Raw genomic sequence first — 44,359 nt, 5'->3', positions numbered from 1 at the left:
CCACGCCCGATCGAAGACGCGCCGCGCCGGCATGGCCGAGGCTGGAAGCGGCGTTTTCTTCTTTTTGTCGACCACCAACTCGATCGCGGCAAGCATGCCGCGACCGCGCACGTCGCCGACCAATGGATGGTCGCTCAACCCTGATAGCCCCGCCATCAGACGGGCGCCGGCCCTGGCGCCGTTCTCCAGAAGGCCTTCCTCATAGAGCTTCAACACCTCGAGCGCGACGGCGGCGCTGACCGGATGGGCGGAATAGGTGTAGCCGTGGCCGACCGCAGAAGCACCCGCGCCATCGGCGATGACGTTGTAGACATGATCAGCCATGAACACGGCGCCCATTGGGACATAGCCCGAGGTCAGGCCCTTCGCGGTCGTCATGAAGTCGGGGACGATATCCTCCTCCGTGCACGCAAACAGGGGGCCGGTGCGGCCGAAACCAGTGATCACCTCGTCGGCGATGAACAGGATGCCGTGCTCACGACAGAGCTCGCGCATGGCCTTGATCCAACCCTTCGGCGGGACGATGACGCCGCCCGAGCCCTGGATCGGCTCGGCATAGAAGGCGGCGACCCGCTCCGGCCCGATCTCCTCGATCCTGCCCTTCAGCGCCGCAAGCGATGCGGCGATGATCGCGCTACCATCCTCGCCTACCGGATTGCGATAGGGATAGGGCGAGGGGATCTTGTGCTGCCATTCGAACGGAATGCCGAAACCGGCATGAAAGGCGGGCAGGGCGGTCAGGCCTGCGCCGACCACCGACGATCCGTGATAACCCTGCTCAATGGAAATGAACTGGTCGCGTTGAGGCTCGCCTCTGGCATTCCAGTAATAGCGGACGAACCGGATTGTGCTGTCGACCGCGTCCGATCCCCCGAGCGTGAAATAGACGTGGTTGAGGTCGCCGGGCGCGCGTTCGGCCAATTCCGAGGCGAGCCGGATGGCGGGCTCCGAGCCGAGATCGAAATAGGCAGTGGCGTAGGGCAGCTCGCGCATCTGCCGGGCCGCCGCCTCGACGATGCTGTCGTGACCATAGCCGGCATTCACGCACCACAGGCCGGCGAAACCGTCGAGAAGCTGCCGGCCGGACGCGTCGGTCACTGTAGCGCCCTTCGCCGATTTCAGCACCCGCACGCCGAGCGCCTCGTGCCCGCGATAGGAGGTGACCGGATGGATGAGATGGGCGCGGTCGAGTTCTAGCAGGGAATTGGCGAGCATTTTTGTCCTCCGGACTATCCGAGCGCCTGGTTGGCGAGGGCGTAAACTCTTGGCCTGGCCTGTTCCGGCCCATTCCTGGCGGGGCGGTCCATGGCAACGCCTCCGCCGACATGAGCGAGGCCGATTTCGGCCAGCCATCCCGCGAGGCCGGTGCGGCTGTCGGTATCCACGCGCAGGAAGGCGCCGGGGCGCGACGCGGCGAAGAAGCTAATCAGCACTTTGGCGTCCGCGGCGTTGTCCGCAATGACGGGGCCGATCACCTCGCCGCGTCCGAATGGGCGGATTGCGGCATAGGCCGCGATGATGCCTTTGCGGCGGATGACTGCGAATTCACCCCGCTCGGCCAGCGCATCGATCAAAGCTTCACGGTCGGCGCCGTAGGCGTCACGGTCCAGGGCCTTGATTTCCAGCAGATCGTGGGTGCTCGCGGCTTCCACACCCTCGGGAGCCTCAAGCGCTGCCACCTGGCCTTGGTGCTGAAGAATCGTGCCCGAGGGCATAAAGCCCAGCTTCTCATAAAGGGGCATGCCGTTGGTTGTCGCGACAAGTCGCAGTGGACGGTCGCCGGCAAGGGAAAAGGCCTGTTCCATGAGCCGGCGCCCGAGTCCTTTGCCCCGCGCCTTCCTGTCGACGATCACCATGTTGATCATGGCGCAATCGCCGCCATAAGGCGTTACCAGGATGGTCCCGGTGACCCGGCCCTGGTCGTCGAGCGCGACCGCACCGCTCGAGAGCTGCAGCGCCATCTGCCAGTCCTGCGGGCGATGCGGCCAGTTCTCCTGGCGAGAAAGCGCGACTGCACCCTCGATATGATCTGGCCCAAAGTCCTGGAGTTCGATCTCGCCTTGCTGCATGAGGCACCTTTCCATCTGGCCCCAAGTCTCGGCCATCGGTGCCCCGCAGATCGTCTGAAGGTTTCGACTTCGGCAGTATCATTCGCCTTTGCGCAGGGGGTGCGCCGCATCTTGTGCTGGCGCGGGCCGCGGGCGGAAACTCGGGAAGCCGCGGACGACCCTCTCGACCGACCGCAAGATGCTACAGCGTGCCAAACCGGCCGGCGGATACGCAACTTTCTGCTTTCGCGGGGCCGATTTCGGTCAAGTGACCGGCCGCCCGCCCGCATATGATGACGAAATCCCAAAGCGGGGTGCGTTTCCACCGGAGATCGACGGACATGGCTTCCTGCAGGCCCAAATACATCACCTTCGACTGCTACGGCACGTTGACTTTTTTCCAGATGGCGGAGGCGGCACGCGATCTTTATGGCAGCCGGCTTGACGAGCCGCGAATGCAGGAGTTCATCAAGAACTTCGCGGCGTACCGGCTGGATGAGATCCTGGGCGACTGGAAGCCCTATGCCGAGGTCATCCACAATGCGCTGGAACGCGCCTGCAAACGCAATGGCGTCGGCTTCAGCCCCGATGACGCCAAAATGGTGTATGAGCGCGTGCCGACCTGGGGGCCGCACGCCGACGTTCCGGCCGGCCTTGCCAAGGTCGCCAAGGAAATTCCGCTGGTCATCCTCTCCAACGCCATGAACGCGCAGATCATGTCCAACGTCGAAAAGCTCGGCGCACCGTTCCATGCCGTCTACACGGCCGAGCAGGCACAGGCTTACAAGCCTCGCTTCAAGGCCTTCGAATACATGCTCGACAGGCTTGGCTGCGGTCCGGAAGACATCCTTCACTGTTCGTCTTCCTTCCGCTACGACCTGATGTCGGCCCATGATCTCGGCATCAAGAACAAGGTTTGGGTCAACCGCGGCCACGAGCCGGCCAATCCCTATTACGGCTACGTGGAGATATCCGATATTTCCGGGCTGCCGGGTGTGGTCGGGCTCTGAAACAGGCGGGTTACCGATGAAGTTCGTCTCCTACTGGCACGATACTGCCCCCGTCTTTTCCGGGGGGGCGGAAGGCCCGGTCGAGGGGCATTATGATGCGGCGATCGTCGGGGGCGGCTTCACGGGTCTCGCCGCCGCGCGCCAATTGGCGAAGGCCGGCGCCAAGGTCGTGGTGCTGGAAGCGGAGCGGGTTGGGAGGGGCGCCTCCGGGCGCAATGGCGGGCATCTGAACAACGGCCTCGCGCACAGCTATCTTTCGGCCAAGGCGGAGCTTGGCAAGGAACGCGCGATCGCGCTCTACCGCGCGCTGGACGATTCCGTCGACACCATCGCGGTGCTGATCGCCGAGGAAGGCATCGATTGCAACTTCCGTCGCGCCGGTAAGCTGAAGCTCGCCTCCAAGCCGAAGCATTTCGAAGCGATCGCCCGCAACTTCGAAGCCGTCCATGCCGAAGTGGATCCGGATACGGCGCTGCTGTCGCCGGCCGAACTCAAATCCGAGATCGGCTCGCCCTTCCATGGCGCAATGCTGTCGAAGAAAAGCGCCATGATGCATATGGGCCGCTATGTGGCTGGGCTGGCGACAGCCGCGGTTCGCCATGGCGCCGTTATCCACGAGAATGCTGCGGTGACGGATCACAGGCAGTCCGGTACGCGGCATCAGCTGACCACCTCCCGCGGACGCATCAGCGCCGACAATGCGCTGCTGGCCACGGGCGCCTACACGACATCGAATTTCGGCTATTTCCGCCGCAGGCTTATCTCCGTCGGCAGCTTCATCATCGCCACGCGGCCGCTGAGCGACGCCGAGATCGCCGCGACCATGCCGGGCAACCGGACCTGCGTGACCTCGATGAACATCGGCAACTACTTCCGACTTTCGCCGGACAAGCGCCTGATCTTTGGCGGCCGTGCCCGCTTCTCGGCAACATCGGACCAGCGCTCCGATGCCAGCAGCGGCCAGATATTGCGGGCAAGTCTCGCTGCGATCTTCCCGCAGCTCGCGAAGGTCGAGATCGACTATTGCTGGGGCGGGCTGGTCGACATGACCAAGGACCGCTTCCCGCGGGCCGGCTACCATGACGGGGTTTGGTACGCGATGGGCTATTCCGGCCACGGCGCGCAGCTTTCCACGCAGCTCGGCATGATCATCGCGGACGCCATGCTCGGCCGCGAGGATCGCAATCCGCTGAAGGGCCTCCAATGGCCGTCCATCCCCGGCTATTCCGGCAAGCCCTGGTTCCTGCCGATGGTCGGCCTCTACTACCAGGCGCTCGACCGGATCCAGTGATCGGGGCTGGGGTTAGCCCAGCCCGCCCATATGGAAGCTCTTCATCTCAAGATATTCCTCGATGCCGGCCTGGGCGCCCTCGCGCCCGAGGCCGGACTGCTTGACGCCGCCGAAGGGAGCGACCTCCATCGAGACGGAGCCGGTGTTGAGCCCCACCATGCCGAATTCCAGCGCCTCGCCGACGCGCCAGGCGCGCTTCAGGTTCTCGGTGTAGAAGTAGGAGGCCAGTCCGTATGGCGTGCCGTTGGCGAGCGCGATCGCCTCCTCTTCGGTCTCGAAACGGAAGAGCGGCGCTACCGGACCAAAGGTTTCCTCGCCGGCGAGCTGCATCTGCGCCGTTGCGCCGGTCAGCACCAGCGGCGCAACATATTGCGGGCCCTGCGGTAACGCCGGCTTCTCGGTTGCGATCGCAGCACCCTTGGCGAGCGCGTCCTCGACATGCCGGTTGATCTTCTCGACCGCGGTCATGTTGATCATTGGCCCGATGACGACCCCGGGCTGCGTGCCCGGCCCAACTATCATGGCGTTCACGCGGGCGCTGAGCTTGGCGGCGAAGGCGTCATAGACCGAGGTCTGGACGAGGATGCGGTTGGCGCACACGCAGGTCTGGCCGCCGTTGCGAAACTTCGAGGCGAGCGCGCCTTCGACTGCCAAATCGAGATCTGCGTCGTCGAAGACGATGAAGGGCGCGTTGCCGCCGAGCTCGAGGCTGAGCCTTTTCACGCTGTCGGCCGCGCCGCGCATCAGCAGTGAGCCGACCCTGGTTGAACCGGTGAAGGAAATCTTGCGCACGGTCTCGTTCGCCATGATCTCGTTGCCGATCTCGGCCGGCATGCCGGTGACGATGTTGATGACGCCGGCCGGAATGCCCGCACGTTCGGCGAGCACGCCGAGCGCCAGTGCCGAATAGGGCGTGAACTCGGACGGCTTGATGACCACGGTGCAGCCGGCGGCCAACGCCGGCGCGACCTTGCGGGTGATCATCGCGTTGGGAAAATTCCACGGCGTGATGATGCCGCAGACGCCGACGGGTTCCTTCAGAACGATGATGCGGCGGTCGGATGAGGGCGCGGGAATGGTGTGGCCGTTGATGCGGCGCGCCTCCTCGGCGAACCATTTGACGAAGGAGGCGCCGTAGCGGATCTCGCCTTTGGCCTCGTCCAGCGGCTTGCCCTGTTCGGTCGTCAGGATCAGCGCGAGATCGTCCAGATGCGTGAGCATCAGGCCATGCCAGGCCTCCAGCAGGGCGGCACGTTCGGCATGGGTCTTCTTTTTCCAATCCTGATAGGCGGAAGCCGCGGCCTGTATGGCCGTGCGGGTCTCCGGACCAGCCATGTCGGGCACTGTGCCGACCGATAGCTGTGTTGCAGGATTAATCACATCGACCGTCCTGCCGGAACCTGCCGCGACCCATCTCCCGCCGATGAGGCCGGCCTCGCGGAAGAGACTTTTGTCATTCAGGTTTTTCATCAATACGACCCTGTATTCAGTTGAGCGCCGCGACGACAGCGGCCGTAATGGCGTCTGTCTTGTCTTTGCCGGCGGTGGTTCCGATGCCGCGCGCAGTCGTCGCTTCGACCGCTTTCATGATGCGGAAGGCCCCATCCTTCTCGCCAAGATGATCGAGCATCATCGCGCCGGACCAGATGGTGGCGATCGGATTGGCGATGCCGAGGTGGGCGATGTCGGGCGCGGAGCCGTGCACTGGCTCGAACATCGACGGCGCCGAGCGGTCGGGGTTGATGTTGGCGGAGGCCGCGTAGCCGAGCCCGCCCTGGATCGCCGCGCCGATATCGGTCAGGATGTCGCCGAAGAGATTGGAAGCGACGATCACGTCGAGACTTTCCGGCGCCATGATCATGCGCGCGGCGAGCGCGTCGACATGATAGCTGGTGACGGCGACATCTGGATACTCCGCGGCCAGCTTGCGGGTGATCTCGTCCCAGAACACCATCGAGTATTTCTGCGCATTGGACTTGGTGACGGAGGCGAGCTTGCCCTGCCGCGACCGCGCCTGCTCGAAGCCTAAACGCAGGATGCGCTCGACGCCGGCGCGGGTGAAGATCGAGGTCTCCACCGCGACTTCGTCCAGCGTGCCCTGGTGCACGCGTCCGCCGGCGCCGGAATATTCGCCTTCGGTGTTCTCGCGGATGCAAAGGATGTCAAAACTTTCCGCCCGCAGCGGTCCCGTGACGCCCGGCAACAGGCGGTGCGGCCGGATATTGGCATATTGCACGAAGGCCTTGCGGATCGGCAGCAGCAGGCCGTGCAGCGACACGGAATCCGGCACTTCGGCCGGCCAGCCGACAGCGCCGAGAAGGATGGCATCGAAGCCGCGCAGGGTCTCGATGCCGTCCTTGGGCATCATGCGGCCAGTTTCCTTGAAGAAGCGGCAGGACCAGGGGAACTCGGTGCCTGCAAGGCAAAAGCCTCCCTGCTTGGCTACCGTTTCCAGCACCGCCCAGGCAGCGGCGATGACGTCGGGGCCGATGCCGTCACCAGGGATCAGGGCAATAGAGTAGGTTTTCATCGGCGTCTCTTCACAGGGTGATCAGGACGCTCTTGGTCCTGCGGTTGGCGAGATAGGCCTCGCGGCCAAGGTCCTTGCCGATGCCGGAGCGCTTGTAGCCGCCGGTGGGCAGGATGTGGTCGCGCGAGCGGCTATAGCGATTGACCCAGACGGTTCCGGCTTCAAGCTTGCGCGCGCAACGGATTGTGCGAGATAGATCGGCAGTGAACAAGCCGGAAGCCAGTCCGTAGGTTGGATGGCTGGACAGCGACAGCGCCTCTTCCTCGGTGTCGAAGGTCTGGACGGTCAGGACCGGGCCGAAGATCTCCTCCACGATCGCCGGATTGTCCTGACTGACATTGGCAATCAGCGTCGGTTCGTAAAAATAGCCGGGAGCTTCCATTGTCCCGCCCCCGATCAGGCATTCGCCGCCGGCCTCAATCGCGGACCACACGATTCCGTCGACGCGCGCCCGCTGCCGTTCCGAGATGATCGGCGAATACTGCGTCGTCTGGTCCCAGGTTGCGCCGGGCCGCACTGCCTTCATCCGGTCCAGGATGGCGGCCGTCAGCCGGTCGGCCACGCTCTTCTCGACGATCAGGCGCGTGCCGGCCACGCAGGCTTGGCCGGCATTGAAAGTGACGCTCCCGGCGATTGCAGTCGCCGCTTTGTCGAGATCAGCATCGGCAAAGACGATCTGCGGGCTCTTGCCGCCGAGCTCCAGCGTCATCGGCTTGACACCAGTGCGGGCGACGTTCTCCATGATGGCCGAGCCTGCGCGGGTCGAACCGGTGAAGCTGACCTTGGCGATCTCGGGATGTCCGGTGAGCGCCGTGCCGGTCGTCGGGCCGTCGCCGAGCACCACGTTGATCAGCCCCGCCGGCAGGCCGGCCCTGACCGCAAGCTCTGCCATGTAGATAGCCGAGAAGGGCGTCATTTCCGACGGCTTCAGCACGACTGCATTGCCCGCGGCCAGCGCCGGGCCGAGTTTCCATCCGGCCATCGAGATCGGAAAATTCCACGGCGTGATCGCACCGACCACGCCATAGGGCTCGCTCATGATCATGCCGAGACTGGCATCGTCGGTCGGCACCAGCTCGCTACCTTGCTTGTCAGCGAACTCGGCAAAGAAGCGGATCTGCTCGGCGGTGACGGCGATGTCGCCGGCGACGAGCTGGCCCACGGGTCGGGTCGAGCACAGCGCCTCGATCCTGGCGAGCGTTTCGGCTTCCGCTTCCATCAGATCGGCCCAGGCGTGGAGCGCCCTGGTGCGCTCACGCGGCCGGACGCCGCCCCAGTTGCTGGCTTTCAGCGCCGCTTTGGCGCTTTCCACCGCCCGATCGACCAAATCCAGACCGGCCACGGGGCAGGCGGCGTAGGATTTGCCATCGGACGGACGGCGCATCTCCATCACGCCCTCGGCCGAAACCAGCTCCCCATCGATGAAGTGGCCGACGGGAAGGGCGATTGTATCGGGATTGAAGCTCAGGCTCATGGGCAAACCATTTGGCAGCATCGACCTGAGCTTAGCCCGTGCCGGCACGCAGCATGCGCTGTTCGGTGATCCGCCGCCGACGAATGTTGCGCGCTTGGAACAGGAGACGGCAAAATCTTCCGCGGAGGTCGCTGCCTGCGCGGACGCTCCCTAGCCCACCGTGACGTAGATCTTGCGCACGGTCTCGATGGTCCTCCAAATGCCGGTGAAGCCCGGCTTCATCACGAAGCTATCGCCGGCCCGATAGGTCACCGTATCGCCGGCGTCGGGCGTGATCTCGACCACGCCGGCGAGGATGTGGCAGAACTCGAAGGTGTCGCCCTTGATCGAGCGCGTCTCGCCCGGTGTCGCCTCCCACACGCCGGTGTGGACAAGGTCGTCCTTGGCGACATCCTGGGCCCAGGTCTTGAAGGCTGGGTCGCCGGCAATCAGGCGGTCGGGCGGCGCCTTGGATTCGCGCGGCGGGAAAACCGGGTTGGTATCGACGGTCTTGAGCAGAGACAAGGTATGATCCTTCCAGTTGACGTTTCAATAGCCGCGCGAGCGGTCGACGAGCCCGATCGGATCAAGACCGGCGCGATGGCGCCTTATGTTGTCGATCACGGCGCGCGCGGCGGTCGCGGGCTGGGTGACGCTGGCGACATGCGGGGTCAGGATGATCTTCGGATGCGACCAGAACGGATGGCCAGCGGGAAGCGGCTCGGGATCCGTTACGTCGATCATCGCCGACGACAGATGACCGCTGTCCAGCGTGGCGACAAGCCCTTCATGGTCGAGCTGCGGTCCGCGCCCGGTGTGGACGAGAGCCGCGCCCGCGGGCAACTTCGCGAAGAGATCGGCATTGAGGAAATTTCGCGTCTCGTCGGTCAGCGGCAGGAGGCAGACCAGTATATCGCTGGCCGCCAGCATCTGCTTAAGCCCGAGGTCGCCATGATAACAGGTCACGTCCTGGATCAGCCGCTGCGAGCGACTCCAGCCGGCAAGTGGAAAGCCAAAGGGCTTCAGCCGGTCGAGGACGGCTTGGCCGAGCTGTCCGAGACCGAGCACACCGATCCGACGCGAGCCTGCTTGAAGCTGAGGGACGTCGCGCCATTCTCCGGCTCGCTGCTGCGCCAGATAGATTGGCAGGTTGCGGTGAAGCGCAAGCACGGCGAGTGCCGCATACTCTTGCATCATGCGCACGATGCCTTCTTCGATCATGCGAACGATGTTGACCTTCGCCGGGACCGCATCGAAGCGGAACTGATCAACGCCGGCGCCGAGGGAAAACAGGATTTCGAGGTTGCGGTAACGGCCGAGGTCCTGAGGAACGGTCCAGGTGATCAGATAGCGAACCGCGCCGGGATCGACCGACGCCGGGTCCATCGCGAAGGGCAGTTCGGGTAATTCGCTCGCGAATGCCTCGGCAAATACCGCGCCGCGCCGCGCATCGGAGTTGAACAGGAAGGTCATTCCGGCTGCTCCTTCACGCCGCGCATCGTGCACCCAGCGCCTCGATCATCTGCTGGCAGGCAGCGAGCTCGCTCTCGAGGATATATTCATCCGGCTTGTGGGCGCGGCCGATATCACCCGGGCCGCAGATGATCGCGTCTAGCCCCGCGGCCTGGTAGAGCCCGGCCTCTGTGCCGTAGCTGACGGCGGCGAGCGGCGTCTGGCCGGTCAGCTCTTGCAACAGCGCCGCCAGCGGCGCGTCCTGCGGAAGCGACAGCGCCGGATAGGCGCTGAGCGGTGTCCACTCGACGCGAAAACCGTCCATCGCCCGAGTCTCAGCGCTGGCCCTGACCGGCGTGAGCAGGCTGGTCGGGTCGACGCCGGGAATAGCGCGCGCCTCCAGGTCCAGCGTGCAGGTGTCGGGGATGATGTTGACCGACTGTCCGCCGGCGATCACGCCGGCCTGCAACGAAGAATAGGGCGGCTCAAAGGCCGCATCGAACGGGCCGTGCATCAGCCCTCCGGCTTCGCTCACGGCTGTGCTCAGGACATCGGCCATCGCATGGATGGCATTGAGGCCTAGATCGGGGCGAGAGGAATGGCCTGAGCGCCCCCTTATGGTCACGCGGGCGGCCGCCTTGCCCTTGTGGCCGCGCACGGCGCGCATGCCGCTCGGTTCGCCGACGATGACGCCAAGCGGTTTCGCGCAAAGTTCGGGAAGGCGGGCGATCAGATGCGGCACGCCGCGACACCCGACCTCCTCGTCATAGGAGAAGGCGAGGTGGATCGGCCGGGCGAGGCGCAACCTCATCAGCACTGGCAAAGCCGCGAGCGCTGCCGCAAGAAACCCCTTCATATCGGTGGTGCCGCGTCCGTAGAGCCGCTCGCCCTCCCGGCGCAAGGCGAACGGGTCCGAACTCCATTGCGGCTCGCCGGCGGGGACGACATCCATGTGGCCGGACAGGACATAGCCCGGGACATCGGCGGGACCGATCGTCGCGAAAAGATTGGAACGGTCGCCTTCTGGTCCGGGAACCAGCCTGACATTTGCTCCGTATTCTCTAAGATAGGTCTCGATCCAACTGACGATGTCATTGTTTGGCCTGCCGGCGACGGAGGGAAAGGCGACGAGACGGTCGAGGATGTCGCAGACGTCCATTCCTGCCCTCAAATCGGTTCGGTTCGCCGGACCCGGCGCTGGTTATAACTGCAGAATTGCCGCAGACGATGGGCGCTTTCTTTCGCGATTGCGTGCCGAAAGCGGAAGTGTTTCAGTCGAATCTTGCGTTGGCGCGCGGCATTCGAGCAAATCGTATTGGTCTGGTTGTTTAAACGTGGACAGGGCAGGGGTGTATGTCACCCGTTACGCAATCTTTCAGAGGCAAGGAATTGAAGCCGTCCGAAAGCTTGAAAATCGATGCCTTCTCGGTGCGCATCGCCGACATCGAAGGTGTTGAACTGGACCGATTGCATGCGCTCTCGCTGTCTGTAGGCTGGCCGCATCGTGCGGAAGACTGGCACTTCCTGCGCGAAACGGGACAAGGCTTGGTGGCTCTCGATGAGATCGGCCGGGTTCTGGGCTCCGCGATGTGGTTCGGGCATGGCGACAGCTTCGCGACCGTCGGCATGGTCATCACCTCGCCACGGCTTCAGACGCTTGGGGCCGCGCAGTGGCTGATGAAGCGGGTTTTCGATAACCTTCCCGGGCACGACCTTCGCCTCAATGCAACCCGCGCCGCCCGGCGACTCTATCTCTCGCTCGACTTCCAGCCTGAGAAGACCGTCTATCAATGCCAGGGCATCGCCCGCGTCCCAACGGCAGGCAGCCCCACGGAGGCGGGCAGCGACGTCCGGACTTTGGACGCAGGCGATATTCCGGCAGCGGTCGCCCTCGACGCGGCGGGGTTTGGAGTGAGGCGGACAGCGCTCATCGAAAGGCTCTTCGCACACTCGAACGGCTATGGTCTTTTCAAGAATGACAAGCTGAACGCTTTCGCGCTCTGCCGGCCATTCGGGCGAGGCCATGTCATAGGACCGGTCGTGGCCGAAGGCGATGCTGATGCGGTTGCGATCGTCCGGCCGCATGTAGCCGATCATTCTGGGTCTTTCCTCAGGGTTGACACTCACATGCACAACGGCGAGTTCGCTGCCTTCCTGTCGCACGCCGGAATGCCGGTTTTCGACACGGTGCTGACCATGTCGCTGGGCAAACGCCTCGCCGATTTTTACGAAGGCCGCTCGGCTGGGCCGAAGACCTATGCTCTGGCAAGCCAAACCCTGGGGTAGTTGGTGCTCGATACATCCCATCTTTGAAACCGAGAGGCGTCGCGTCATTCCGGGTTTCGCCGAAGTTCGTGAACGATCTGATGAAGCTGCGCGCCGAGAGGGGTTCGCTTGACCCGCTCCGGCAATCACTGGCGGCGGCAAGCTGGCCGCTCACGCCGACTTCGTGCGCCAGTGGACGGCCGATAACGGCAATCTGATGCTCGACGAGCTGTGCGGTGCGATCTCGTAAGTCAGGCCTGTTGTCGGGTCGCCGGCCCGGCGAGGCTGCGACTAGGCGGGCGCGCTGCAGAGCAAGGCCGCCTGAACAGCCTCGAAGAAGCGACGGACCTCAGCGCGCGCATCGTTGGCGTTCTGGCCGCGTTCGGTTGCGACTGAAAGCAGATGGGTAGCAGTTTCCCGCCAGAGCGTAGCCGCCTCGTCACTCGGAAGGCGAGCAATTGCGTTCGCCACGATTCGAATGGCGGGAAGCTCTCGACCAATTGGGAAGGCATGCACCGACATGAACCGGATGACCCGCAAATGTTCCATGCCGAACCTATCTATCGAAAGGAAATAGAAGCTTAAGAAGCGGGGCTTAAGCCCTTCGCCAAGACCTTGTCGCAAGATGACGAAAGATCTCCCGTAGGGCCATTCTCGAGTTCGCGGGAAGTTGCGCGGCTCCTGGGATTTGGCCCGGAACAATCACGCGCCTGAAAGCAGGGCGCTTAGAGCTTCGAACAGAATCCGCACAGCATCACCATCGCCTCGATTGCCGCTATGCTCGCTAACGGGCTTGCCCGTCCGGCAGTTTATGGCCATGTGGCGTGCCCTTTTTCCAATTTGTGTGATGCCACGGCGAAGTGATTGATACCGGGAACAAATTAGCAGTTCGAAAGTTCGCGACAATGCGGGAGAAGGAATAACCGCTCCCGAGCCGGCTGGTCGAAGGCCTGCTTTCGTTACAGGGTCCCCGCGCATGAAGATTGCCCAGATCGCCCCCCTGACTGAGTCCGTGCCACCGAAGCTCTATGGCGGGACCGAGCGCATCGTTTCATATTTAACGGAAGAGCTGGTTCGAAGGGGCCATGACGTGACGCTGTTCGCCAGCGGCGATTCACGTACTTCGGCCGAACTGGTGGCATGTTGCGACGTTGCGCTACGCCTGAATCAGAAATCACAGAATCCCATTCCTTACCACGTGATGATGCTTGAAGAGGTCCGCAGGCGAGCGGACCAATTCGACGTGCTGCATTTCCACGTCGATGTTCTCCATTTTCCGATAATTAGAGAGTTCGCGCAGCGAACCGTTACCACGCTTCATGGCCGGCTCGACCTTCCGGACCTGGCGCAGCTATACGCAACGTTCAACGATATTCCACTGGTCTCAATTTCAGATGACCAGCGCCGGCCCATGCCGCCGGTCAATTGGCTTGGAACGGTCTATCACGGCCTGCCGAACGATATCCTGCCATTCCGGCCGAAAGCCTCTGGATACCTCGCGTTCCTCGGCCGCATCTCACCCGAAAAGGGACCGGAAGCCGCGATAGAAATCGCCAACCGCGCCGGAATGCCGCTGAAGATCGCGGCCAAAATCGACGCAGTTGACCAGTCATTTTGGAGCGACAGGGTCGAACCTCAGGTGCTTCGGCATTCGAATGTCAAGTTCATTGGCGAGATTGATGAGTGTGAGAAGGCGGAATTTTTGGGCAACGCGACAGCGCTGCTGTTTCCGATCGATTGGCCGGAGCCGTTCGGCCTCGTGATGATCGAGGCGATGGCCTGCGGCACCCCGGTGGTTGCCTTCAACCGTGGAGCCGTTCCAGAGGTCATCGATCAGGGCGTGTCCGGACTGATAGTGGAAAGCATTGACGAAGCCGTCGAAGCCGTGCGGCGGATAGGCAGTCTCGATCGCGCACGAGTGCGGAGAACTTTTGAAAAGCGGTTCACGGTCGGGCGCATGTGCAGCGACTATTTGGGGATCTACCGCTTGCCGGCATGCGACGGGCAATTTCAACTCGGCTCGCGAAACGATTTCGCCGATAACGCAGCTGAGATAGCCAGCATTGCTTGAAACGAGTCGGCGGTTACAATCGCTGGCTTCCGCCGCATGCGATCGGGATCGAGCAGCGGAAGCTTCGTCGAATATCCGCCAAGATTTCAATGACGCTCTTCGAGATCATGGGCATCGCAGCATTGATGCGAGATACTGTTGATAGGAGATGGTCGGGCGCAGGCATATGGGATGGCGCCAGCATCGGCCGTCTGAACCGGGAGGGTTGAGATGAGCATCGAAGTCGAAGAACGCAAGCTTAATCCAGCGGTCGCTCTCCCCGCACTCGATGAATCGGCCCCGCGCGAGCCGCATAGGCAATTTGCGCTGAAGCATGAAGACTGCTTCGTCGTCGCGGACAGCTATGGCGACATACGCGGCAGCGGCGACGGGCTTTTCCGCGACGATACGCGAGTGCTGTCGCGTTTCCGGCTGTTCATAGGTGGCCGCATGCCGTCGCTGCTCGGAGCCTCGCTGTCGCAGGACAACATCCTATTCACCGCCAATCTCACGAATTTGGCCACCATCGGGCCTGACGGTAGTGAAACGTTGCCTGGGGTCGTGCACATCGAGCGGACCAGATTCATCTGGCACGACCGCATGTACGAGCGAGTCACTTTCGCGAACTACTCCGCGCGTGAGGTGTTGCTGCCGGTCCGGTTCGACTTCGATGCCGATTTCCGTGACATGTTCGAGGTGCGCGGCACCACGCGCAGCCGGCGCGGTCGTGCACATGACGCCTTGGTCGGCGAGTCAGGCGTGACATTTCGCTACGAGGGCCTCGACAATGTGGCGCGCCAATCCGTCATCGCGTTTTCGATGAGGCCCGACCAGATCCATCCCCATCATGCAGAGTTTCTCATCCTAGTAGGCAGGCATGGCAGAAAGGCGCTGTACCTGGAAGTTGGTCAGAACGAAGACATCCCGTCCAGTGACCGGTTCCGCGCCGCCGCGGCGCGAGCGCGATTTGCAATGCGCTCAAAGCGTCGGCAAGGCGCCACTGTTTTCAGCTCCGGCCGCGTGTTCAATGACTGGCTCACGCGCACACGTGCCGACATTGCCCTGCTGACCACCGATCTGGAGACCGGGCCATATCCGTACGCCGGTATTCCCTGGTTTTCGACTGCCTTCGGCCGCGACGGCGTCATTTCCGCCTTGCAAATGCTGTGGCTCAATCCCGGGCTTGCGCGCGGCGTGCTGGCGTTCCTTGCCCGCTATCAATCGACGGAGACCTCTGTGTTCGACGATGCCGAGCCCGGCAAGATCATGCATGAAACGCGCAAAGGGGAAATGGCTGTGCTGCGCGAGCTGCCGTTCGGCCGCTATTATGGCGGCGTCGACACCACTCCACTCTATGTCTACCTGGCTTGGTCCTATGCCGATCGCACGGGCGATGACGAGTTCGTCGACCGCATGTGGGATTCACTGTGCGCAGCAATCGGGTGGATGGAGGAAGTCGGCGCCCGCAACAGCGACGATTTCGTGACCTATAACAGGGCAGCGGACACGGGTCTCTTCAACCAGGGCTGGAAGGACAGCGCCGACGCCATTTTCCATGCCGACGGCAAAATACCTCGAGGTCCGATCGCGCTGGTCGAGGTGCAAGGCTACGTCTTCGCAGCCTATCAAGGCATGGCCGCCTTGGCAGCCAAGCGCGGAGACGCCGCCAAGGCGGCGCACTGGAGCGCTATGGCGGAAAAGATACGCAGCGCAGTGGAGGCTCGGTTCTGGATGCCGGATCGCGATTTCTACGCTTTGGCGATCGATGGAGAAGGCAGGCAATGCGCGGTGCGCGCCTCCAACGCGGGTCACCTGCTCTATGTTGGGCTGCCCTCGGCAGAACGGGCGAAATCAATCGCCGAGCAGTTGCTGTCGGGGCATCTGCACAGCGGTTGGGGCGTTCGCACCTTGGCCGACGACGAGATTCCGTTCAATCCGATGTCTTATCATAACGGCTCGATCTGGCCGCATGACACGGCGATCTGTGCCGCCGGGCTAGCCCGTTACCAGGAGCGCACCAGCGTCGTGAAGCTTATGAGCAGCATGTTCGAGGCGGCGGTCCGGTTCAATATGCGGCTTCCGGAGCTGTTCTGCGGCTTTACGCGGGCGATCGGTGATGCGCCGATTGCCTATCCCGTCGCTTGTCTGCCGCAGGCATGGTCGGCCGGTTCCGCGTTCATGATGCTGCAGGCCTGCCTGGGGATCCGCATCGACGGTTGGAAGCGCGAGATCAATGTCGATCGCCCGCGGTTGCCAATAGGCATCGACACCATCGTTATCCGGCACTTAACCGTGGGCGAGGCGAAGGTCGACCTCAATTTCCAGCGCGTCGGCGACCGCGTCGTCTGCTATCTAGGCGAACGGCACGAGGGCCTGGTTCCCCTGGTCGTTCGCTCTTAGCAACCGGCACAGTAGGGCCTGCCATCGATGCTCACCGGCATTCAGGTGCTGCTGGTGAGGTCTCTCGGACACTCCCCTTGAACCGAAAAGAGCTCCTTCCAATCTTTTCTCTTGGTCTCCAGCGGGGCGTGCAGGTGTTCGAATATCACCGGTGCATCTGCGGAAACGACCAAAGGGGTCAGTTGTTGAAGGAGGTCACTATGGACGGTGATGCTTTCAAGCAGCCGGTTTTCGTAGGGGAGAATGGCTACATCCAACAGATCGACTGCGTGATGGATGCCATTGAGTTTTTGGAAGAATGGCCTGTGGAGAGACGTGGTCTGCTTCACGCGGCGGCCTGCGAAGCGTGCTACTCGGCTTATGACGGTCGCAAACCAGTCGAGGCCGCACACAAGGCCTTTACGACTTGGGCCCGCAAGGTTGGCGTGATCGAGGACGTGCCCACAGCGCCGTCATGGATGACTGGGCCAAAGATCAGCAACGCCAACCTCTTGTGAGGCGTGCGAAAGGACTCCTCGTCAGGCGCGGCTTGCGATGAATACGTGCCGGAGCGAAACGCCGCGTCAGGGGCGCGTATATGGGACCTCGGCCGCCCCTCTTCCTATCCCATAGAACCGGGGTTGACTGATGGGGGCCGCGCCGCTGCAAACGCTGTCTGTTCGGCCGGACGACTTCGCCGCTCTCATGGAAGTTCGATCTCGCCGTCCACCACGTGGGTGAGGCCAGTGCCTTCCGCCGTCAGAGTCATGCGGACCTTCAACTTCTTGCCGCCGATTTGCCCTTCGCGCACCGTCTCCTCGATCTTGCGCTGGGAGGTGACGCCGACTTCCTTCAGGAACTTACGGATCGACATGTTGAAGGCATCTTCGCTCACGGCGGAACTCCTCTCTTGTCCGATAGGGATTTTAAGGGAAGGCAAAGCATCAAGGAAGCAGGACGGTGCCGTGTCCCCATAGGACTGGATGCCGAGCCCGAAGGAGCCTCGGGCTCGGTGATTGGAAGGTATGGAACCGTGATTGGCCTCTGCTGTCGCTAGTTGCGAAGGCAGAACGGTTTTCTAGAACCAACAATGGGGCTCGGCGACGTTGGGGTCTGTCCAATGGGCGAGAGCCCATGACCAGGTTCTGTTTTCCACATCGATAACCATGCCTTCACTCCTGATCCCGATCGGGTGGATCTCCCGGATTTGGGTGCGGCCACTGGAAGCGATGCGTCCTGCTGGCGAGACGATAAACGACAAAAAGCAGTCGTTCTGGCAGGATCCAAGCCAAATACGCCAACCTCAACCACTCACCCCTTGCAGCGAAGTCGGAAGTGTCAGCCCCCGCTAGCATGCCATGGACACCTGGCGCCCTGCCGGCGCCCTCAGCATCCAGAAATTGGGTTATTGACGCACGAGTCCGCGGCACTTCTCGCGTGATTGCATTTGGTATCAATCACATCGAGCCCAGTGTTGCAGAACCGGACTGGTCGTCTCATATGGCGCCCTTCGCCGGGGGCTGTCGGTCCCGCATCCCGCCTTACGGCGGCGCTATGCTGATGCTCCTTCGGCCGCCCTGTTGAACCGGTCTCAGGGCCACGAACCTGCTCCGGCACCGAACTGACCTGTTTGCGCTTACGGACATTTCGGTGCCTCCACTTTGTACGCCCTTTTCACATTGGTCGGGCGAGCAGTGGGCTCTCCCGATGGAGAGGCCGAGAAGGGCGGAGTTTTGAGCGACGGATTGATGAGGGAAAGAGAGGAGCACAGGCCCGGTGCGTGCAGACGTCGCCGAAGCAGAGTGTCGCCGAGAGCGACGGCGGCGCACCGTGCCGCTTGCGCGCCAGAGCGGGCAAGGGAAGCTACACCGCGGCGCAACCCGCCACCATCACGGCCTTGCATGCCGCGCCCTTGCCCGCCTTGCTCTTCGCGGCCTCCTGTTCCTGCCCAATTGCTTGGGCGAGAACCGAATAGAAGGGAGGCGCTGCACAGGTGCGCGGGCGAAAATGGAAAAAGCAGAAATTGAAGGGCTGAAGGACAAGGTACCCTGCGCTGCAGTGCTGGAGCGTGCGGGATTCGCCCTCGACGTCAAGCAGAGCACGCGCAAGGCGATGAAATATCGCCGTGAGGCGTCGATCATCATCGTCATCCATGACGGCAAGGGCTGGTTCGACCCGCTTGGCGACGACAAAGGCGATGTCTTTCGCCTGGTCGAACATCTTGAGAAGGTGCCGTTCGTCGAAGCCATGAACGACGTCGCCAGCCTCGTCGGGTTCGTGCCGTCCGAGCCTGTCTGGCAGCGGGTGTCCCGCCAGCGGGAGCCTGTCCTGTCGATACCGGAGCGCTGGCACGCACGGCGCAGGCCATGGCGCGGATCGGCGACCTGGCGCTATCTCACCGAGGGCCGGCATCTTCCCGATCGCATCGTCCGTGCCGCAATCAGCGCCGGCGTTCTGCGGGAAGGCCCGCACGGCTCGATGTGGGCTGCCCATGTCGACACCAACGGCACCGTTGCCGGCTGGGAAGAACGCGGACCGGACTGGCGCGGCTTTGCCACCGGCGGCGCCAAGGTGCTGTTCCGCCTCGGAAGTCCCGATGCGTTGCGCCTTTGCGTGACCGAAGCCGCGATCGACGCCATGAGCCTTGCCGCGCTTGAGGGTTTCAGCGCCGACACGCTCTATCTCAGCACCGGTGGCGGCTGGTCGCCGGCAACCGATGCGGCGCTCCGCGCGCTTGCCGCCAAGCCGGGTATTGAGCTCGTCGCGGCTACCGACAACAACAAGCAGGGCGACATCTATGCCGACCGCCTGCTCGGGCTGGGGGAGGAAGCTGGGTGCGGCAGTGATCGCCTTCGACCTATAGCGGATGATTGGAACGCCGATCTGAGAATGAAAGCGGAAGCAGGAGAGGAGGAAGGAGGAAGCTGCCGCATGCCCGCCGGTCGCCTCAAGGGTGAAGCTTCGCCCGGCTCGCGCCGGCCCTTGACCCGCCCGGGCGGAGAGGCGGCCGCGGGGGGAGGGTCCGGAAGAGCCGAAGAAGATGGTGATCAGGGGATGAACCGCGCTCCGGCTCCGCACAAGGCCAGGAGCCTCCCATGACCCAATCCTTCATCCGCAAGATCTACTTCGGCGTCACCGATCGCCGGCAGATGTTCCGCCTCTTCGACCGCCACGCCCAGCGGCCCGATCGCTGGGAGAATGACGACAGCGGCCTGTTTGCCGGCAAGTGGTTCGAAATCGCGCGAGCCGAGCACGATTACATGCTCGACCTGCTGCCGCCGCTCTGGATGCGCGGCGAGATGTTCGCCCTGCGCGAGTTCCTCACCGAGAGCCTGACCAGCGTCTTCTACACACTGCGCATCAACGGCAAGACGCGCTACTTCCATGCCTATTGCGACCTCGCGCGGCCCCGCTCGCCGGTCGAGATGCGCGACGCCATCGTCGAACGCGAATCCTGGCCAGTGAAGGCGATGACGCGTGCGGAGCGCCTTGAGCATGTCTGGAGCGCGACCCATGACGAGTACCGCAGCTACGCCGGGGAGCGCCTCGGAGCCGAGCATCGCGGCAAACGCACCATCCTCGTCTATGGCCTGGGGAGGCCCGAGCAGAAATTGCTCGATGACCTGACCGACGACGAGATCGCGGCCAAGCTGCCGGTGCATCTCAGGCACCTTCCCGTCCGCGCAGCGGCGTGAGGGAGGCGGCGATGTTTACCTTCCCGATCGCAGCGGTGCGCAAGGCCATAGAGCGCGGCATCGAGGATGCCGCGGCCAATGACGGCTTCCGCGATCCTTACTACGGCACCCGCCCCGGCGAGGGCGAGAGGGCGGGCGTGTGGCTGGTCGGCGACGAGGGCGTCTATATCATGTCCAACGGCAGGCTCGCCGAAGGGGCACGCGCGCTCGTCATCTATTCGGAGCAATGCCACCCCAGGGGCGACGTTGACTGGTGGGACTACAAGCGCCGCCACTTCGGCGCCGATGACGGCCTCGAGTTCATCGAGGCCGAGCGTCTGCTTCCGCTGTTCGACCGCAACCTGCGGGCTACTCACCTCAATGTCGAACTCACCGAGACTGAAATCGCGCTCTCGCTGATCACCCGCTGACTTCCCAAGCCGCGACATCGATCGCCTGGCCGACCCGCTCGGCCGGGGGTTTGCGCGCGCCTTCAAGACGAGGATTTCTCCAGATGTCCAACGACGATCCATTCACGCTCGATCTGTTCAACACCACCACGCTCTCGTCCAGTCTCGGCTTCGGCATCACCGCCTTCGGCAACGACTTCGGCGCCGACAAGGCCGAAGCCGAAGAGACTACGACGCCCGCCGTGCCGGAGTCGCAGCCGGCCTTCCAAACCGTCCACTCGCTGTGCCGCGCGGCCGAGGCCGGCCTGGATGGCAACAACTTCTTCCTCGAGACCGATCGCGGTCTTGCCCGGAGCTGGAAGCAGCGAGCCCGCGATAATCTCGATGCGATACGGCTCGCCGCCGAAATCGAGAGCGCCGATCGGCCGGCGACGCGCGAGGAACAGGCGCGGCTGATCCGCTTCACCGGCTTTGGTGCGTCCGAGCTCGCCAATGCGCTGTTTCGCCGTCCCGGAGACGATGATTTCCGCGCCGGCTGGCACGCAATGGGCGCCGAGCTCGAGGAGATGGTGTCGAGCACCGACTACGCTTCGCTCGCGCGCTGCACGCAGTATGCGCACTTCACGCCAGAGTTCATCGTCCGCGCAATGTGGGCAGGCCTGGTGCGTCTGGGCTGGCGTGGGGGCAGGGTGCTCGAGCCCGGTATCGGCACGGGATTGTTTGTGGCCCTGACGCCGGCAGAGCTGCGCGACGAAGTGCACGTCACCGGCGTCGAGCTCGATCCGGTGACCGCGCGAATTGCCAGGCTACTCCAGCCTCGAGCACGCATTGTAAATGCCGACTTCGCCCGCACCGACTTGCCGGCTGACTTCGATCTCGCCATCGGCAACCCACCCTTCTCGGACCGTATCGTCCGCTCGGATCGCTTCTATCGGTCGATGGGGCTGCGCCTGCATGATTACTTCATCGCCCGCTCGATCGACCTGTTGAAGCCCGGCGGTCTCGCGGCGTTCGTCACCAGCTCGGGCACCATGGACAAGACGGATCGTTCGGTGCGCGAGCACATCGGCAAGACCGCCGATCTGGTCGCCGCCATCCGCCTTCCCGAGGGCAGCTTCCGGGCCGACGCCGGCACCGATGTGGTGGTGGACCTTCTCTTCTTCCGCAAGCGGCCGCACGCCGAGGCCCAAGGCGATCCCTCGTGGCACGATACCGACGAGGTCAGCCCCGCAGATGGCGACAATGCTGCGATCCGCATCAACCGCTGGCTCGCCCGGCGACCGGATTTTGTGCTTGGCACGCATGCTACGACGTCGGGACGGTTCGGCGAGACGTATACCTGCCTCCCGTGTCCGGGCATCGATCTTGCACAGGCCCTGTCGGATGCGATCACCCTTCTCCCGGAAGCCATCTATGACGGCGAGCCCGAGAGGATCGATCTCAACGGGGGGCACACCGGGCACTTCGGTGAAGACCTCCCCGCAGGTCCCTCTATCCGCGAGGGCAGCTTCTTCGTCGCCTCAAACACGGCGCTGATGCAGATGGTCGACGGCGCGCCAGTGACCCTCACCGTTCGCAAGGGCCGGTCGAGCGATGGGGTGCTCGACAAGCACGCCCGCATCATCCGCAAGCTGATCCCGATCCGCGACGCGGTGCGCGAGGTCCTCAAGGCGCAGGAGCTGGATCGGCCGTGGAAGGCGGCGCAGGTCAAGCTGCGCATCGCCTGGTCAAACTTCGTCCGTGCCTTCGGTCCGATCAACACCACCGTCGTGTCGACCAGCGAGGACCCGGAGACCGGCGAGGTGCGCGAGACGCATCGCCGCCCGAACCTCGCCCCGTTCCTCGATGATCCTGATTGCTGGCTCGTGGCTTCGATCGAGGACTACGACCTCGAGACGGACACCGCCCGGCCTGGTCCGATCTTCACCGAGCGGGTGATCGCACCGCCCGCGGCCCCGATCATCAATTCGCCAGCAGACGCTCTCGCGGTCGTGCTGAACGAGCGCGGCCTAGTCGATATCGATCACATCGCCGAGCTGTCGCATGTCGATCCCGAAATGGTTATCGCCGATTTGGGCGACGCCATCTACCGCGATCCGGAGAGCGGCGCCTGGCGGACCGCCGACGACTATCTCTCCGGCCAGATCCGCGGCAAGCTCAAGGCCGCTGAAGCCGCCGCGGCTCTCGATCCCGCCTTCGAGCGCAACGTTAGCGCCCTCGTAGCTGTCCAGCCCTTCGATCTCGGCCCATCCGACATCACCGCGCGTCTCGGCGCGCCCTGGATTCCGGCCGCCGATGTCGTCGCCTTCGTCAAGGAAACGATGGGCGCCGAGATCCGCATTCACCACATGCCCGAGCTCGGTTCTTGGACGGTTGATGCCCGCCAGCTCGGTTACATGGCGTCCGGCACGTCCGAATGGGGCACCGAGCGCCGGCATGCCGGTGAGCTCGTCACCGATGCGCTCAACAGCCGCATGCCGCAGATCTTTGACACCACCAAGGATGGCGGCAGCGAACGGCGCGTGCTCAATGTCGTCGACACCGAGGCGGCCAAGGAGAAACTCACCAAGATCAAAACGGCCTTCCAAAACTGGATCTGGTCCGATCCCGACCGCACCGACCGGCTGGCGCGGGTCTATAATGACCGGTTCAACAACATCGCCCCGCGAAGGTTCAACGGGGACCATCTGCAACTTGCGGGCGCCTCAGGCGGGGTTTCTCTTTATGGACACCAGAAGCGCGGCATTTGGCGCATCATCTCGGCCGGTTCGACATATCTCGCGCACGCCGTAGGCGCCGGCAAGACCATGACCATGGCGGCCGCCGTCATGGAGCAGAAACGGCTCGGTCTCATCGCCAAGGCCATGATGATCGTCCCAGGACATTGCTTGGCGCAGGCCGCGCGCGAGTTCCTGGCGCTCTATCCGATGGCCCGCATCCTCGTCGCCGACGAGACCAATTTCAGCAAGGACAAGCGGCGTCGCTTCCTCAGCCGCGCGGCCATGGCGAATTGGGACGCCATCATCATCACTCATTCGGCCTTCCGCTTCATCGGCGTTGCGTCCTCGTTCGAACAGCAGATGATTCAGGACGAGCTCGCGCTCTATGAGGTCCTGCTCACCAAGGTCGAAAGCGGCGATCGCGTGTCGCGCAAGCGCCTCGAGCGGCTGAAGGAAGGCCTCAAGGAACGTCTGGAGGCCCTCGCAACCCGCAAGGACGACCTGCTCACCATCTCCGAGATCGGCGTCGACCAGATCATCGTGGACGAGGCGCAGGAGTTCAGGAAGCTCAGCTTCGCGACCAACATGTCGAGCTTGAAGGGGATCGATCCGAACGGCTCGCAGCGCGCCTGGGACCTCTATGTGAAATCCCGCTTCGTCGAGACCAGGAACCCGGGCAGGGCGCTCGTCCTCGCCTCCGGTACACCGATCACCAATACGTTGGGCGAGATGTTCTCGGTGCAGCGCTACCTCGGCCACGCGGCTTTGTCCGAGCGTGGCCTCCACGAGTTCGATGCCTGGGCTTCGACCTTCGGCGACGTCACTACCGAACTCGAGCTGCAGCCCAACGGCAAATACAAACCGGTCACCCGCTTCGCCACCTTCGTCAATGTCCCTGAGCTGATCGCCATGTTCCGCACCTTTGCGGATGTGATCACGCCCGAGGATCTGCGCGACTACGTCAAGGTGCCGGCGCTCTCGACCGGCACGCGGCAGATCAGGACCTGCAAACCATCTGTCGCGTTCAAGCGCTACCAGGCTCTCCTCGACGCCCGGATCAAGGCGATCGAAGGGCGCGAAGCGCCACCGGAGCCCGGCGACGATATCCTGCTCTCGGTCATCACCGATGGCCGCCATGCCGCGATCGACCTCCGCCTCGTCGATCCGGACAATGACAATGAGCCGGGCAATAAGCTCAACGACCTCATCGCCAATGCTTACCGCATCTGGCGCGACACCGCAGACGCAGCCTACGTCCGGCCGGACGGCACGCCGTTCGAACTGACTGGCGCCGCGCAGATGATCTTTTCCGATCTCGGCACGCTCAATATTGAGCGGACGCGGGGCTTCTCGGCCTATCGTTGGATCCGCGACGAGCTGGTGCGCATGGGCGTGCCGGCGGCCGAAATCGCCTTCATGCAGGACTTCAAGAAGTCGGAGGCCAAGCAGCGGCTGTTCGGCGACGTCTGCGCGGGCAAAGTCCGCTTTCTCATCGGCTCGTCCGACACCATGGGCACCGGCGTCAATGCCCAGCTCCGGCTCAAGGCGCTGCATCATCTCGACGTGCCATGGCTCCCCTCGCAAATCGAGCAGCGCGAGGGACGCATCTTGCGGCAGGGCAACCAGCACCACATCGTCGACATCTTCGCCTATGCCACCGAAGGCTCGATGGACGCCCAGATGTGGCAGAACAACGAGCGCAAGGCTCGCTTCATCGCCGCTGCACTCTCGGGCGACACCTCGGTGCGCCGCCTCGACGACCTCGGCGAAGGGCAGGTCAACCAGTTCGCCATGGCCAAGGCGATTGCCTCGGGCGACCCGCGCCTGATGCAGAAGGCCGGGCTCGAGGCCGACATCGCCCGGCTCGAACGCCTGAGGGCGGCGCATCAGGATGATCAGTTCGCCATCCGCCGGCAGATCCGCGACGCCGAGCGCGACATCGAACACTCGACACGTCGCATTGGCGAGATCGGCCAGGACCTCGCGCGGCTGGTTCCGACGACGGGCGAGGCGTTCCGCATGAGCGTGGGCAACGCGACATATGTGGAGCGCAAGCTCGCCGGCCGCGCGCTGATGACCGAGATCCTGACCTTGATCCAGCTCCAGCATGCCGGTACCCGCACCATCGCCGCGATCGGTGGGTTCGAACTCCAATATTGCGGCGAGCGCTTTGGCCAGGACAGCTATGGCTACATCACCACGTTGCTGCGCGCCGGCGCGACGACGGAAGTCGAGTTACCTGTGACCACCACGCCGCTTCGCGCGATTGTAAAGCTCGAACATGTGCTTGGCAATCTCGAGGAAGAGCAGGAGCGCGCACGCCACCGCTCGCGGAGGCCGAGCGGCGGCTCGCGTGCTATCGCTCACGCGCGGGCAGTACCTTCGCCTTCTCGGACGAACTGGCCGACAAGCGCCGCCAGCTCTCCGAAATCGAAAGATCGCTCTCGCAGGAGATCGATGGTGTACGCCCCGCTGAGGTGCAGGCGGCGTAACCCGCCCCCACGTTCTGAGCGGCCCTCGCCGGCTCGGTGGAGGGGCCTTCCCGAACGAAGTAGGGAAGCGAAAAAGCAACGAGGACTGCTCGCAGATCGGGCGGTCCGCCGACGCTGACGCTCAATCGCGCCGTCGCCATCCCGGCCCGTCATCCTGCGCAGGGCTGAAGAAGCCCCGCTTGCCCAGCCGGGCAGGGATGCTCCAACGCAATTGCCCCGTCCCGCCCGCTCCGCGGGCCGGGGGATGTCTTCGGAAAGAAGACGAAAAAGGACCGGCGACGGGCCTGTCCATAACCCACCAAGGAGCATTCCAATGGAACTGAAGTTTGTCGATCCGCGCTCGCTCAAGGACAATCCTGACAAGGCGCGGCGCTCCAAGTCCAGCCCTCAGGCCGACGCCTTGCTGCTGGCAACGATCAAGGCCATCGGTGTTGTCGAGCCGCTGATCGTCTTCGCTGAGGCCGATGGCGGCAATGGCTTCGTCATCGATCAGGGTCATCGCCGGGCGAAGCAGGCGATCGCTGCAGGTCTCGAAGGGATCGCCGTTCTGGTCGTGCCTCGAGCCGAGGACGGCGGCGCGATGCGCTCGCTGGCCACCTCGATCACGCACGAGCAGCTTAACCCGGTCGATCTGTGGCGTGCGATCGAGCGTCTCGTTGCGCTGAACTGGACCGAAGAGGCCATTGCGATCGCCCTCGCGCAGTCGGTGCGCCAGATCAAGAAGCTGCGCCTGCTCGCCAATGTGCTGCCGGCGATGCTCGACGCCATGGCCAAGGGCGATATGCCGAACGAGCAGCAGCTCCGCACTATCGCGGCCGCTTCGCTTGAGGAGCAGAAGGAGGTCTGGAAGGCCAAAAAGCCCAACAAGGGCGATCCGCAGGTGTCGTGGTGGAGCATCGCCAACGGTCTCACCAAGCGCCGGATGTACGCGCGCGACGCAAGCTTTGGCGACGAGCTGCGCGAGGCCTATGGCATCGCCTGGGTGGAGGATCTGTTCGCACCGGCCGACCAGGACAGCCGGTACACCACCGACGTCGAGGCCTTCCTCGGCGCCCAGCAGGAATGGATGACTCAGAACCTGCCCAAGAAAGGCATCATCACCGAACCGAACACCTATGGCGAGGTGAAGCTGCCGCCAAAGGCGGAACGCGTCTATGGCACGCCGAAGAAGTCGGATCACGCCGCGATGTATCTCGACCGCGAGGGAAAGGTGAAGACCGTTCACTTCCGCCTGCCCGAGGCCAAGAAGAAAGCCAACGCGACGGAAGCCGCCGAGGCGGTCGTCATGCCGAAGTCGCGTCCCGATGTGACCCGTAAGGGCATCGAGATGATCGGCGACCTGCGCACCGATGCTCTCCATGAGGCGCTGTCACAGGCGCCGATCGAGGACGACACGCTGTTGGCGTTGCTCGTTCTCGCCTTCGCTGGCCAGAACGTGCGCGTTGATTCCGGTGCCGGCGGCGATCATGGGTTCCGTCGCCGCATGCCTCGGCACGCCGCCACCCTCTTCGATGCCGAGGGCAAGTTCGCTTTCGACGCCGAGACTTTGCGCATCGCGGCCCGGGGCGTCCTCGTCGATGCGCTCTCCTGCCGCGAGGGCATGAGCAAGTCGGGCGTGGTGGCGCTCGTCGCGGGCGGCGCGATCGGGGCAGACAGCTTTCTCGCCAATATGGGCACCGAGGACTTCCTGTCCTGTCTGTCGCGTCCGGCACTCGAGGGCTTGTGCGACGACACGCCGGTTCTGCCGCGGGCGCGCGTAAAGGACACGCGGGCCGCGCTCGTCGAGCACTTCAAGGAGGGGCACTTCGTCCACCCGGCTGCGCTGTTCGCTGCCGATGCGGCGAGCCTGACCGAGTGGCTGTCCAAGAGTACCATCACCGAGGCCGAGGACGGCGTTGGGCCCGAAGTCGACGGCCTGAGTGGAGAGGACCAACGTTCCGAGAAGGGCGAGCTCGAGGAAGGCTATCGCGAGGCCGCCGAATAGACCTCTCCTCCTTTTGATCGCTCTGCCGCCGCCAGGTTCGCTTGGCGGCTGCAGGTGTACGGCCGCGGCAGCGAGCGCTGGCGATACAATGGAACTCCGGCGTAGGCCCAGGGCCATGATGGTGTGACCGTGTGGTGCGTGCCGAGACACCTTCGGTCGATGAATAGGCAGGTGGCCATGATCACCCGTCCTTCGGTTCCAATGTCGAAGTCGAGGCCCGTGCCGGTCCTCACTCGGGCTTTGTGCGGTCCTGAACCTGCGGCCGTCCGCTTCAAGGCCGCGTTCCGCGCCGCGAGGCGGCCGGATCGGTCCGGTCTCGGCATGGCAGGCCCGCGCCCCGCGCGAGGGCTGAAGAAAAGCCCTGCTTGGCCGCAACCCTTCCATGCTCGTCTCGGTCCGCCCGGACCCTGAAGCGCCCGTCATTCCGCCGGTTCTTTTTGGTCCGCGCCCGAGGGAGGGCCGGCACGGAGCCGGTCCTGGCCTCGAGAACCAGAAGAAAGGATATGCCAATGACCAGGAAAGCCGCCAATCCCCGCGCAACCGCCCGCGTCGCTCCGTTGCGCAAGGGCACTACCTTCCAAATGGTCCGACTCGTGTGTCCCGACGCCGCACAGTGCGCGCTCGTCTCGGAGAGCTTTGGCCTCCCGGTGCTCGACAGCGACGGCATTCGCGACTTGCACGAAAAGCTCGTCGTGGACACGGCCACGGCGCTCGACGAGGGGCTTGGGGAACGCGCCATGCAGATACACCTGCAACGCGTCGTAGGTGCCTTTGTCGCGTCCGCCTACGGGGCCGGCCAGTTCTACAGCCGGTCGGTATCCGAAGCTCGGGACGCGACGGCCAAGTCGGCCTGCGACGATCGGAACGAAGACGTCGCAGGTCCGGTCGGCTTCGACAGCGCTGCCCAGCGCAAGCGTGAGTTCGCCGCCGATATGGCACTACAGGCCCATGCGCTGCGCATGGCCGCCGAGGGGGCTATCGCGGCCTACGAGCAGGTTGTAGGCGAGGTCTGGAAGCCCTTCGAGCGTCCAGTCGAAAACCCCGGCCAATCCGTCGACCGGAAGGCGGTCGAATTGCAGATGGCGGCTCTCGGATGAACGTCGAGGGCGGGGCTCCGGTCCCGCCCTCCTTCCATGTCGAGCACGTCCGGTTCGTTCGTCCGTCGCATCGACTGCGCGGGGCCCAGCCGATTTTCAAAGGCCGAACATGCGGCTTTCGATCGTGGCCAAGTGAACCTTTCGTTGCGAGCGCCGTCTCCTGGGAACGAAGAGAGACAACCTGCTGCCGTGCGGTGCGCCCGAGCAATATGGCCGCATCGTCTCCCAATTTCCCGCCCGTGGCGACCACTTCGACACGGCATGTTCTTGTGCCAGCGATTTCATGTGCGCGACTTTGCATCGGGGTTCTAGCGTTGCTTCCGGCGCACGACGCTCCGGGGCGGCCGCCGATGCCAGTTCCTTTCGTCAGCCTCGGCCCGATCGGCATATTGGGCTCCCTTCACGGCCCAATCCCGCTCTCTGGTGATGGCTTTCCTAGTGCGGCTGCGGATCTTCCACGATCAACCCGCAAGAGGTCCGCTAGCATGCTGCGGCCGCTCGGCTGGCGCCTTCGGGTGATCGCGCCTCGCCTCCGCACGCTGACGGAGCCATCGAGCGGGAATTGGCCCGCTCCAAGATGGAGCCCTCAGATGTCCCACGATCTCATACTCGCCCAAAAAGCCGCATGGTCTCTCGCCCGCATCCTCATGGTCCCGGTTATCCTCTTCCAGGTCGACGACGAATTTGGCGTCGTGCCCGCCGCTGAGCTCGACGACGCCGATGTCGAAATCCTTTTCGAGTACGATCCCTATAGCGGTGGCCGGTCGGTTCATTGAACCGACCTTCTCTCGACTGCATTCAGGCGGCGCCCAGCGCCGCCTTCCTATTTTCTGACGGCCGCTCGCGCCCCGTCCTTCCCGAGGTCCTGGCGGAACCAGGCAGTCAGCGCAACGGCTTCGCCGTCCTCCGCTGTCGCTGCGGCCCACCCCATCGTGCAAGCACGATGGGACCCGATAGGGTGCGCCGCCCGCCTTCCTGCTCCGCCCAAGCGGACCCCCGTGACGGGGCCGCGATCGGCGCGGCCAGCAACTGGAGGTTCATGAAAATGACCAGGAAAGAAAATGCAGAGCGCATGGACGTCTATGCGCGGATCACCGACCGCATCGTAGCCGAGCTGGAGAAGGGTATCCGTCCTTGGATGCAGCCATGGCAATCGAGCAATGCCTCCGGCCGCGTCACCCGGCCCCTCAGACACAATGGTCTGCCCTATAACGGCATTAACGTGCTGCTGCTTTGGTCGGAGGCTGTCGCACGCGGGTTTTCCAGCCCGATGTGGATGACATTCAAGCAGGCGCTCGACCTTGGCGGCGGGGTTCGCAAGGGCGAGACCGGCTCTATGGTGGTCTTCGCCAGCCGCTTCACCAGGACGGAGACGGACATCAGGGGCGAGGAAATCGACCGCGAGATCCCGTTCCTCAAGGCGTATTCCGTTTTCAACATTGCGCAAATCGATGGCCTGCCGGTCCAGTTTTGTCGATCGCAGGCAGAGCCGGTGCGCGATCCGATCGCCCGAATCGGGCATGCCGACCAGTTCTTTGCCAATACTGGTGCGCCAATCCGGCACGGGGGGGATCGCGCCTACTATGCCCCGGTGACGGACCATATCCAGATGCCGCCGTTCCAGACGTTCCGGGACGCCGCGTCATACGTTGCCACGCTCAGTCACGAGGTCACCCATTGGACTTCGGCGCCGCATCGCGTGAATCGCGACCTTAGCCGCTACGCCAAGGATAGCAGCGAGCGAGCGCGCGAGGAACTGACCGCCGAGCTCGGAAGCTGCTTCCTCTGCGCCGATCTTGGTATCGCGCCCGAACTCGAGCCCCGGCCGGACCATGCGAGCTACCTCGGCTCGTGGTTGAAAGTCCTCGCCGACGACAAGCGCGCGATCTTCTCGGCCGCAGCCCATGCGCAGCGCGCCGTCGCTTTCCTGCATGGCCTTCAGCCGGAGACCGCAGAAGAACGCGATGCTGCCTAATGTTTCACGCATCAACTTTGGAGGGGGGAGTCCTTGGAGGGGGAGGTCATGTGAAACGTGAATTTCATTTTGATCCGGGTGAGGACGGACGGATTGTACCGTTTCTCTTACAAACTCCGCAGTTTCAACAACAGTGCCTAAACGACATCGCTGCCCAGATTGAAAATCTAACACCAGAAGTCATTGCGGCAAAATGCATAGTCATTGGCTACATGCCCGGCGTCGACTGGCTTTCCACACCGGCAAACCTGAAAGCGGCGGATCTGGATCCTTTCGGGAATCTCGATGCTTTTGCCTACGGTTGGGACCGCCAAAGACGATTTGGTCAATCCCTTCGTTTGTTCGAGACCCTGAGTCTCTTCAAGGGATCGCTGCTGGAATGACCAGATGGTCGGCACAAATCAATGGATGCTAAACAGACTAAACGAAGCGATTGCTTCTTTCACCCGAGCACTGGACAAATGTCCCGAAGATACTGTGTCCCGGTCCAATCGGGCCGACATTTATCTTCGGCTTGGCATGTTTCCGGAAGCGCAGCGTGAGATCAACTTCGTTGTCAAGGCTGACCCACAGGCGACGACCGGTCCTGGAAAGTCCGTGCGCGCCCTTGCTGATCAACTAAAGAATTCCTCTCCAAATCTCAGGTAAAGCAAACTGCCGAAAGTAAGACCAGAGGTATAGATCGGCAGGTAAGCGTCGCCAAGCGACGCGATCCGTGAGCGGACCGTCCGCTTGCGGCCCAAATGAGACATCCGCTATTACGGCCACTCAATAGCAAAAGCCGGTATTTGGAGCGCGTGTCCGGACCAGCTTCGATAGCATCCAGCAACGGCATTACCAGTCATCACGCGAAGCCGAGGCCGATCCCATCCGCGATCGCCAGGATGATCCAGGCTCTGATGCAGCACATGTCAGGCCGCGGCAACATCAGCACCGGCGAGACGGTCCACACCATCTTTGATCGCAAATGATCCCATCGTCGCCGTCTTCCATTTCACAGAGCGCACCAACGACCTCTCGAACGGGCTGATCTGGCCGAAGGACGGCTGAAGTCTCGGCCGCCTATGCCGCAATGGCGCGACGCGCGCGTTTCTTCCCCTGGGCGAAGCCCATTCCTCGCGCAACCAAGAAACGCGCGCCTCGCCATCCTGCGCTTTGCTGCGGTCGCAAGCGATGCGGCAGCGGTCGCCTTCGGCCTCACGATCGCCATCGAGGCCGCATGGTACGGGCTTGGAAACGAGAACGGAGACTGAAAATGGCTACCATCGGCAGCTTCAAGAAGACCAATGCGAACGAGTTCACCGGCGAGATCATCACCATCAGCGTCCAGGCCAAAGGCGTGCGCATCGTCCCCGATACCCGGGCCAGCGGCGAGAACGCTCCAAGCCACCGCGTGGTGGTCGGCAAGGCCGAGATCGGCGCCGCCTGGTCCAAGCGCTCCAACGAGGGCCGCGATTATCTCGGGCTCAAGCTTGACGACCCGAGCTTCACCGCTCCGATCTACGCCAACCTCTTCGCCGACGAGGAAAGCGAGGGCCACAGCCTCATCTGGTCCCGACCCAACCGCCGCAGCGGCGAGTGAACCAAGACCCACTCGCCCGGCAAGCGCGCCGGGCGAGATTCCTTTAGGTCTGATCAGACCTTCGCGCAAATCGCAGGCCGGCACCGCCGCCGTTTTCCGGAAGGAATTCTATACCCGCTGCCTCGAACGCACGGCGGATCGCAGAAAGATTGTTTCGGTGGGGAATACGAATACTTCTCTCGAAGTCCACTATCGTGGTCCTCGAAACAGCAGCTGCCTCGGCGAGGTCGCCCTGACTCCATTCGAGCATTGCTCTTGCAGCACGACACTGCTGTACAGAAATTGCTTCGCTCTCAAAATCGTTCTTTTTGGTTGACATAGGTCAAAAAAGCCGCTTTTAGTATGCAAACCTACGGAAGCCATTGGTGAGGTCTGGCGGAATAGCTTCGCTTGGCCCCACTGCATGACGTCGTTGATAGCTCAGAATCGTCCCTGATTCTGACAATAGCTACGACTTGTCCTTTCGTCACGAGCGAGAAAGGGGGCGGAGCGAGTGAGTGGAAATCGGCCAGCTTCGCAAACCTCATCAATCGTGGACAGCCAGCCGGCAGTGGACCCTGTCGTAGTACTATCTCTCGATTGGATTCATGCGCACGTTGCGATGTTGGCCTCGGGCGTGCGGCAGCAGCACGTGAAGGAAGATCTTTTTGAGAGCGGTGCGGCCTTGTCTACGGGCGATGTCATCGTGCACGGGGAGGGCGATATCGCCAATCCGGGCGATGTCGATGCCCGGACGGCGGAGAACGATAATGCTGAGAAGGCCGACGCTCTGTTGGCTGAGATCGCGGCTACGCCCGCACAATCGTTGGCGGGTGTGATCGCCAAGCTTGCGGTCGTGGTTCGGGAAGCGAAGGACAACACCGATCTTTTCGAATTTCCGCTTCCGCAGATACGCTCTGCATTGGCCGACCTGCGGCGTCTCGCTCATGACGCGATATGCGACCAGCCGGCCGGCGGGCCCGCCGGCGACCAGTCGATCGGCTCGCTGTTAGAGCAGCCCGCTTCGTCTTTTGCGGCTTGGCGCGCCTTCAGCGCGTGGAGCCAGGGTGACGACGAAGGCTATCGCACCTGGACGCGCACATTCAAAATACTGCAAGGCGCAAGCCAATAAGTCGCTAGGTCCCTGCCTGATCGCTCGTCGCCGGGTTCTCTCCTCGTCCATTCGTCAATGACGGAATCCAAGGATTTCGCTTAACGCCGCGTCCCCCTATCAAATCCACGAGAAGGGAAGGTGCGGATGAAGCCGGATACATCGCAGTGGCGTGACCCACAGGCATATGCATTCGTCAAAGGCGCAACCGCCGATGAGATTGCCTGGGAATTCCTGCGACGCAATCCGCAATATCAGCAGGACTTCGCGACCTCACGCTCGGCTAAGGCGATGCGCGCATTACGCAAGCGCTGGGGTTTGCAGTTTCGCCGCCCGGCCTGACCAGTCCGCGGTAGAGCAGCCCGTCTGTTGGGCGCCTCAGATCAACCCTGGGGTCGTCAACCTTGTCGCGCTTCCGCGGGGCCTGCGCACGGGTCAGGGCAGCGCCTCCGACCTCCAGCTGGCCGCGGGCCGGCATGACGAGGTCGGCCTTCACGTGCGTTCGTCGCCGGGCGGTATGCAACTGGCGCTTCTTGGCGACACGAAGCCAGACGAACCGCTCGCCGCCATCATACCGCTGGACGAAATGGCGCACGACCGGCTGCAAGCCGTCGAGCGGTTCATCCGCTCGATCCACAGGCAGCACCTTCCCGACGCCCGTTTGACCGCGGGCCAGCGCCGGCGCCTTGGGCACATGCTGCGATGCTTGGATGGCCGGGAAGAGCAGGCATCCCATTTTGAAGTCGCGACCGCCTTGTTCGGTCGGCGACTGGTCAGCGCCGCCGACTGGCACGACTCGGCTTTTCGATATCAGACGCATCGCTTAGTGCGCGATGGCTTGAAGATGGCCGAGCGCGGCTATCGCCAACTGCTTCGCACGCGACGGCGTCATTCCTGAAAAGGTTTTGACGCCGCCTGGTTCACTTAATGTGTTGCATGCAAGCCCATGGTTACCATGCTGAACTGAATGGCGTTTTGCGCCGCCTTGCGGCCGTTGAGGTCAGCTCTGCTGCTCAGCCAACCGGACGGCGCCTGGGCAGGGCTCGTTCGTTGAAAGTCTGACCCGAAGCAGCGTGAGCCAACGATCGAACTCAGGCATCACCGTCTTCGGGCAATAATCTCGACCGGTGCAATCTGGCCCGCTGAAATACTTTCGACCATATTTCGGACCATCTGTGGCCGCCGCGCTCCCATGAGTGTCTGGATCCCCAGTGCTGCCTGCTCTGTGGCCGTCTGGGCGCGCTGCCTCGCGAAATGGTCAAGCGCAACATCGCGCCGCTCGCGTTCCGACAATATCTCGAACCCTGCCGCGGAAAGCGCGTCGCGGTACTGTTCCGGCGCGGCGAGCGCGTTGGTGTCTGCCGTACTCGCCCATGGCAGCGGATAAGGCAGCTCGCCGGTTCCAGTACGCATGACGTCGAAGACACCGAAACGCGCCCCCGCCCGCAGGACGCGCGCAACCTCCGAAAACAGTGCGCCCTTGTCGGCAATGTTCATCCCGACGTGCAACATGTAAGCGGCGGCGAACGGTCCATCTGCGAAGGGCAGCGCTAAAGCATCGCCCTGCTGCAATGAGACGCGCTCATCGAGATGCAGCCAACTGGAGAGCACATTGCCGGCTTCGACGTAGTCGCGAGTGAGATCCACGCCGTTCACCAGGCAGTCGTAGCGCGCAGCGATCTGTCGCGCCGGTCCGCCCAGGCCGCAGCCGATGTCGAGCACTCGATCCTTGGCAGTAAGCGCAAGTTGCCCTGCCAACTCTTCCGTGACGGCGCGGCCGCCAATGTGAAACTCGTCCACCGGCGAGACGTCCTCGGCCGTGACTGTGCTTTCGGTCTTCCCCATGGCGGCGAGACTGTCACGGATGTCTGCGAGCAGGGTGCCTCGCGCGTAGTGGTCAGCAACCTGTGAACCCGGCGCCGCTTCCATGATCATCGCCCTTTGGTGACAGCTCGCGGATAATCTCAACCAACCATCGACATTCTCGAATTCGGTCGGCCCGACGATCATACCATCCGACCCGATGAAGCCAAATGCGGTGACACGCCCAGTGCGGTTATGGCCCAGCGATCGTGAGGGGTGGCCCGGTAATCTCCATATCGAACTGGGCCGCGACGGCCTTGATTGCCACAAGGTCGCGCGGAATTTCCAGTCCCTGCGCGGCAACCGCCGGGAAAAAGCTCTCGAGACCACCCGGGGACAGGATGGCGATCCATCGCGCACGCTCAACGACGACGAATGTGTGCTCGACGCCAGCGGGAATGTAGAACACTGCCCCGGTGGTACGCTCGGAAATTTCCCCGGCGCGCCAGAAGCGCAGCCGCCCTTGGAGAATGACGAAGACTTCGTCGGATTTGGGATGGCGATGGCGCGGCGGTCCGTCGCCCGGGCCAGCATTGGATGCAAATGCCCCGAGCTTGCCGCCGGTCTCGCGCCCAGTCAGCAGCGTTTCGTAATGCGTACCATTCCAGTCGGTTTGAGTACCAGGTGCTGCCCTCGTTTGCATCTTTCGCCATATGTGGTTGATATGAAGCTTGATGGTGTCACGATAGCTACACGCTGGCCTCAGGCGGTCGCCTCGTATGAACATACGAGATGCGCCGGGGAACGGTTGTCAGTGAAGCCGGCTTCCGGCAAACTGCAAGTTCCTTCAGGCGAGGGAGCGGTGAAATCCGGCACACATGCACGATTTCGACGGCATGGTGGGGCAGATCTACGATGCGGCGGTCGAACCCGGCCGCTGGCCGCAGGTTCTCGAGACGCTGTCCGATTTCCTCGAAGGCGCCGCCACCAAGCTCACGTTCCAGAATACCAGAACGTTGCGCAGCGAAGCGAATTCGGTGCGCATGCCGCCCGAGGCGGACATCACCTATGCCCGGTACTACTACAAGACAAATGTGTTCCTGCCGCGCATTGCGCGGCTGCACGCCGGTACGCTGATCCCAATCTGGGAGCTCCTGCCGCGCGAGGTCTACCGGCGCTCCGAGTTCTACAACGACTTCTGCCGGCCTGGCGACATGTGCCACTCGATCGGACTCGTGCTGGCCAACGAGCCGGACACGCGCGTCGTGTTCACCTGCGGACGCGCCGAGACGACAGGAGAGTTCGAGCCCGAGCACCTCGACCGGTTGCGTCGTATCGGGCCGCATCTGGTCCGCGCGGCGAGCCTGGGATTGCGCCTCTCGCGTTCGGAGATCGCCAGGAGTGCCAATGTCGAGGCGCTCGACCGCGTCGCCCAAGGCGTGTTGATCGTGGCGGCGAATGGCGAGATCCTGCTCGCCAACCGAACGGCCGAAGCGCTGCTCAATGAAGCCGACGGAATCAGGACAGAGAAATCGGCGCTGCGCGCAGCCAGGCGCGCGGATGCCGCGCAATTTCAAAGGTTGATCGTCGCGGCTGCGGAGCGGTCGGACACCGCGGGCGGCGTGATGGCGCTCGCGCGGCCGGCACCGCGGCGACCGCTGAGCGTGCTGGTGGCACCGCTGAAGATCGAGTCGACCTGGTTCGTGACCGGCCGCCCCGCCGCAATCGTGTTCGTGGCCGATCCGGAGAGCGCGCCGCGGACCACGCAGGCCCAGGTGCGCAATCTCTATCGGCTGACCCCGGCCGAGGCCGCCGTGGCCATTGCAGTCGCCCGCGGCGAAGGACTTCAGGCGGCCGCAGACGAGCTCGGCATCAGCCTGACCACGGCGCGCACCCACCTGCAGCACGTGTTCGAAAAGACGGAGACGCGGCGGCAGGCGGAGCTGGTGCGCCTCATTGCGGCGAGTGGCGTTTACGAGTGACAATCTGGAGCGCAGCAAGGCTCGCCCAAGCTGGTACAAGAGCTTTCGCGTGTCTGGACCAGCGTCGATAGCATCCAGCAACGGCATTACCAGTCATGACGCGAAGCCGAGGCCGGTCCCATCCGCGATTGCCAGATGGATCAGGTTCTGATGCAGCACATGTCAGGCCCTGGTGACATCAGCACCGGCGAGACGGTCCACATCATCTCTTTTCGTCGCAGACGACGCTATCGTCTCCGTGATGCATTTCTCAGTGCGCACCGACGACCTCTCGAACGGGGTGATCTGGCCGAAGGACGGCTGAAGCCTCGACCGCCTATGCCGCAATGGCGCGACGCGCGCGTTTCTTCCCCTGGGCTAAGCCCATTCCTCGCGCAACCAAGAAACGCGCGCCTCGCCATCCTGCGCTTTGCTGCGGTCGCAAGCGATGCGGCAGCGGTCGCCTTCGGCCTCACGATCGCCATCGAGGCCGCATGGTGCGGGCTCGGAAACGAGAACGGAGACTGAAAATGGCTACCATCGGCAGCTTCAAGAAGACCAATGCGAACGAGTTCACCGGCGAGATCATCACCATCAGCGTCCAGGCCAAAGGCGTGCGCATCGTCCCCGATACCCGGGCCAGCGGCGAGAACGCTCCAAGCCACCGTGTCGTGGTCGGCAAGGCCGAAATCGGCGCCGCCTGGTCCAAGCGCTCCAACGAGGGCCGCGATTATCTCGGACTCAAGCTGGACGACCCGAGCTTCACCGCTCCGATCTACGCCAACCTCTTCGCCGACGAGGAAAGCGAGGGCCACAGCCTCATCTGGTCCCGACCCAACCGCCGCAGCGGCGAGTGAATCGGCAGACGCCTCGCCGGTACCGGGCGAGGCGTCTTCTGCCGGCAATTGCGCAAGCTCGCCTAGGACCGCTTGATTGTAGCGAGGTAACGCGAGAGGGCAGCGCCGTCGACATACCGCTGGATCTAAGCCGGCGTCACGAGGTCGGCCTTCGGGCGGCATGCAACTGGCGCTTCTTGGTGAAGCCAAGCCAAGCGAACCGCTTACCGCCATCATTCCGTTCGACGACATGGCACACGACCGGCTGCAGGTCATCGAGCGGTTCATCGGCTCGATCCACAGGCAACACGTTCCCGACGCGCGGTTGACCGCGGCGCAGCGCCGGCGCCTTGGCCACATGCTGCGATGCCTCGATGGCCTGGAAGAGCAAGTCGCGACCGCCTTGTTCGATCGCCGACTGGTCAGCACCGCCGACTGGCACGACTCGGCTTTTCGATATCAGACGCATCGTCTCGTGCGCGACGGCCTGAAGATGGTCGAGCGCGGCTATCGCCAATTGCTTCGCGCGCGACGGCGCCGCTCCTGAGGCTCCCCCCGCCGCCTTGTCCACTTATTGCCCAGGATTCTGAAGTGAACGTGAGCTTGCCCCAACGTCTGCCACTAAACCGGCAGTTTGGCATTTCCGAACCTGCCGTTCGTGAGCCCCGCCTCCACGTCACATCGTCCTTTGCCCAGCCCGCCCGCGGGGCGACTGTTTCCCGGTCCGGGAGACAGCCTTCGCCGCGGAAACCCCGTCCGCGCACGAGGTGCTGGCCGACAGCCGCTGTCGGGCCGGGGGGTCGCGGCCGAAGGGAAACATCTATAGGTTGGAAAACGACGCCAACAAGGACGGCAAGAACATGGCAGGGGCACCCCCCAACGACGGCGATAGGCCTGCCGACGATACCGCTGAAGCGAAAGCGAACAACAACATGCCTCCCATTGTGGGCATCGGGTCATCGGCCGGAGGCGTGGCCGCTCTGCAGAGCCTTGTCAGCAACATACCGGCGGACAGCGGCATCGCCTGGGTGCTTATCCAGCACATGGCGCCGGATCGGCCGAGCGAACTCGCGAGCATTCTTGCGCGTAAGGCAGACTTATCAGTGGAGGAGGTTACGCACGACACGCGCATCGAGGCTGACAAAATCTATCTGATCGCGCCGGGGCAAGTGATGACGATCCGTGAGGGCGTGCTGCGCTCCGCGCAGGACGGCGACCCGCTCGCGCGGCGCACCAGCATCGACGCCTTCCTTGTCTCGCTCGCCGAGGATCAGGGGGAGCATTGCGGCTGCGCCCTTCTGTCAGGGGCGGGCACTGACGGGACTCTCGGCCTCAAGGCGGTAAAGGAGGCGGGCGGGCTGACGCTGACCCAGACGCTTCAGACGGCCGAATACGACAGCATGCTGCTGAGCGCCACGCGCACTGGCCTCGTCGATCGCGAGGCCGACGTCGCCGAAATGCCCGGGCTCTTCACCGACTTCCTCGTACGGCGGAAGCCCATCGCGCGCGATGTCGAGGTCGAAGATGGCGAGAAGCGCGTGATCTGTGACGTGCTTCGACGCGCCACCGGCCACGATTTCACCGACTACAAGTCGAGCACGGTCGACCGGCGCATCCGCCGGCGCATGCAGATCCATGGCATCGACACGCTGTCCGCCTATGTCGACCTGATGCGCGACGACCGCCGGGAACCCGAGCGCCTGTTCCGCGATCTGCTGATCGGGGTCACCCAGTTCTTCCGCGACACCGACTGGTTCGCGGCGCTGGCCGCGAAGGTACTCGGCCCGATCATGGAGGAAAAGACCGAGGACGATGAGGTGCGCGTCTGGGTTCCGGGTTGCGCCACGGGCGAGGAGGCCTACAGCTTGGCGATCCTGTTTCAGGAGGCCCGGGCGCAGATGGAGAGCCCGCCGGAGGTGAAAATCTTCGGCAGCGATATCGACGAGGCCGCCCTGCATTTTGCCCGTATCGGCCGCTATCCGCACAGCATCGCCGCCGATGTCAACGAGGAGCGGCTGGAGCGGTTCTTTGAAAAAGAGGATGGCCACTACACGATCCGTCCGCAACTCCGCGAGATGTGCCTGTTCGCCCAGCACAACCTGCTGCGCGACCCACCGTTCTCGCGCATTGACCTGCTCTCGTGCCGGAATGTGCTGATCTACATGAACCCGGGATTGCAGAAGCGGCTGATGCCGGTATTCCATTACGCGCTCCGGCCCGGTGGCTTCCTGTTCCTCGGCCCTGCCGAGAACGCGGGGCACGACAAGCTCTTCGGTGAGTTCGATCGGAAGCACCGCATCTTCCGCCGGCTGGGCGAGACCGCGCGGCTGCCCGAGTTTCCTATCGCCGGCGGCGACGGCAAGAATCGTCAGCAGATGCAACGGCAGGACGCCGCCACGAAGCCTGCCGTAACCGATCCGGCATTCCGTACTGCGCAAAAACTGCTCGAGCGCTACTCGCCGGCCTATGTCATCGTCGATGGCGAATTCGAGATCCTCGATGCTTCGACGGGCACCGGGACCTTCCTCGAACTGCCGCGCGGCCGGCCGAAGGCGAATCTGGCCGCCATGGCGCGCACCGAACTGGCCGTGGACATCAAGGCGGCCGTCGCGAAGGTGCTGACCTCGGGCGAGCGGCTCGTGCGCGACGATCTAATCGTGGGCCATGACGACGAGCGCCGTTATCTCACCCTGACCGTGGAGCCTCTGACCGGGACCGACGCGAGCGAGCGCCGTTGTCTCGTCGTCTTTCAGGCAGGAGCCGCCGCGATGGCGCAGACCACCGAGCGGGCAAGGCAGCGAGGCGGCGACGAGGAACTCGTACGCGCGCTGGAGCTGGAGCTTCAGACGACGAAGGAACGGCTGCAGAGCACGCTGGAGGAGTTGGAGACCACGAACGAGGAACTTCGCGCCTCTAACGAAGAACTCTCGTCGGTAAACGAAGAGCTGCAGTCCTCGAACGAGGAACTGGAAACCTCAAAGGAGGAACTGCAATCGATCAATGAGGAGCTTCGCACGGTCAACAATGAGCTTTCGACGCGGGTCGAGGAGCAGAGCCGTGCCAACAGCGACCTGAAAAACCTTTTCTCTAACACCCGTATAGCGATGCTCTTTCTCGATGCGGAGTTTCGCATCCGCAACTTCACCCCGCCCGCCAAGCCGCTCTTCCGGCTGCGCGACCACGACATGGGGCGGCCGCTGGACGAACTCGCCGGCCGCGTCGAGCTCGGATCCCTGAAGGAGCAGGTGGCGGAAGTCATCCGCAGTGGGGAGCAGATTGAGAAGGAGGTCGAGGCGCAAAACGGCGAGCCCCAGACGCTCATCATGCGCATGCTGCCCTATCGCGACGAGAACGACGTGATTCAGGGTGCTGTTCTCACATTCATCGACATCACCGCGCGCAAGCGGTCTGAAGAGCGGCTCTCGGACATGGTGTCCGAGCTGAACCATCGGGTGAAGAACAATCTGGCCAGTGTGCAGTCCATGATCCGTCAGGCGGCCCAACACACAGAGACGAAGGATGAGATATACAAGGTGCTCACAGGCCAGCTACACGCGATGGCCGCGTCGCACGACATCCTCTCGCGCGGCGACTGGAAGGGCGCCAGGCTGCATGACCTTGTCGGCGCCGTCCTGTCCCCCTTCGTGGGCGAGGGGCTCGACGGGCTGAGCCTCCAAGGACCCGAGGTCCACCTGAAGCCTCAGGTCGTGGTCGGGCTCGGGGTGATCCTGCATGAGCTCGCCACGAACGCGTCGAAGTACGGCGCGTGGTCCACCGGGGCGGGACGCGTTTCGCTGAACTGGACTCGGGTCACGACCGACGGCGACGAGCTGAGGATCGAATGGGCGGAAAGTGGCGGGCCGCCCGTTGCGCCGCCGAAGAGCAATGGTTTCGGCCTCAACTTCGTCTCGCGGTCTACCCAGCACGAACTTCGTGGCACCTGCCAGCATGAGTTTCCCTCCGCTGGCTACCGCTGCGTTATAGTCGCGCCTGCGAAGGCCATGTTGATGGATCGCGATAAAAATCGCTGAGGCCCTCTCATCGCCGCGCGAGACCGAGCGCGTCGAGCGCAGCAAAGAGAGCGGCCTCCGTCAGCGGTTTGTGCAGAACCTGGCACTCTTTGAAGCGCTCGGGCACTTCCACCCTGGAATAACCGGTCGCGAGGATGAAAGGAACGCCATGCTCGTGAAGCAGATCGGCGACCGGCCAGACGCGCTCATCGCCGAGGTTCACGTCGAGGACCGCGCCGTCAAGGTTGTTCTGCCGCACTGCCAACAGCCCTGCCTCGACGTTGGAGACCGGCCCGACAGGCACGCAGCCGCACTCGCCGACCATGTACTCGAGATCCATTGCGATAAAGAGGTCGTCCTCGATCACGAGGATTCGTGGTTTTCGATTTTCAAGTGAACGCACGTCCCATTGCCCCCAAAGAAAACTAACCACTTCGCCCCAAGAAAGTTCCGACATCGTTTGGCCGGCCGTCGCTTCCAGGAACTGCAGTCGAAGGCCAACTTGGGTCTGCACATGGCTTTCGAAGTAAATGATTGAGCATGTTCGGTGGCTTCACCTGGAGAACGTTGGAGCCGTCCGTCTCCTCCGCCGGAGAAGCCGCAAGCCATGAGCCAGGCAATAAGCCGGTCCGCTTTCTCAAGGCCACCAGCAAGGCGAGACCGTCTGGCGTCGGCCCCATATGACATGTCCGCTATACAGGGGCGCTCAATAGCAAAAGCCGGTATTTGGAGCGCGTGTCTGGACCAGCTTCGATAGCATCCAGCAACGGCATTACCGGTCATCACGCGAAGCCGAGGCCGATCCCATCCGCGAGCGCCAGATGGATCCAGGCTCTGATGCTGCACATGTCGGGCCCCGGTAACATCTGCACGGCGAAACGGTCCCACATCATCCTTTCGGCGCAGATGATCCAATCGTCCCCGTCTCTCCATTTCACGGCGGGCACCAACGACCTCTCGAACGGACTGATCTGGCCGAAGGACGGCTGAAGTCTCGACAGCCTATGCCGCAATGGCGCGTCGCGCGTTTCTTCCTCTGGGCGAAGCCATTCCTCGCGCAACCAAGAAACGCGCGCCTGCGCCGTCCTGCGCTTTGCTGCGGTCGCAAGCGATGCGGCAGCGGTCGCCTCCGGCCTCATGATCGCCATCGAGGCCGCATGGTGCGGGCTCGGAAACGAGAACGGAGACTGAAAATGGCTACCATCGGCAGCTTCAAGAAGACCAATGCGAACGAGTTCACCGGCGAGATCGTCACCCTCAGCGTCCAGGCCAAGAGCGTGCGCATCGTCCCCGACACCCGAGCCAGCGGCGAGAACGCTCCAAGCCACCGCGCCGTGGTCGGCAAGGCCGAGATCGGCGCCGCCTGGTCCAAGCGCTCCAACGAGGGCCGCGACTATCTCGGGCTCAAGCTCGACGACCCGAGCTTCACCGCTCCGATCTACGCCAACCTCTTTCGTCGACGAGGAAGGCGAGGGCCACAGCCTCATCTGGTCCCGGGCCAACCGCCGCAACGGCGAGTAACAGGTAGCAAGCCCGTTCGGCTTGGCCGGACGGGCTTCGGCGTCTAAAACAGGGCTTCAGCGGTGAAGCCGCGATCAACTGCTCTTTCGCAACAGAATTCCAGTATCGGGCAGTACTTCAATTCCAGCCTTCTCGAGCGCATTCACAGTTGCTCACAGGCAGCACCTTCCCGACGCCCGCTTGACCGCGGCCCAGCGCCGACGCCTTGGCCACATGCTGCGATGCCTCGATGGCCGGCAAGAGAATGCATCCCGTTTTGAAGTCGCGATCGCCTTGTTCGGTCGGCGACTGCTCAGCACCGCCGACTGGCACGACTCGGCTTTTCGGTATCAGACGCTTCGCTTAGTGCGCGACGGCTTGAAGATGGTCGAGCGCGGCTATCGCCAATTGCTTCGTGCGCGACGGCCTCATTCGTGAGACCGCTCCGGCGCCGCCTGGTCCACGCGTTGCCTGCAGGCCCAGGCATACGATTCTGAAGTGAACGGGAGCTTTGCGCCTTCATCTCGGCCATTGAGATAAACTTAGCTTCTGCCCAAACGCGGACATCCCGGGTGACATGCTGGAGGTTCGTCATGCGCCTGAAGCACCCGATGCGAAGTGGATCCCCATCCGCATTGCTAGGGTTCGGCGTCCTGTCAGTCCCCACGCCTGGTTCGCCGCCGACCAACTATTGAGCGCCGGGCGTCCATTCGGGCAGCGGCGCCAGGCTGCGGTTGAACTGCTTCC

At 63.3% G+C, this 44,359-nt stretch carries 41 protein-coding genes and 1 pseudogene (1 of these 42 cut by a window edge); 27 read left to right on the top strand and 15 right to left on the bottom strand.

Annotation, left to right across the window (positions count from 1 at the left end; all coding sequences use genetic code 11):
* Positions 1–1,215 (bottom strand): aminotransferase class III-fold pyridoxal phosphate-dependent enzyme (locus LB538_RS26155; protein WP_224551744.1); only part of this gene is annotated, 1,215 nt, incomplete at its 3' end.
* A gap of 14 nt (positions 1,216–1,229) precedes the next feature.
* Positions 1,230–2,069, bottom strand: a complete 840-nt coding sequence (locus tag LB538_RS26150; protein ID WP_224532408.1) for a GNAT family N-acetyltransferase — start codon at positions 2,067–2,069, stop codon at positions 1,230–1,232.
* A 320-nt stretch (positions 2,070–2,389) separates the two neighbouring features.
* Here LB538_RS26150 and LB538_RS26145 point away from each other — a divergent pair, with 320 nt between their 5' ends.
* Both LB538_RS26145 and LB538_RS26140 read left to right on the top strand, forming a co-directional pair.
* Positions 2,390–3,058: a haloacid dehalogenase type II gene (locus LB538_RS26145; protein WP_224532407.1), complete on the top strand. Its 669-nt coding sequence runs from the start codon at positions 2,390–2,392 to the stop codon at positions 3,056–3,058.
* A gap of 16 nt (positions 3,059–3,074) precedes the next feature.
* Entirely contained in the window at positions 3,075–4,349 is a 1,275-nt protein-coding gene (locus LB538_RS26140) for an NAD(P)/FAD-dependent oxidoreductase (RefSeq protein WP_224532406.1), read from the top strand.
* A gap of 12 nt (positions 4,350–4,361) precedes the next feature.
* Here LB538_RS26140 and LB538_RS26135 read toward each other — a convergent pair whose 3' ends face one another.
* The 6 genes from LB538_RS26135 to argE all read right to left on the bottom strand — a co-directional run bounded on the left by LB538_RS26135 (position 4,362) and on the right by argE (position 10,943).
* On the bottom strand, positions 4,362–5,819 hold the full coding sequence (locus tag LB538_RS26135) for an NAD-dependent succinate-semialdehyde dehydrogenase (protein WP_224532405.1): 1,458 nt from the start codon (positions 5,817–5,819) through the stop codon (positions 4,362–4,364).
* 16 nt (positions 5,820–5,835) lie between these two features.
* On the bottom strand, positions 5,836–6,879 hold the full coding sequence (locus LB538_RS26130; protein WP_224532404.1) for a tartrate dehydrogenase: 1,044 nt from the start codon (positions 6,877–6,879) through the stop codon (positions 5,836–5,838).
* Between the two features lie 10 nt (positions 6,880–6,889).
* Positions 6,890–8,353, bottom strand: coding sequence for an aldehyde dehydrogenase family protein (locus tag LB538_RS26125; RefSeq protein WP_224532403.1), 1,464 nt, complete (start codon positions 8,351–8,353; stop codon positions 6,890–6,892).
* 150 nt (positions 8,354–8,503) lie between these two features.
* Positions 8,504–8,857 carry a cupin domain-containing protein gene (locus tag LB538_RS26120; RefSeq protein WP_224532402.1) on the bottom strand — a complete coding sequence of 118 codons (354 nt, stop codon included), beginning with the start codon at positions 8,855–8,857 and terminating at the stop codon, positions 8,504–8,506.
* A gap of 24 nt (positions 8,858–8,881) precedes the next feature.
* Positions 8,882–9,805 (bottom strand): 2-hydroxyacid dehydrogenase, encoded by a 924-nt coding sequence (locus LB538_RS26115; RefSeq protein WP_224532401.1) that lies wholly within the window; start codon positions 9,803–9,805, stop codon positions 8,882–8,884.
* A gap of 13 nt (positions 9,806–9,818) precedes the next feature.
* Positions 9,819–10,943, bottom strand: coding sequence for an acetylornithine deacetylase (argE, locus tag LB538_RS26110; protein ID WP_224532400.1), 1,125 nt, complete (start codon positions 10,941–10,943; stop codon positions 9,819–9,821).
* 194 nt (positions 10,944–11,137) lie between these two features.
* Here argE and LB538_RS26105 point away from each other — a divergent pair, with 194 nt between their 5' ends.
* On the top strand, positions 11,138–12,070 hold the full coding sequence (locus LB538_RS26105) for a GNAT family N-acetyltransferase (protein WP_224532399.1): 933 nt from the start codon (positions 11,138–11,140) through the stop codon (positions 12,068–12,070).
* A 270-nt stretch (positions 12,071–12,340) separates the two neighbouring features.
* Here the strand turns inward: LB538_RS26105 and LB538_RS26100 are convergent, their stop codons facing one another.
* A complete protein-coding gene (locus LB538_RS26100) occupies positions 12,341–12,598 on the bottom strand; it encodes a DUF6074 family protein (protein WP_224532398.1) in 258 nt (85 codons plus the stop codon).
* Between the two features lie 427 nt (positions 12,599–13,025).
* On the opposite strand from LB538_RS26100, the gene LB538_RS26095 reads away from it, so the two are divergent.
* From LB538_RS26095 to LB538_RS26085, 3 genes are all read left to right on the top strand, one after another.
* Positions 13,026–14,120: a glycosyltransferase family 4 protein gene (locus LB538_RS26095; protein ID WP_224532397.1), complete on the top strand. Its 1,095-nt coding sequence runs from the start codon at positions 13,026–13,028 to the stop codon at positions 14,118–14,120.
* A gap of 210 nt (positions 14,121–14,330) precedes the next feature.
* Positions 14,331–16,499, top strand: coding sequence for an amylo-alpha-1,6-glucosidase (locus LB538_RS26090; RefSeq protein WP_224685881.1), 2,169 nt, complete (start codon positions 14,331–14,333; stop codon positions 16,497–16,499).
* Between the two features lie 200 nt (positions 16,500–16,699).
* Positions 16,700–16,996: a DUF982 domain-containing protein gene (locus tag LB538_RS26085; protein ID WP_224532395.1), complete on the top strand. Its 297-nt coding sequence runs from the start codon at positions 16,700–16,702 to the stop codon at positions 16,994–16,996.
* A 185-nt stretch (positions 16,997–17,181) separates the two neighbouring features.
* Here LB538_RS26085 and LB538_RS26080 read toward each other — a convergent pair whose 3' ends face one another.
* Complete coding sequence (locus tag LB538_RS26080; protein ID WP_140541140.1) at positions 17,182–17,373, bottom strand: DUF6494 family protein; 192 nt, start codon at positions 17,371–17,373, stop codon at positions 17,182–17,184.
* Between the two features lie 1,112 nt (positions 17,374–18,485).
* Between LB538_RS26080 and LB538_RS26075 the strand changes: the two genes are divergently transcribed.
* From LB538_RS26075 to LB538_RS26030, 11 genes are all read left to right on the top strand, one after another.
* Positions 18,486–19,577 carry a DUF3991 and toprim domain-containing protein gene (locus LB538_RS26075; protein ID WP_263482497.1) on the top strand — a complete coding sequence of 364 codons (1,092 nt, stop codon included), beginning with the start codon at positions 18,486–18,488 and terminating at the stop codon, positions 19,575–19,577.
* Positions 19,574–20,173 (top strand): DUF1419 domain-containing protein, encoded by a 600-nt coding sequence (locus LB538_RS26070; RefSeq protein WP_224532394.1) that lies wholly within the window; start codon positions 19,574–19,576, stop codon positions 20,171–20,173. Before LB538_RS26075 ends, LB538_RS26070 begins: the two co-directional genes overlap by 4 nt.
* An 11-nt stretch (positions 20,174–20,184) precedes the next feature.
* Positions 20,185–20,583, top strand: coding sequence for a DUF3085 domain-containing protein (locus LB538_RS26065; RefSeq protein ID WP_224532393.1), 399 nt, complete (start codon positions 20,185–20,187; stop codon positions 20,581–20,583).
* Between the two features lie 83 nt (positions 20,584–20,666).
* A complete protein-coding gene (locus LB538_RS26060) occupies positions 20,667–25,892 on the top strand; it encodes an N-6 DNA methylase (RefSeq protein WP_411909062.1) in 5,226 nt (1,741 codons plus the stop codon).
* Positions 25,893–26,087: 195 nt separating this feature from the next.
* On the top strand, positions 26,088–27,758 hold the full coding sequence (locus LB538_RS26055; protein WP_224551798.1) for a ParB N-terminal domain-containing protein: 1,671 nt from the start codon (positions 26,088–26,090) through the stop codon (positions 27,756–27,758).
* Between the two features lie 509 nt (positions 27,759–28,267).
* A complete protein-coding gene (locus LB538_RS26050) occupies positions 28,268–28,855 on the top strand; it encodes a hypothetical protein (RefSeq protein ID WP_224532391.1) in 588 nt (195 codons plus the stop codon).
* A 590-nt stretch (positions 28,856–29,445) separates the two neighbouring features.
* Positions 29,446–29,631: a hypothetical protein gene (locus tag LB538_RS26045; protein WP_224532390.1), complete on the top strand. Its 186-nt coding sequence runs from the start codon at positions 29,446–29,448 to the stop codon at positions 29,629–29,631.
* 269 nt (positions 29,632–29,900) lie between these two features.
* On the top strand, positions 29,901–30,830 hold the full coding sequence (locus LB538_RS26040) for an ArdC family protein (protein ID WP_224532389.1): 930 nt from the start codon (positions 29,901–29,903) through the stop codon (positions 30,828–30,830).
* 50 nt (positions 30,831–30,880) lie between these two features.
* Positions 30,881–31,213, top strand: coding sequence for a hypothetical protein (locus LB538_RS26035; RefSeq protein ID WP_224532388.1), 333 nt, complete (start codon positions 30,881–30,883; stop codon positions 31,211–31,213).
* Between the two features lie 4 nt (positions 31,214–31,217).
* The gene (locus tag LB538_RS29405) at positions 31,218–31,478 is read left to right on the top strand and encodes a tetratricopeptide repeat protein (RefSeq protein ID WP_411909061.1); all 261 of its coding nucleotides are present in this window, start codon (positions 31,218–31,220) and stop codon (positions 31,476–31,478) included.
* Between the two features lie 607 nt (positions 31,479–32,085).
* Complete coding sequence (locus LB538_RS26030) at positions 32,086–32,412, top strand: DUF736 domain-containing protein (protein ID WP_224532380.1); 327 nt, start codon at positions 32,086–32,088, stop codon at positions 32,410–32,412.
* A 43-nt stretch (positions 32,413–32,455) separates the two neighbouring features.
* Here the strand turns inward: LB538_RS26030 and LB538_RS26025 are convergent, their stop codons facing one another.
* Positions 32,456–32,731 carry a helix-turn-helix transcriptional regulator gene (locus LB538_RS26025; RefSeq protein WP_224551807.1) on the bottom strand — a complete coding sequence of 92 codons (276 nt, stop codon included), beginning with the start codon at positions 32,729–32,731 and terminating at the stop codon, positions 32,456–32,458.
* A 312-nt stretch (positions 32,732–33,043) separates the two neighbouring features.
* Here LB538_RS26025 and LB538_RS26020 point away from each other — a divergent pair, with 312 nt between their 5' ends.
* The 3 genes from LB538_RS26020 (at position 33,044) to LB538_RS26010 (ending at position 34,400) form a co-directional block, all read left to right on the top strand.
* Positions 33,044–33,523, top strand: coding sequence for a hypothetical protein (locus LB538_RS26020; RefSeq protein ID WP_224532387.1), 480 nt, complete (start codon positions 33,044–33,046; stop codon positions 33,521–33,523).
* 126 nt (positions 33,524–33,649) lie between these two features.
* Entirely contained in the window at positions 33,650–33,844 is a 195-nt protein-coding gene (locus tag LB538_RS26015; protein WP_224532386.1) for a transcriptional regulator domain-containing protein, read from the top strand.
* 175 nt (positions 33,845–34,019) lie between these two features.
* Positions 34,020–34,400, top strand: coding sequence for a DUF2285 domain-containing protein (locus LB538_RS26010; RefSeq protein WP_224532385.1), 381 nt, complete (start codon positions 34,020–34,022; stop codon positions 34,398–34,400).
* 200 nt (positions 34,401–34,600) lie between these two features.
* Here the strand turns inward: LB538_RS26010 and LB538_RS26005 are convergent, their stop codons facing one another.
* Positions 34,601–35,512, bottom strand: coding sequence for a class I SAM-dependent methyltransferase (locus LB538_RS26005; protein WP_224532384.1), 912 nt, complete (start codon positions 35,510–35,512; stop codon positions 34,601–34,603).
* 46 nt (positions 35,513–35,558) lie between these two features.
* Positions 35,559–36,008: a cupin domain-containing protein gene (locus LB538_RS26000; RefSeq protein ID WP_224532383.1), complete on the bottom strand. Its 450-nt coding sequence runs from the start codon at positions 36,006–36,008 to the stop codon at positions 35,559–35,561.
* Between the two features lie 175 nt (positions 36,009–36,183).
* Between LB538_RS26000 and LB538_RS25995 the strand changes: the two genes are divergently transcribed.
* The 5 genes from LB538_RS25995 (at position 36,184) to LB538_RS25975 (ending at position 42,133) form a co-directional block, all read left to right on the top strand.
* A complete protein-coding gene (locus LB538_RS25995) occupies positions 36,184–37,287 on the top strand; it encodes a helix-turn-helix transcriptional regulator (protein ID WP_224532382.1) in 1,104 nt (367 codons plus the stop codon).
* A 135-nt stretch (positions 37,288–37,422) separates the two neighbouring features.
* Entirely contained in the window at positions 37,423–37,794 is a 372-nt protein-coding gene (locus LB538_RS25990) for a hypothetical protein (RefSeq protein ID WP_224532381.1), read from the top strand.
* A 2-nt stretch (positions 37,795–37,796) separates the two neighbouring features.
* Positions 37,797–38,123: a DUF736 domain-containing protein gene (locus tag LB538_RS25985; protein ID WP_224532380.1), complete on the top strand. Its 327-nt coding sequence runs from the start codon at positions 37,797–37,799 to the stop codon at positions 38,121–38,123.
* Positions 38,124–38,283: 160 nt separating this feature from the next.
* Positions 38,284–38,649: a DUF2285 domain-containing protein gene (locus tag LB538_RS25980; RefSeq protein WP_224532379.1), complete on the top strand. Its 366-nt coding sequence runs from the start codon at positions 38,284–38,286 to the stop codon at positions 38,647–38,649.
* Positions 38,650–38,929: 280 nt separating this feature from the next.
* Positions 38,930–42,133 (top strand): CheR family methyltransferase, encoded by a 3,204-nt coding sequence (locus tag LB538_RS25975; protein WP_224685879.1) that lies wholly within the window; start codon positions 38,930–38,932, stop codon positions 42,131–42,133.
* A gap of 7 nt (positions 42,134–42,140) precedes the next feature.
* Here the strand turns inward: LB538_RS25975 and LB538_RS25970 are convergent, their stop codons facing one another.
* Positions 42,141–42,626 (bottom strand): response regulator, encoded by a 486-nt coding sequence (locus tag LB538_RS25970; RefSeq protein ID WP_224532377.1) that lies wholly within the window; start codon positions 42,624–42,626, stop codon positions 42,141–42,143.
* Between the two features lie 679 nt (positions 42,627–43,305).
* On the opposite strand from LB538_RS25970, the pseudogene LB538_RS25965 reads away from it, so the two are divergent.
* A pseudogene (locus LB538_RS25965) lies at positions 43,306–43,633 on the top strand (DUF736 domain-containing protein).
* 78 nt (positions 43,634–43,711) lie between these two features.
* Positions 43,712–44,050 carry a DUF2285 domain-containing protein gene (locus LB538_RS25960; RefSeq protein WP_263482500.1) on the top strand — a complete coding sequence of 113 codons (339 nt, stop codon included), beginning with the start codon at positions 43,712–43,714 and terminating at the stop codon, positions 44,048–44,050.
* 250 nt (positions 44,051–44,300) lie between these two features.
* Here LB538_RS25960 and LB538_RS25955 read toward each other — a convergent pair whose 3' ends face one another.
* Positions 44,301–44,359: the 3' portion of a hypothetical protein gene (locus tag LB538_RS25955; protein ID WP_224532376.1), read on the bottom strand. 247 nt of this gene lie beyond the right edge of the window; only the last 59 of its 306 coding nucleotides appear in the window; its start codon lies beyond the right edge, outside the window — the gene reads right to left on this strand; its stop codon occupies positions 44,301–44,303.

It is taken from the genome of Mesorhizobium sp. Ca11, assembly GCF_020165275.1.
Taxonomy (GTDB): domain Bacteria; phylum Pseudomonadota; class Alphaproteobacteria; order Rhizobiales; family Rhizobiaceae; genus Mesorhizobium.
Note: the sequence above shows the minus strand (reverse complement) of the source record. Positions and strands in the feature narration are given on the sequence as shown.

What these genes read in the sequence shown, in the direction of transcription:
- LB538_RS29405 (WP_411909061.1), top strand. Translation starts at nt 31,218, where the DNA reads ATGGTCGGCACAAATCAATGGATGCTAAACAGACTAAACGAAGCGATT.
- LB538_RS26015 (WP_224532386.1), top strand. Translation starts at nt 33,650, where the DNA reads ATGAAGCCGGATACATCGCAGTGGCGTGACCCACAGGCATATGCATTC.
- LB538_RS26085 (WP_224532395.1), top strand. Translation starts at nt 16,700, where the DNA reads ATGGACGGTGATGCTTTCAAGCAGCCGGTTTTCGTAGGGGAGAATGGC.
- LB538_RS26095 (WP_224532397.1), top strand. Translation starts at nt 13,026, where the DNA reads ATGAAGATTGCCCAGATCGCCCCCCTGACTGAGTCCGTGCCACCGAAG.
- LB538_RS26065 (WP_224532393.1), top strand. Translation starts at nt 20,185, where the DNA reads ATGTTTACCTTCCCGATCGCAGCGGTGCGCAAGGCCATAGAGCGCGGC.
- LB538_RS26140 (WP_224532406.1), top strand. Translation starts at nt 3,075, where the DNA reads ATGAAGTTCGTCTCCTACTGGCACGATACTGCCCCCGTCTTTTCCGGG.
- LB538_RS26150 (WP_224532408.1), bottom strand. Translation starts at nt 2,069, where the DNA reads ATGCAGCAAGGCGAGATCGAACTCCAGGACTTTGGGCCAGATCATATC.
- LB538_RS25990 (WP_224532381.1), top strand. Translation starts at nt 37,423, where the DNA reads ATGGATCAGGTTCTGATGCAGCACATGTCAGGCCCTGGTGACATCAGC.
- LB538_RS26145 (WP_224532407.1), top strand. Translation starts at nt 2,390, where the DNA reads ATGGCTTCCTGCAGGCCCAAATACATCACCTTCGACTGCTACGGCACG.
- LB538_RS26075 (WP_263482497.1), top strand. Translation starts at nt 18,486, where the DNA reads ATGGAAAAAGCAGAAATTGAAGGGCTGAAGGACAAGGTACCCTGCGCT.
- LB538_RS26010 (WP_224532385.1), top strand. Translation starts at nt 34,020, where the DNA reads ATGCAACTGGCGCTTCTTGGCGACACGAAGCCAGACGAACCGCTCGCC.
- argE (WP_224532400.1), bottom strand. Translation starts at nt 10,943, where the DNA reads ATGGACGTCTGCGACATCCTCGACCGTCTCGTCGCCTTTCCCTCCGTC.
- LB538_RS26130 (WP_224532404.1), bottom strand. Translation starts at nt 6,879, where the DNA reads ATGAAAACCTACTCTATTGCCCTGATCCCTGGTGACGGCATCGGCCCC.
- LB538_RS26025 (WP_224551807.1), bottom strand. Translation starts at nt 32,731, where the DNA reads ATGTCAACCAAAAAGAACGATTTTGAGAGCGAAGCAATTTCTGTACAG.
- LB538_RS26060 (WP_411909062.1), top strand. Translation starts at nt 20,667, where the DNA reads ATGTCCAACGACGATCCATTCACGCTCGATCTGTTCAACACCACCACG.
- LB538_RS26125 (WP_224532403.1), bottom strand. Translation starts at nt 8,353, where the DNA reads ATGAGCCTGAGCTTCAATCCCGATACAATCGCCCTTCCCGTCGGCCAC.
- LB538_RS25980 (WP_224532379.1), top strand. Translation starts at nt 38,284, where the DNA reads ATGCAACTGGCGCTTCTTGGTGAAGCCAAGCCAAGCGAACCGCTTACC.
- LB538_RS25985 (WP_224532380.1), top strand. Translation starts at nt 37,797, where the DNA reads ATGGCTACCATCGGCAGCTTCAAGAAGACCAATGCGAACGAGTTCACC.
- LB538_RS26115 (WP_224532401.1), bottom strand. Translation starts at nt 9,805, where the DNA reads ATGACCTTCCTGTTCAACTCCGATGCGCGGCGCGGCGCGGTATTTGCC.
- LB538_RS26040 (WP_224532389.1), top strand. Translation starts at nt 29,901, where the DNA reads ATGACCAGGAAAGAAAATGCAGAGCGCATGGACGTCTATGCGCGGATC.
- LB538_RS26105 (WP_224532399.1), top strand. Translation starts at nt 11,138, where the DNA reads ATGTCACCCGTTACGCAATCTTTCAGAGGCAAGGAATTGAAGCCGTCC.
- LB538_RS25995 (WP_224532382.1), top strand. Translation starts at nt 36,184, where the DNA reads ATGCACGATTTCGACGGCATGGTGGGGCAGATCTACGATGCGGCGGTC.
- LB538_RS26045 (WP_224532390.1), top strand. Translation starts at nt 29,446, where the DNA reads ATGTCCCACGATCTCATACTCGCCCAAAAAGCCGCATGGTCTCTCGCC.
- LB538_RS26100 (WP_224532398.1), bottom strand. Translation starts at nt 12,598, where the DNA reads ATGGAACATTTGCGGGTCATCCGGTTCATGTCGGTGCATGCCTTCCCA.
- LB538_RS26030 (WP_224532380.1), top strand. Translation starts at nt 32,086, where the DNA reads ATGGCTACCATCGGCAGCTTCAAGAAGACCAATGCGAACGAGTTCACC.
- LB538_RS26135 (WP_224532405.1), bottom strand. Translation starts at nt 5,819, where the DNA reads ATGAAAAACCTGAATGACAAAAGTCTCTTCCGCGAGGCCGGCCTCATC.
- LB538_RS26090 (WP_224685881.1), top strand. Translation starts at nt 14,331, where the DNA reads ATGAGCATCGAAGTCGAAGAACGCAAGCTTAATCCAGCGGTCGCTCTC.
- LB538_RS26070 (WP_224532394.1), top strand. Translation starts at nt 19,574, where the DNA reads ATGACCCAATCCTTCATCCGCAAGATCTACTTCGGCGTCACCGATCGC.
- LB538_RS26050 (WP_224532391.1), top strand. Translation starts at nt 28,268, where the DNA reads ATGACCAGGAAAGCCGCCAATCCCCGCGCAACCGCCCGCGTCGCTCCG.
- LB538_RS26055 (WP_224551798.1), top strand. Translation starts at nt 26,088, where the DNA reads ATGGAACTGAAGTTTGTCGATCCGCGCTCGCTCAAGGACAATCCTGAC.
- LB538_RS26000 (WP_224532383.1), bottom strand. Translation starts at nt 36,008, where the DNA reads ATGCAAACGAGGGCAGCACCTGGTACTCAAACCGACTGGAATGGTACG.
- LB538_RS26005 (WP_224532384.1), bottom strand. Translation starts at nt 35,512, where the DNA reads ATGATCGTCGGGCCGACCGAATTCGAGAATGTCGATGGTTGGTTGAGA.